The sequence below is a fragment of the Nocardia sp. bgisy134 genome (assembly GCF_057708325.1).
The window spans coordinates 115,344-172,388 of sequence record NZ_JBYIRW010000013.1 but is presented as its reverse complement, the minus strand read 5'-3'; the positions used below and the strand labels follow the sequence as shown (position 1 = coordinate 172,388).

Annotated in this window: 51 protein-coding genes and 2 pseudogenes (1 of these 53 cut by a window edge); 25 read left to right on the top strand and 28 right to left on the bottom strand. The window is 68.1% G+C overall.

Annotated features, from left to right (window positions below; all coding sequences use genetic code 11):
• Positions 1-212: 212 nt before the first annotated feature.
• Complete coding sequence (locus AC3ERS_RS23185) at positions 213-689, bottom strand: MarR family winged helix-turn-helix transcriptional regulator (RefSeq protein ID WP_431970154.1); 477 nt, start codon at positions 687-689, stop codon at positions 213-215.
• Between the two features lie 88 nt (positions 690-777).
• Between AC3ERS_RS23185 and AC3ERS_RS23180 the strand changes: the two genes are divergently transcribed.
• The gene (locus tag AC3ERS_RS23180) at positions 778-1,101 is read left to right on the top strand and encodes a rhodanese-like domain-containing protein (RefSeq protein WP_431970153.1); all 324 of its coding nucleotides are present in this window, start codon (positions 778-780) and stop codon (positions 1,099-1,101) included.
• 190 nt (positions 1,102-1,291) lie between these two features.
• Here AC3ERS_RS23180 and AC3ERS_RS23175 read toward each other — a convergent pair whose 3' ends face one another.
• Positions 1,292-1,687: a hypothetical protein gene (locus AC3ERS_RS23175; protein ID WP_431970152.1), complete on the bottom strand. Its 396-nt coding sequence runs from the start codon at positions 1,685-1,687 to the stop codon at positions 1,292-1,294.
• A gap of 102 nt (positions 1,688-1,789) precedes the next feature.
• Between AC3ERS_RS23175 and AC3ERS_RS23170 the strand changes: the two genes are divergently transcribed.
• From AC3ERS_RS23170 to AC3ERS_RS23160, 3 genes are all read left to right on the top strand, one after another.
• Entirely contained in the window at positions 1,790-2,245 is a 456-nt protein-coding gene (locus AC3ERS_RS23170) for a MarR family winged helix-turn-helix transcriptional regulator (RefSeq protein WP_431970151.1), read from the top strand.
• 167 nt (positions 2,246-2,412) lie between these two features.
• Complete coding sequence (locus AC3ERS_RS23165) at positions 2,413-3,039, top strand: serine hydrolase (protein WP_431970150.1); 627 nt, start codon at positions 2,413-2,415, stop codon at positions 3,037-3,039.
• Positions 3,036-3,488 (top strand): ArsR/SmtB family transcription factor, encoded by a 453-nt coding sequence (locus AC3ERS_RS23160; protein WP_431970149.1) that lies wholly within the window; start codon positions 3,036-3,038, stop codon positions 3,486-3,488. Before AC3ERS_RS23165 ends, AC3ERS_RS23160 begins: the two co-directional genes overlap by 4 nt.
• A 36-nt stretch (positions 3,489-3,524) precedes the next feature.
• Here the strand turns inward: AC3ERS_RS23160 and AC3ERS_RS23155 are convergent, their stop codons facing one another.
• The 4 genes from AC3ERS_RS23155 to AC3ERS_RS23140 all read right to left on the bottom strand — a co-directional run bounded on the left by AC3ERS_RS23155 (position 3,525) and on the right by AC3ERS_RS23140 (position 9,708).
• Positions 3,525-4,331 (bottom strand): hypothetical protein, encoded by an 807-nt coding sequence (locus AC3ERS_RS23155; RefSeq protein ID WP_431970148.1) that lies wholly within the window; start codon positions 4,329-4,331, stop codon positions 3,525-3,527.
• Positions 4,328-4,744 (bottom strand): hypothetical protein, encoded by a 417-nt coding sequence (locus AC3ERS_RS23150; protein ID WP_431970147.1) that lies wholly within the window; start codon positions 4,742-4,744, stop codon positions 4,328-4,330. Before AC3ERS_RS23150 ends, AC3ERS_RS23155 begins: the two co-directional genes overlap by 4 nt.
• 31 nt (positions 4,745-4,775) lie before the next feature.
• Positions 4,776-9,104: a CHAT domain-containing protein gene (locus AC3ERS_RS23145; RefSeq protein ID WP_431970146.1), complete on the bottom strand. Its 4,329-nt coding sequence runs from the start codon at positions 9,102-9,104 to the stop codon at positions 4,776-4,778.
• A 214-nt stretch (positions 9,105-9,318) separates the two neighbouring features.
• On the bottom strand, positions 9,319-9,708 hold the full coding sequence (locus tag AC3ERS_RS23140) for a winged helix-turn-helix transcriptional regulator (RefSeq protein WP_431970145.1): 390 nt from the start codon (positions 9,706-9,708) through the stop codon (positions 9,319-9,321).
• A gap of 88 nt (positions 9,709-9,796) precedes the next feature.
• Between AC3ERS_RS23140 and AC3ERS_RS23135 the strand changes: the two genes are divergently transcribed.
• Together AC3ERS_RS23135 and AC3ERS_RS23130 are read left to right on the top strand one after the other, a co-directional pair.
• The gene (locus AC3ERS_RS23135; RefSeq protein WP_431970144.1) at positions 9,797-10,615 is read left to right on the top strand and encodes an NAD(P)H-binding protein; all 819 of its coding nucleotides are present in this window, start codon (positions 9,797-9,799) and stop codon (positions 10,613-10,615) included.
• Complete coding sequence (locus AC3ERS_RS23130; protein ID WP_431970143.1) at positions 10,582-11,010, top strand: pyridoxamine 5'-phosphate oxidase family protein; 429 nt, start codon at positions 10,582-10,584, stop codon at positions 11,008-11,010. The genes AC3ERS_RS23135 and AC3ERS_RS23130 overlap by 34 nt, the downstream gene beginning before the upstream one ends.
• A 32-nt stretch (positions 11,011-11,042) precedes the next feature.
• Here the strand turns inward: AC3ERS_RS23130 and AC3ERS_RS23125 are convergent, their stop codons facing one another.
• Entirely contained in the window at positions 11,043-12,287 is a 1,245-nt protein-coding gene (locus AC3ERS_RS23125; RefSeq protein ID WP_431970142.1) for a peroxiredoxin, read from the bottom strand.
• 650 nt (positions 12,288-12,937) lie between these two features.
• Here AC3ERS_RS23125 and AC3ERS_RS23120 point away from each other — a divergent pair.
• The 4 genes from AC3ERS_RS23120 to AC3ERS_RS23105 all read left to right on the top strand — a co-directional run bounded on the left by AC3ERS_RS23120 (position 12,938) and on the right by AC3ERS_RS23105 (position 16,720).
• Positions 12,938-13,882 (top strand): coiled-coil domain-containing protein, encoded by a 945-nt coding sequence (locus AC3ERS_RS23120; RefSeq protein ID WP_431970141.1) that lies wholly within the window; start codon positions 12,938-12,940, stop codon positions 13,880-13,882.
• Between the two features lie 50 nt (positions 13,883-13,932).
• Positions 13,933-14,559, top strand: a complete 627-nt coding sequence (locus tag AC3ERS_RS23115; RefSeq protein WP_431970140.1) for a maltokinase N-terminal cap-like domain-containing protein — start codon at positions 13,933-13,935, stop codon at positions 14,557-14,559.
• A 69-nt stretch (positions 14,560-14,628) separates the two neighbouring features.
• A complete protein-coding gene (locus AC3ERS_RS23110) occupies positions 14,629-15,228 on the top strand; it encodes a DUF308 domain-containing protein (protein WP_431970139.1) in 600 nt (199 codons plus the stop codon).
• 91 nt (positions 15,229-15,319) lie between these two features.
• Complete coding sequence (locus AC3ERS_RS23105; protein WP_431970138.1) at positions 15,320-16,720, top strand: S8 family peptidase; 1,401 nt, start codon at positions 15,320-15,322, stop codon at positions 16,718-16,720.
• A gap of 68 nt (positions 16,721-16,788) precedes the next feature.
• Here AC3ERS_RS23105 and helR read toward each other — a convergent pair whose 3' ends face one another.
• Positions 16,789-18,990 carry an RNA polymerase recycling motor ATPase HelR gene (helR, locus tag AC3ERS_RS23100; protein ID WP_431970137.1) on the bottom strand — a complete coding sequence of 734 codons (2,202 nt, stop codon included), beginning with the start codon at positions 18,988-18,990 and terminating at the stop codon, positions 16,789-16,791.
• Between the two features lie 860 nt (positions 18,991-19,850).
• Here helR and AC3ERS_RS23095 point away from each other — a divergent pair.
• From AC3ERS_RS23095 to AC3ERS_RS23080, 4 genes and pseudogenes are all read left to right on the top strand, one after another.
• Entirely contained in the window at positions 19,851-21,236 is a 1,386-nt protein-coding gene (locus tag AC3ERS_RS23095) for a three-helix bundle dimerization domain-containing protein (RefSeq protein WP_431970136.1), read from the top strand.
• Between the two features lie 196 nt (positions 21,237-21,432).
• Positions 21,433-22,188: a hypothetical protein gene (locus tag AC3ERS_RS23090; protein WP_431970135.1), complete on the top strand. Its 756-nt coding sequence runs from the start codon at positions 21,433-21,435 to the stop codon at positions 22,186-22,188.
• A gap of 113 nt (positions 22,189-22,301) precedes the next feature.
• On the top strand, positions 22,302-23,525 hold the full coding sequence (locus tag AC3ERS_RS23085; protein WP_431970134.1) for a DUF418 domain-containing protein: 1,224 nt from the start codon (positions 22,302-22,304) through the stop codon (positions 23,523-23,525).
• 20 nt (positions 23,526-23,545) lie between these two features.
• Positions 23,546-23,719 (top strand): annotated as a pseudogene (locus AC3ERS_RS23080) (tylosin resistance protein TlrC); the annotation flags it as partial.
• Between the two features lie 166 nt (positions 23,720-23,885).
• Here AC3ERS_RS23080 and AC3ERS_RS23075 read toward each other — a convergent pair.
• From AC3ERS_RS23075 to AC3ERS_RS23065, 3 genes are all read right to left on the bottom strand, one after another.
• Complete coding sequence (locus AC3ERS_RS23075; RefSeq protein WP_431970133.1) at positions 23,886-24,575, bottom strand: 2-phosphosulfolactate phosphatase; 690 nt, start codon at positions 24,573-24,575, stop codon at positions 23,886-23,888.
• 43 nt (positions 24,576-24,618) lie between these two features.
• Complete coding sequence (locus AC3ERS_RS23070; RefSeq protein WP_431970132.1) at positions 24,619-25,161, bottom strand: SMI1/KNR4 family protein; 543 nt, start codon at positions 25,159-25,161, stop codon at positions 24,619-24,621.
• Positions 25,162-25,287: 126 nt separating this feature from the next.
• Complete coding sequence (locus AC3ERS_RS23065; protein WP_431970131.1) at positions 25,288-25,722, bottom strand: ester cyclase; 435 nt, start codon at positions 25,720-25,722, stop codon at positions 25,288-25,290.
• 186 nt (positions 25,723-25,908) lie between these two features.
• Between AC3ERS_RS23065 and AC3ERS_RS23060 the strand changes: the two genes are divergently transcribed.
• The 3 genes from AC3ERS_RS23060 (at position 25,909) to AC3ERS_RS23050 (ending at position 29,016) form a co-directional block, all read left to right on the top strand.
• The gene (locus AC3ERS_RS23060; RefSeq protein WP_431970130.1) at positions 25,909-26,736 is read left to right on the top strand and encodes an alpha/beta fold hydrolase; all 828 of its coding nucleotides are present in this window, start codon (positions 25,909-25,911) and stop codon (positions 26,734-26,736) included.
• Positions 26,737-26,819: 83 nt separating this feature from the next.
• On the top strand, positions 26,820-28,181 hold the full coding sequence (locus tag AC3ERS_RS23055; protein ID WP_431970129.1) for a serine hydrolase domain-containing protein: 1,362 nt from the start codon (positions 26,820-26,822) through the stop codon (positions 28,179-28,181).
• A 163-nt stretch (positions 28,182-28,344) separates the two neighbouring features.
• Complete coding sequence (locus AC3ERS_RS23050) at positions 28,345-29,016, top strand: DNA alkylation repair protein (protein ID WP_431970128.1); 672 nt, start codon at positions 28,345-28,347, stop codon at positions 29,014-29,016.
• A 201-nt stretch (positions 29,017-29,217) separates the two neighbouring features.
• Here the strand turns inward: AC3ERS_RS23050 and AC3ERS_RS23045 are convergent, their stop codons facing one another.
• Positions 29,218-30,243 (bottom strand): fused (3R)-hydroxyacyl-ACP dehydratase subunits HadA/HadB, encoded by a 1,026-nt coding sequence (locus AC3ERS_RS23045; RefSeq protein ID WP_431970228.1) that lies wholly within the window; start codon positions 30,241-30,243, stop codon positions 29,218-29,220.
• Positions 30,244-30,736: 493 nt separating this feature from the next.
• Here AC3ERS_RS23045 and AC3ERS_RS23040 point away from each other — a divergent pair, with 493 nt between their 5' ends.
• Complete coding sequence (locus AC3ERS_RS23040) at positions 30,737-32,389, top strand: hypothetical protein (RefSeq protein WP_431970127.1); 1,653 nt, start codon at positions 30,737-30,739, stop codon at positions 32,387-32,389.
• Between the two features lie 55 nt (positions 32,390-32,444).
• Here AC3ERS_RS23040 and nuoN read toward each other — a convergent pair whose 3' ends face one another.
• The 15 genes and pseudogenes from nuoN to AC3ERS_RS22965 form a co-directional block, all read right to left on the bottom strand.
• Positions 32,445-34,064: an NADH-quinone oxidoreductase subunit NuoN gene (gene nuoN, locus AC3ERS_RS23035; RefSeq protein WP_431970126.1), complete on the bottom strand. Its 1,620-nt coding sequence runs from the start codon at positions 34,062-34,064 to the stop codon at positions 32,445-32,447.
• Positions 34,061-35,683, bottom strand: coding sequence for an NADH-quinone oxidoreductase subunit M (locus AC3ERS_RS23030; protein ID WP_431970125.1), 1,623 nt, complete (start codon positions 35,681-35,683; stop codon positions 34,061-34,063). Before AC3ERS_RS23030 ends, nuoN begins: the two co-directional genes overlap by 4 nt.
• Positions 35,680-37,566: an NADH-quinone oxidoreductase subunit L gene (gene nuoL / locus AC3ERS_RS23025; RefSeq protein ID WP_431970124.1), complete on the bottom strand. Its 1,887-nt coding sequence runs from the start codon at positions 37,564-37,566 to the stop codon at positions 35,680-35,682. Before nuoL ends, AC3ERS_RS23030 begins: the two co-directional genes overlap by 4 nt.
• Position 37,567: 1 nt before the next feature.
• The gene (gene nuoK, locus AC3ERS_RS23020; protein ID WP_036536861.1) at positions 37,568-37,867 is read right to left on the bottom strand and encodes an NADH-quinone oxidoreductase subunit NuoK; all 300 of its coding nucleotides are present in this window, start codon (positions 37,865-37,867) and stop codon (positions 37,568-37,570) included.
• Positions 37,864-38,685, bottom strand: a complete 822-nt coding sequence (locus tag AC3ERS_RS23015; RefSeq protein WP_431970227.1) for an NADH-quinone oxidoreductase subunit J — start codon at positions 38,683-38,685, stop codon at positions 37,864-37,866. Before AC3ERS_RS23015 ends, nuoK begins: the two co-directional genes overlap by 4 nt.
• Positions 38,686-38,693: 8 nt before the next feature.
• Positions 38,694-39,248 carry an NADH-quinone oxidoreductase subunit NuoI gene (nuoI, locus tag AC3ERS_RS23010; protein WP_431970226.1) on the bottom strand — a complete coding sequence of 185 codons (555 nt, stop codon included), beginning with the start codon at positions 39,246-39,248 and terminating at the stop codon, positions 38,694-38,696.
• A 39-nt stretch (positions 39,249-39,287) separates the two neighbouring features.
• Positions 39,288-40,583: pseudogene (gene nuoH, locus AC3ERS_RS23005) on the bottom strand (NADH-quinone oxidoreductase subunit NuoH); the annotation flags it as partial.
• On the bottom strand, positions 40,576-43,086 hold the full coding sequence (locus AC3ERS_RS23000; RefSeq protein WP_431970225.1) for an NADH-quinone oxidoreductase subunit G: 2,511 nt from the start codon (positions 43,084-43,086) through the stop codon (positions 40,576-40,578). The pseudogene nuoH and the gene AC3ERS_RS23000, both read right to left, overlap by 8 nt.
• A gap of 23 nt (positions 43,087-43,109) precedes the next feature.
• Positions 43,110-44,435 carry an NADH-quinone oxidoreductase subunit NuoF gene (nuoF, locus tag AC3ERS_RS22995; protein ID WP_431970123.1) on the bottom strand — a complete coding sequence of 442 codons (1,326 nt, stop codon included), beginning with the start codon at positions 44,433-44,435 and terminating at the stop codon, positions 43,110-43,112.
• Positions 44,432-45,142 (bottom strand): NADH-quinone oxidoreductase subunit NuoE, encoded by a 711-nt coding sequence (nuoE, locus tag AC3ERS_RS22990; RefSeq protein WP_431970122.1) that lies wholly within the window; start codon positions 45,140-45,142, stop codon positions 44,432-44,434. Before nuoE ends, nuoF begins: the two co-directional genes overlap by 4 nt.
• A complete protein-coding gene (locus AC3ERS_RS22985) occupies positions 45,139-46,437 on the bottom strand; it encodes an NADH-quinone oxidoreductase subunit D (RefSeq protein ID WP_431970224.1) in 1,299 nt (432 codons plus the stop codon). Before AC3ERS_RS22985 ends, nuoE begins: the two co-directional genes overlap by 4 nt.
• Before the next feature lie 83 nt (positions 46,438-46,520).
• Positions 46,521-47,300, bottom strand: coding sequence for an NADH-quinone oxidoreductase subunit C (locus AC3ERS_RS22980; protein WP_431970121.1), 780 nt, complete (start codon positions 47,298-47,300; stop codon positions 46,521-46,523).
• Positions 47,297-47,851: a NuoB/complex I 20 kDa subunit family protein gene (locus AC3ERS_RS22975; RefSeq protein WP_431970120.1), complete on the bottom strand. Its 555-nt coding sequence runs from the start codon at positions 47,849-47,851 to the stop codon at positions 47,297-47,299. Before AC3ERS_RS22975 ends, AC3ERS_RS22980 begins: the two co-directional genes overlap by 4 nt.
• A 47-nt stretch (positions 47,852-47,898) precedes the next feature.
• Positions 47,899-48,273, bottom strand: coding sequence for an NADH-quinone oxidoreductase subunit A (locus tag AC3ERS_RS22970; protein WP_431970119.1), 375 nt, complete (start codon positions 48,271-48,273; stop codon positions 47,899-47,901).
• Between the two features lie 518 nt (positions 48,274-48,791).
• The gene (locus AC3ERS_RS22965; protein WP_431970223.1) at positions 48,792-49,127 is read right to left on the bottom strand and encodes a hypothetical protein; all 336 of its coding nucleotides are present in this window, start codon (positions 49,125-49,127) and stop codon (positions 48,792-48,794) included.
• A gap of 211 nt (positions 49,128-49,338) precedes the next feature.
• Between AC3ERS_RS22965 and AC3ERS_RS22960 the strand changes: the two genes are divergently transcribed.
• The 3 genes from AC3ERS_RS22960 to AC3ERS_RS22950 are packed head-to-tail and all read left to right on the top strand — an operon-like array spanning position 49,339 to position 52,684.
• Positions 49,339-50,880, top strand: coding sequence for a hypothetical protein (locus AC3ERS_RS22960; RefSeq protein WP_431970118.1), 1,542 nt, complete (start codon positions 49,339-49,341; stop codon positions 50,878-50,880).
• 3 nt (positions 50,881-50,883) lie between these two features.
• Positions 50,884-51,327: a hypothetical protein gene (locus AC3ERS_RS22955; protein ID WP_431970117.1), complete on the top strand. Its 444-nt coding sequence runs from the start codon at positions 50,884-50,886 to the stop codon at positions 51,325-51,327.
• A gap of 52 nt (positions 51,328-51,379) precedes the next feature.
• Positions 51,380-52,684, top strand: a complete 1,305-nt coding sequence (locus AC3ERS_RS22950; RefSeq protein WP_431970116.1) for an FHA domain-containing protein — start codon at positions 51,380-51,382, stop codon at positions 52,682-52,684.
• A 72-nt stretch (positions 52,685-52,756) separates the two neighbouring features.
• Here the strand turns inward: AC3ERS_RS22950 and AC3ERS_RS22945 are convergent, their stop codons facing one another.
• Complete coding sequence (locus tag AC3ERS_RS22945) at positions 52,757-53,632, bottom strand: LysR family transcriptional regulator (protein ID WP_431970115.1); 876 nt, start codon at positions 53,630-53,632, stop codon at positions 52,757-52,759.
• 120 nt (positions 53,633-53,752) lie between these two features.
• On the opposite strand from AC3ERS_RS22945, the gene AC3ERS_RS22940 reads away from it, so the two are divergent.
• The 4 genes in view from AC3ERS_RS22940 to AC3ERS_RS22925 are tightly spaced (at most 14 nt apart) and all read left to right on the top strand, a layout consistent with a single transcriptional unit that may run on beyond the window.
• Positions 53,753-55,195, top strand: a complete 1,443-nt coding sequence (locus AC3ERS_RS22940; protein ID WP_431970114.1) for a form I ribulose bisphosphate carboxylase large subunit — start codon at positions 53,753-53,755, stop codon at positions 55,193-55,195.
• An 11-nt stretch (positions 55,196-55,206) separates the two neighbouring features.
• Positions 55,207-55,629, top strand: a complete 423-nt coding sequence (locus AC3ERS_RS22935; protein WP_431970113.1) for a ribulose bisphosphate carboxylase small subunit — start codon at positions 55,207-55,209, stop codon at positions 55,627-55,629.
• Positions 55,619-56,680: an AAA family ATPase gene (locus tag AC3ERS_RS22930; protein WP_431970112.1), complete on the top strand. Its 1,062-nt coding sequence runs from the start codon at positions 55,619-55,621 to the stop codon at positions 56,678-56,680. The genes AC3ERS_RS22935 and AC3ERS_RS22930 overlap by 11 nt, the downstream gene beginning before the upstream one ends.
• Before the next feature lie 14 nt (positions 56,681-56,694).
• On the top strand, positions 56,695-57,045 hold the beginning of the coding sequence (locus AC3ERS_RS22925) for a class 1 fructose-bisphosphatase (RefSeq protein WP_431970111.1). The gene runs 741 nt beyond the window's last position; 351 of the gene's 1,092 nt are visible here — the first part of the coding sequence; its start codon is at positions 56,695-56,697; its stop codon lies off the right edge, out of view.

The window sequence follows — 57,045 nt, the reverse complement described above, 5'->3', positions numbered from 1 at the left end:
TCCGTTCCAGGACATGTGGGATCCGGGCGCGGCGCGAACTCAGGTCGAGATCGAGATCCAGGCCGAGCAAACAGCGCCGGCTCCCTCTCCAGGTGACCCGCCGGACTCGGGTGATCGATCGGACGACGGTGTTCTCCCATCCGCCTCGCACGACTCCGGCAGTCGTACGGACCTCAGGTCCGATATTCACTCGGGTACTCCATTTTCGGCGACTACGACCGATGACCTCTGATGGTGGGATGGGGAAGGTCGTTCTGGCCCAAGACTTTCCGGAGTGCCGATGAGATGGCGTCGAGTTCTGTGGTGTCGAGGCCGGTGAAGCGGCGTTCGATGGCGGCGAGGTAGTGCGGAGCGGCTGCCCGGAGGCGTTGTCGGCCGGTGTCGGTGATGCTGACGAAGGCGGAGCGGCCGTCGTCCGGATTGGATTCGCGGAGCACCAGGCCGTGTGACTCCAGTTCGGTGACCAGCCTGCTCACCCGGGTTCGGCTGAGCACCACCTGTTCGCCCAGGTCGCTCATGCGCAATGGCTGCGGACCATTTAGCTCCAGCAGCACGTCGTACCAGCTCAGGGGCAGTCCGGTGGTGCGACGTAGTTCCGCGTCCAGCTCGGGGACGAGTTTGGCGTGCACCTGAAGCAACGCGGCCCAGGCGCTGACGGCCGGGTGTGATCGGTTCGCATGGTTCGGCACGGTACGCATCCTAGTCGATTGCGTGCGCGCGCACGCATGTAGTAGCGTGCGCACGCACGCAAATTTGTGCTCGAGAAAGGTCCTCCTGATGACTGCCCTGATCACCCGTGACGAACTCGCAAGAGAGCTCGAGACCGGTTCGCTGACCGTGATCGATGCGCTCCCGGCCGAGTATTACGCCAGGGCGCACCTGCCCGGCGCGCTCAACCTTGTCGAAGCCGATGTGGAAGCGAAAGCGTCGCAACTGCTTCCGAACAAGGATGCGGCGATCGTCACCTACTGCTCGAACCCGGCGTGCCCCAACAGCGGGCAGGTCGCCGCCAAGCTGACGGCCCTCGGCTACACCAATGTGCGCAAATACCCTGAGGGCATTCAGGATTGGACCGAGGCGGGCTTCCCCGTCGAACACTGACGGCCGATCGTGTGGGTGTGGCAAGTGCTCTGTGCAGTTGCCACACCCGGTCCGGCCTCTCCCTCTGTCGGTCGAGGAGTTGCCGCCCGCCGCCAGTCCACGCTCTCGCCTGAGGTTGTCGGGGTTGGGGCGAGCGGGCAGCTCATCTTCGGATCCACGGCACGCCCCGGGGCAAGCGCGTAATCGCGATTCAGACGGATGCGGCTGCTCTGCGGAGGGCGTCGAGACTGGTCTCCGGTGAGGTGTTGAAGCAGAACCGGATTCCCGGCGCCGCGTCGACGATGACATTGACAATGCGCTCGAACAACAGGGTGTGCTCGGGGAAGGCCCGCACCGCCCCGCCCACCATGACGAGGTCGAACTGCTGGTCCGCCAGCAGTGTGCGGATTTCGGTTTCAGCCTCCTCGGGCGACGCGCGGACCATGCACGGCATCACATCGAATTCGGTGTTCTGGAGAGCGGCATTGGCGACGTCGACCCTGGCCGTGAGCTGCGCCTCGTCCAGATCAGGAAAACGACTGTAGTCCATGGCTTGTGGATGCAATCCGATGGTCAGTGCTCGGAGGCGTGCGGTTGCTTCGGTCATCGACTCTCCTCCACGAAGGGGTGCGACCGCCCGTCCGCGTGGGACGATTGGTCTCGTTCACCGTTATTGCTTTGAAAGCAAAGATATTTGGGAGAGAGAGGTATGTCAACGGAGCACGGTCTATCCCTGGACGACAGCGTTCGAGCCATGGTGTTGCTGATGCCGCGGCTGGTCGGCCGCGCGAAACGCCTACCGGTTCCCGAAGCTCTGCAATCGTTCGATTTGGCACCGCGCCATCTGTCGTTGTTGACGTATGTGCTGTTCGACGGGCCGCTCACAGTGAACGAGCTGGCGAGTCGACTGGAGGTGGCGCCCACCACCGTGAGCCTGATGATCAGCGACCTCAGCCGCCAAGGCGTACTGGACCGCCGGACCGACGAGAACGACCGGCGACGCACCCTTGTCACCATCGCCGACTCGCATCGAACGGCGGTAGCGGCCTGGCTCGGTGGCGCGGACCGCGGATGGCGCGCCGCGCTGGGCCCGCTGACGGCCGAGCAGCGCGCCCTGGTCATCACAACACTTCGCGCCTACGAGGAAGCCGTCTCTTCCAGCTGAAGTTCCACAAGTCCACCGATGCATCCGTAGTCAACGCCACCATCAGCAGCACCGAACGGCCGGAAGTCCCCGCCCGGCCTCGGCTGACCGGATGATCCGCGGCCGCACTCGACATCGCCCGGGGCCGGAGTTGAGGTCGTCAGCAACCCCTCGCCTCGGCGGTGAAGGTGGTCCCGCTGGCGGCCTATGCCCGCGCGGTCGCCACGGGAGCCCTCGACCCGCAGGAGCGGATCGCCGTCACCGACTGGGAACGCTGGTACCTGCCGGGCACCGACGGCGGCGCGCACGACACGGCGCGCACCCGGCTCCCGGGCGATACGGTCACCCTGGACCAGATGGTCAGCGCCATGATCCGCGAAAGCGACAACGCCGCACCGGATTACCCGCGCGATCGCCTGGGCGACCAGGCGCTGATCGAGGCCGCGGCGGCCGGCAGTTGGACCGGCTACTCGCCGTCCACGAAGCTCGGCGATGCGATCCGCCTGCTCGATCCGGCCGTCACCGATCCGTGGGCCGCTGCGCGGCGTCATGCCGCCGACCCCGGCTATCGCACCGAGATCCAGTCGAAGACATTGCCAGCCCTTGGATACTCAGCTGGCGTGGGCCGACAGCACGCCGACGGGTTCGGCGCGCCAGCTCACCGCCCTGCACCGCGCGATCGCCACGGGCAGTTTCGGCGCGGGCGCGGATATCGCTCGCGCCCAGCTGGAATGGCAGGCTCCGCCGGAGGGGTTCGAGGCGATGGGGTCTTGACCGAACCGGACACCCTGCACCGGTTGAGGTGCGCGGTATGACCGATGTCGAGGGTAAACTCGCCGAACTCGAGGTGCGGATCGAGGCCCTGGAGGGGCGCCCGGTCATCGAGGACGCCGCCCGCGGCTTCATCGAATACCGCGGGACCGTCGATTTCGGCAGTGAGATCAGCTGGACGATCCGCTACGCCGCGTCCTCGGTCCTGAACCTGCCAGCCGCCGCCCGGGTGGAAGCGCTTGCTGCACTCGGACATCCGGTGCGGCAAGCACTGATCCAGGCGCTGCTGGACGGTCCCCGCACCGGCGCTGAACTGGCCGAGGCCGTCGGCTTGACCTCGACCGGTCAGCTCTACCATCACGTCCGCGCGCTCACCGCCGCGAAGATCATCGAGCAGCATAGCCGCGGCGCCTACCGCATCCCTCCAGCGAAGGTGGTTCCGCTGCTGGTGCTGATGACCGCGGCGGCCGATCTCGCCGAGCAGTTGCACTAGCCGGGCAACGTTTCCAGCCACAAACCAGTTCGGTGATCAGGCCCGCTTGTTCAGTATGTCGTTGATCTGATTGCCGAGATCGACGGTAATGCGGCCGCTGGGCAGTTCGACGCCGAGGGCTTCGGCCAGGTCGGCCTGGTGGATGTCGAGGGTGGACTCCATCAGCGTCGCGAGTACCCGCGAACTGTCGCGGGCCCGCCAAGCCCCGGTGAGTACCGCAGCCGAGGCGAGAAGAGCTGCGGGCCACCACCATACGGCCCACGGCAGCAGGAGAACGCCCCAGGCGACGAGGAGGGCGTCGGTGAAATAGCCGCGCTGCGCCGCGACGACGAGTTCGCGACGCTCAGCGCCGATCAACAGCCACAGACGCGGCCAGGCATGCACCAGGGACAGCCCGTACTCGGCGTCGACGCGTTCACCCAGCAGGCGGAAGTGCTCACCGACCGCGGTCGCCCGGGTCGGCAGGTATCGCGCGGGTGGCGGCTCGTGACGGTCCTGCCACCGCTCTCGCGCCGCAGCCTGACGCCGATCGCGGCGCACGGGCCGCGCCACGCGAATCCACCAGCGGTGCACCAGGTTTTCCGCGACCAGTGCGGCCAGGAACCCCGCCAGGGTCGCGGCGGCCAGCAGCAGGATGGCCCAGACGGTCAGCGCCGCGAGATCGCGACCGCCTCGGGTGAGCGACTGTACCCGGCTGCTGACGAATCCCGGATCGAGCGCGTGCCGGTGGGCGGCCAGTGCCGCCCAGACCGCGAGCGCGGTGTACAGCAATCCCGGCAGGGCGATGGCAGTGAACCAGGTTTCGCTCAATCGTTTACCGAGGCCGATCAGGATGTCGGTCACGAGCGGCCACCACGCAACCCGGGCAGGCGCCGGACCATGTCGGTGTCGCCGATTGCGCAGCGCGGCCGGTGACCGGTGCGGGGATCCGCGGTCGCCCGCCGGTCACAGGCTCTGGTCGGGCACCCGTATCCGCCGCGGACCGGTACGGCGGGCACACCGAACCGGTCCAGATCGCTGGGATCGATCCCGTGCCGATCGCCGGGCGCCGGTCGCGGGGTCACGGCCTCGGCCGGATCGACCGGCAGGCCGCGATCGCGAATCGCCTCGGCCACGGCGGTTCCGGCGGCGATGTCGGCCACGGCGGCGTCGAGTGCACCGCGCCAACCGGCTTGCTCGGCGATCTCGGTGAAGGCCGGGAGGTTCTCACACCACCAAGCGCGTGCGGTGCGGCCCGAGACAGGTGGTGGTGCCAATCCTGTTGTGCTCCCTTCGAATTCGTTGCGGCTAGGGGCCGATGTGCAAGAACGCCGCCCAGTGGCGCATGGCGTGCGGTTCGGCGTCGCGCAACTCCATCGCTGCGCCGTGCAGTGCGGTCGCTGCGGCGTCGGCGCTCGGTCGACCGGAACCGAGCAGTGCGGGGTACACACATTGGGACATGCGGTGCGCCGCGACGTCCCCGATCGCCCACATGGCGCCGATCACGTGCCGCCAGCCCCGGCTCTGCAACGCGGCCGCGAGCGTGATCGACTCGTCCAGATTCCGCGCGTCGCCGACATGGGTTTCGCAGGCGGACAAGAACGCGAACTCCCCACTGCCACGGCTGGTTCCGGTGAGATCGTCGATGCCGACCACGCCCGCCTCCTGCCAGTCGTACGGATACAACCCCGCGTCCGCCGGATCGAACAGGTCCTGCGTCCCGTGACAGGCCACGTGTAACCAGGTGTGGTCCGCGAGCCCGGAGAGCAGGGCCGCCCGGGTGGCCGCTGCGCCGATCAGCGCCGTATGCGGTTGTGCGCCCAATAGTTTCACCAGATCCTCGGCCTCCTCGGCCGCGGCCGGGATCGGATCGAGTCCGGGGGTCTCCGGGACCGCGAATATCAGCATGGCGCCCGGATACTCGGCGCGCCGGGTGCCGGGGTGGGCGTCTGTGGTGGCGCGGCGGCCATCCGAGGTGTCGAGGTGGGCGTCGACGGTGGCGGGCTCGGATTCGGTGTGGGTGCGGCGGGCGTGCGCGAGGTGCGTGAGCGAGGTGGCCCACGACGAGATCGTGCGGTCCAGCACCGTGCGGCCCGCTCCTTCGGCGTGGAATCCGGCGGCGTGCAAGGGCATGACGGTGAGGACACCGGTCGGACACCACCAGATGCGTGGGGGCGGTGCACCCGCGGCCGGGCGATCGGTGAAACCCAGTGCGCACAGCACTGGTTCGGCAATAGCGGTCCACATCCAGGCGGCAGTTCTGGCCAGGCCCGCGTCGAACACCTGAGTGTCGGTGGTGGTGCGCCGACTGGCGGCGTACCGCTTGACTGTGTTCACGTGCAGCTCGGCCTGCCGGACCGCGGTGTCGGCATCGAGTCCCGGCAGCGGGACCGCGACCACGCGATCCCGGCTCACCGCGACCGCGTCGCAGCGCAGTTCACTGCAATTGATCAGCACGATCCATTCGCCGGGGGTCTGCGGGCGCAACGCCGAGAATGGTTGGGGGAGCAGAAATTCCGCCGGACGCGGGAATCCGGCGGTGGCGTCGAGGCCACGGATCCGGTCGAGCAGCCGCTCGAACCGCCGCGCGGAATCAGCCCGCTCGTACCGCGTCGTTTCCTGCTCGCCGGGCTCGCCGGTGCCATCGAGGGCGGCCGCGCAGACCTCGAATTCGTCGGCGAGTTCCGGTGCGGCGCTACGCAATCCCTCGATGTCGGCACGAACCTCCCGTCGCTGGGTCCACAGTATGCCCCGCCCTGCTTCGGTCAGTTCGATCGCGCGCTCGAATCGCCCCGCCGCGATTGCCGCCGCGGTCGCGTTCTGGGTCAACTCGCCCGCCTCGGCTTGCAGCAGCAGCCGTCGGTCCGCGTGGGCCAAGCCGCGCCAGGCCAGCGCGGGCAGCAGCGCCACGCCTCGGCCGAGGATGTCGGCTCCGCGCGCGGGATCACCCGACTGCGTGGTGGCCGTGCCCCATCCGAGCGCGATGCGCAGCAGCGGCACCAGCGGTGCGCCCGGCGTCTCCCAGGCTTGCCGCCAGGTGTCGGCGGCCCGCACCCAGTCGGCGCCGTCCCCGGTATCGGCGAATCTGCGGTGCAGGTAGACGGCGAGGTTGCACAGCATGGGGGCGCGGTTCGGCTCGCCGGGATCCCTTTCGTCGGCCGCCTGTCGCGCGGAGTCGATCGCGGCATCCAGGTCGGTGGTGTCGCGCCGAGCCAGGTATCGCTGATAGAGCGCGCCCGCGTAGTTGTACAGATTCCGCGCGTCCAAGTCGGTGTCATCGAGGCCGGTCTCGAATCGGTCGGCCACGGAATCGGCCAGCAGCGCGACACTTTCGTCCAGATCGGATTCGGTGCCCCGGCCGCTCGCGACTCGGGCCAGCAGGACGGCGGCCAGACTGGGCCCGACGATCTTGCGCCGGTTGAGGTCGTCGAGCTCCCCATCGGCGGCTGCCCGCAGCAGCGTGACGGCCTCGTCGAGCAGTGCGGGATCGCGGGTGAGACTGTGGCGTAATCGCAAGACCGCGCCGAGCTGCCAGTGACTCTCGGCGAGTTCGTCCGGGTCGGGTCCGCTCCGAATGAGATGGCGCAGCGCTGTTTCCGCGGTGTCGAGGTCCGCGGGATCGAGGAACAGGGTGGCGCGTTCCCTGGTGAGACCGGCCAGTTGCAGCAGCCATGCGTGATTGTCATTGGGTTCGGAGACGATGACCTCGACCGCGCGCCGGGTGGCGGCGATCGCCTGGTCGAAATGGCCCGCCAGCCGGGTGGCGAGCGCGATCCGGCTCCAATGCACCGCGAGACCGAGTCGGATGCGGCCGTGATCGGGCGAGCGCCGGGCGAGCGGGGCCAGTGTCGCGTCGAACAGCCCGGCCGAATCGGTGAGGGCGTTGGCCGCCGCGGTGTAGTCGCCCATCTCCACTAGGAGGCCGATCTCGTTGAGCGACACAGTGATCGCCTGCCGGTCGTCGCCGGACGCCGACGCCAGCCGGACACTCTCCGCGAGATAATCGGCGCGGCGCGCGGCATCACCGGGCGCGGAACGCAGCAGCAGGGCCGAGGCGAGATTGGACAGAAATCCCGCCCGCCGACCGCCGGGCTCGGTCGCGTACCGGACGGCTTGCTCGGCGGCGGCCACGGCGGCGTCGGGATCGTTCTCGCCATCGGTGCGCCGGTAGCGGAGCTGATGCAGCAGGCTCAGCAGGTCGAACGCGTCGCCGCGCCGGTCGTCTCCGGCTGGAAGCAGTTCGAGGGCACGCTCGGTGTAGCCGATCGCCCTGGACACGGCAGCCATGTCGTGCAGCGCGTCGGCGCGGATGTACAGGCTGCCCGCTACAGCGCACAGCCGCTCGGGATCGTCGGCGAAGTCGGGCGCGGCGATAGTGCGACCGGCATCGGTGAGCGTCGCCGCCTCCGTGCTCGCCCCCTCGTCGTTCGTGCCTTCCGGTTGGGCGCTGGAGATGAGTGCCCGGTTGGTGGTGAGATGCTCGTATTCGGCATGCGCGGAATCGATCGAATCGATCGCCCGGTTGAGCGCGTCCACGGCGTGATCGAGATCGCCCGGATCACCGTAGGTGCGATAGCGCCGCAGCCGAATGGCAGCGAGGGTGTTGTGCACGATGTGGAAGAACCACACGTCCTCCGGCGTCAGCGCCGCCCCCTCCCTGGCGACGCGCACGGCCTCGTCGAGCAGCTGCGGATACCCGGCGTAGTCGTATGCCTGAATCAGAACATTCGCAAAGTTGGCCAGTCGGCCGCCGTAGTCCGGATCCTCCGGCCGTGCGGTCAGGAATTCGGCGCGCAATTGCGAAATCGAGTCCTCCACATCGAAATTCGCCGCGGCCTCCGCCGCGCGTGCGAACTCCTCGGCGTGTGAATCCCACTCCTCGGTCAATTCGGCGAGGAACTCGCGCGTGGGCGTCGCCTCACCCTCGGAGAGCTGCTCGAGGCTTTCCTGTAGCAGCTCGATCGCCTCGCGCAAGGACTCCGGATCGGCGGTTCGCTGGTAGTCGCGCCAGAGGGCTCGCGTGAGATTACCGATCGCGAGCCAGCGGATCCTGTCGTCGTCGGCGGCGGCGTCTGCGGCTCGCCGCGCGGTGTCGATCGCCTCCGCGAGGATGCCGGCTTCGGGCATCTCCTCGTCCAACAGCCCGAGCAGCCCCGACAGATTCACCAGCCGCGGCGCGTATCGGAAGCTGGTCTCGGGTGTCGCATCGATCGCCGCGCGGAGCAGTTCGATGGCGCGGACCAGCACGCCGGCGTCCTGGTGAGCCTCGTACTCGTCGATCAGTCGCTCCGCGCGGTCGGCATCGGCCCGGGCCTGCGGCGGGTCGTCCTCCTCGATGACCTCGCGCAGCGGGGCCGGGACGGCGTCCGGATCGGCCGCGTACACGGTCTGGAACCAGCTCATCACGGTGATGAGCTCCGCTTCGGTGAAGCTGGTCAGCTGCGCCTCGAACGGCAACCAGCGCAACCACCCGAGCGTGTACGCCACCTCCACGTCGTGGAGCGGATCGCTCTGCGCCACAAGCTCTTCGGCCTGGCGGAGCACTTTCTTGCCGAGCAGTGCGGAAAGATCGTCGGCGGCCAGCGCCTCGTCGAGCCGCTCGGACAGCGTGGCCAGCAATTCGTCCCGGGTCGCCATCCCCGCCCCCTCGCCCTGATTCGCTGTGGCGCTCGCTTCAGGGTACGGCGCTACCGCGGCATCGGCCGGGAAATCGGATCGGTTGAGACGATGCGACAGCCGACGAATCGGCCACGAGCCAGCAGGTCCCGCGCTGCGGTAAATCCTTAGCGCCGGATTCCGCGCGAACGTTCATTCCGGCGCCGAAACATCATGTCACTACCACTGTCTCGGATCAGGTTCGACGGTGAGGGGCCCGGTCGCGGGCGTCGTAGTCCTGTCGGGCCCGATCGACCTTGTCCAGGTTGACCGACCATTCGGCGAGTGTTGCGAAAAGTGGTGCCAGGCTGCGCCCCAGTGCGCTGATCTCGTACTCCACCCGGGGTGGGACCTCGGGGTGATAAGTGCGCACGACAAGCCCGTCACGTTCCAGTTGCCGGAGCCGCTGCGTCAGGACCTTGGGCGTGATCGTTGTGATGCGGCGTTCCAGCTCGCTGAACCGTTGCCGCCCGAACTCGTTGAGTGTCCACAGGATCGGCGTGGTCCAGCGGCTGAAGACTAGATCGACCACCGGAGCGATTGGGCAAGCCAGCTCCGGAGGGACCTGCGATGTGGCCTCGGTCACCTGAAAACCACTTTCCCCTAGGTACCTACTAGCTCTCGGATAGTAGCGTCGCCGAATGCGTTGAACAAACGCGGAACAGGAGACAGAGATGATTGTGGTGACGGGAGCGACCGGAAATGTGGGGCAGCCGCTCGTTCAGGCGCTCGTCCGGGCTGACGAGCCGGTGATCGCCGTGTCCCGGAGGGAGATCGGGGTACCGGCGGGAGTCCGGCATCACCAGGCCGACTTGGCCGAGCCGCAGAGCCTCGCGCCAGCCCTCCAGGGAGCAGCGGTGTTATTTCTGCTGACCTCCCCAGACTTCATGGCGAACGGCAATATCAATGCCGTCCTCGACGTCGTGCGCGCGGCCGATGTCCCGCGCGTGGTTCTGTTGTCGTCCCATGGCGTTGGCACGGGACGTCATCCGTCGGTGCTGGAAGACTCTGTTCAGCAGTCAGGTCTGGAATGGACGATGCTGAGGCCGGGCAACTTCGACTCCAACGCGCTGCAATGGGCCGATATGGTCCGTACACAGCGGGTGGTCGCGGCACCGTTCGGTGATGTCGCAGTCCCGGCCATCGACCCGGCCGACATCGCCGAGGTAGCCGCCATCGCGCTACGCGAGCAAGGACACCAGGGCACCATCTATACGCTGACCGGGCCGGAACCGATCTCACCCCGGCAGCAGGCCGCGGCGATCGGTGCCGCACTGGGCGAGTCGGTGCGGTTCGTCGAGCAGAGCCGTGCGGAAGCGCGGACCCAGATGCTGAGGTACATGCCCGAGCCGATCGTGGAGGCCACCCTCGACGCGCTCGGCACACCCTCCGCCGCCGAGCAGGCCGTCAGCCCCGATATCGAACGACTCCTCGGACGCCCACCCCGCACCTTCGCCGAATGGGTGGCACGCACCATTACAGCGTTCAAGTGACCCGCCACAAGCCGCTGTCGGCCTCGGCCGAGACTTTCCTGGCCGAACCGCTGTCTGCCACCCTGACGACTATTCGGCCGGACGGCTCGCTGCACGCTGCGCCGGTTCGCTTCACCTGGGACGGTGAGGCGGGGCTGGCCCGGGTCATGACGGTCGGCTCCTCACGCAAGGCCCGCAACCTGGCGGCGAACCCGGGCAGCCGCGTCGCCCTGTGCCAGGTGGACGGTTTTCGCTGGATCACGCTCGAAGGCACGGCGACCGTGTCCAACGATTCACGCGAGGTGTCCGACGGCGTGTCCCGGTACACCAGGCGCTATCAGTCGCCGCCACCCAACCCGCCCGAGCGGGTCGTCATCACGATCGCGGTGGACAGCGTCATGACCCTCAACACCTGACCTAGGAACCTGAACGATCGGCCCGGCGGGTGTTATCGCAGGTTCTTTCGCAGCCAGGTCAAAACCTGGCTGGCGTGGTCGTTCGGCGGGTGGATTGGGTAGAAGACATTCTCGATCGCTCCATCGTTGACGATGAGGGTCAGCCGTTTGTAGAGGGTCAGACCGCTGGCCGTGAACGTTGGCAAGGTGAGCGCCTGGCCCAGGCTCCGGGTAGGGTCTGAAAGCATCTTGAAGGGGAGATGGAGTCGCTCAACCACTTCCGCCTGGTAGGCGGTGTCCTGGCTGGAGAACCCGAACACGTTGTCGGCGCCAGCTCCGCGCAGTTCCTGGTAGTGGTCGCGGAAGCTGCATGCTTCGGGTGTGCAACCGCGTGCTCCCGGTATCGAGTCCCAGCCGTCAGGCAGGTCGGTCCCCGGTCGACCGGTCAACGGATAGATGTAGATGACTGTCCTGCCGGAACCGAGATCGTCGAGACGAATGTCGTCGCCGCTGGTTGCCTGGAGCGTGAGGGACGGAATTCTCGTGCCGGGCAGGTGAGCTGCTGCTCCGTCATCGGCGGGGGCTGGCAATTCGGCAGACAGGCTGGTGAATTCGGGCATGGTTACCTCTTTCTCATGGACCTGTGCGGCAGTGCCGGTGCGGTGAGCGGCTTGGTCCAGTTGAGCGATCAGCGTCGTCCGGCGGGTCGTGAGCCCTTCGATTCGTCTGGTGAGATCGTCGATCGCAGACCGGTAGCCGGCTAGCGAGGCCGTGTCTGGGTGCTGGATTCGGTGCTGGTGGACCCAGCGGCGTAGTGGGTCGTTGTCGGTGTGCATGCCCGCAGCCCAGCCGCGGAGCCCGAGACGGTGGGCGAACGGTCGCTGTTCGTGGAGCTGCTCCGCGAGCCCGATCCGGCGACGCCAGGCCGGATCCATCAGGATTTCGGCGAGGATCACCGATTCGGGCAGAACGAGCAGCCAGGTCGGCAGCAGTTGCTGGGCTTGGTTGACGGCCTTGACCGCGGCGTCACGGTCGTTCCATCGTTGGCTGAGCCGCCACTGCATGAGCGGATCGGGGTTGAACCGCCGGGCGGTCATGATGTCTCGGGCTGCGTTGACGTGGCCGGAAGTCCAGTCGCGGTCCTCGTCGCTGCGAAACAGCTTGTCGCGCTGATGAATTGCCTTCGCGATCTCGGGTGCGGAGCTGAGGTCCACCGGCAGCGGTGCGGAGAACTCCCCGAGCCAGAGTTGATGCCGACGACAGGAGCTGTCGGCCGCCGACGAGCAGACCCTGATCACGGGTGGTCTCGCCGCGGACCGGCCGGACCCGGAACGGCAGCAGTGCGGCGGTCTTTCGCCAGAGCGCGAGAATGGCCATGACTACTGCCGGGTGCCCGCCCGGCGCATCACTGCGGCGACCGCGTGCGCGAGGGCTTAGGGGAGTCGTGGCGGCCGACGGGCAGTCCCAGGCACACCGCCATCTCCCCGGCTAGGGCTTTCGGGTCAGCGTCGGGTGGTGTGAGAACCCAGCAGTGGTACGGCTGTCCCAGCAATCCTAGTTTTCAGCGACTTTCGTTGACGTTACGTTTCATTTGGTGTGACCAAACGGAAACGAAACGAATGTGGCCGCATGCGGGGGAGTCTCAGATTCTGACCGCCGATAATGTTCACTTATCGGTGGTCAGAACCTCCTGTCGCGCAAAGCCCTTCCTAAGTGCCGACACGGGTTTCGTTTCGTGTCAATACGTCGAATCCAACGAAATCAACGCTACGATTCCCGGGTGTCGAGCACTTGCAGCTTTCCGGGATGCACCCGGCCCATCACGCGGGGTGGCGGCCCCGGACGTCCGTCCGAATACTGTGAACACCCCGACCACACGCGGTGGCGGGCATGGCGGGAAAGGCAACGGCTGCAACAGGAGTCGGAGACACCCGTCGCTTCTGTCACTGTGACGCCACAGGGTCCGATCACGGCCGCTCGGGCGCGGGCCGACGAACTGCTCACCCAGTTCCGTGGCCTCGCCGAACAACTGAGCAACAACCTGAATGCGGCGGTGGTGGAACTGTCCACGCTGGCCGATCCCTCGATCGCCGAGGCGCAGGTGCAGGCCGTGCAGGCCGATGCCGCCCGCCGCATCGCGGAGGCCGAGGTCGCGACGGTGGCTGCCGAGCAAGCGCGCCGGGAGGCCGAGGACGCCCGCCGGATCGCGGAATCCGCCGCCGACGACGCGGCGACCGCTGCGGAACGCGCGGAAACACTGGTCGCCGAGGCGAACACCGCGCGCGACGATGCGTTGCGCGAGGTGGAGCGGGTGAGCAAGCAGGCCGCCGACGATGTCTTCGCCGCCCGCGCCGACGCCGACGCCGAGATCCGCACGGTGCGACGCGAAGCCGCCGACGACATCGAACGCGCCCGCCAGCAGGCGACAGAGGACGTGGACAAGGCACGGCGTAAGGCTGCCGCCGAGATCGAGCAGGTGCGCAGGGAAGCCGCGCAGCAGGTCACCGCGGCGGGCGCCGAACGCGACCTCGCCGTGCAGCGCGCCGCCGACGCCGACCGCGCCATCGACCGCGCCGAACAGGCCACCGCCGAACGCGCCCAGGCTCTCGCCGAAGCCCGCGAGGAACTCACCCGCCTGCGCGGCGAACTGGACGCCACCCGAATCGAACTCACCGACCTGCGCCGCACCGCCTCCGCCGAAGCGGCCGCTCAGCGCTCGGCAGCGGCCGTATCGCTCGAGCAGGCGCGCGCCGAGGCCGGCGAGCGCATCGCCGCCCTCGATGACGCTCGCACCCAAACACTCGCCCGTGCCGAACGTGCCGAACGCCAACTCGACGAGCTGCTCGCGGCCGCGCGAGTCCCCGTCACGCCGGAACCGGTCGAGAGCTCCTGACCGAAAGCCCGAGCGCGGCCTACGATCCAGCCCGCGCGCTATGGTGCGGTATGGCTGTCATCCACCGCACGACCATGTCCCCGAGCAAGCGGGATCTGCTCACCGTCTGGCTGCCGAGCCGCCCGTGGTATCGCGGTGGGACCCGACCGCGGCCGACGAAAGTGGGCGGGTTCCGGCTCGACGACCCGGCAGGGGAGGTGGGCATCGAGTTCATGGTCGTCACCGACGATTCGGGTGTGCGACCGGTGACCTATCACCTGCCGATGACCTACCGCGGCGCCGAGCTGCCCGGCGGTGCGCACGCGCTGATCGGTACCTCGGAGCACGGTGTGCTCGGACTGCGCTGGATCTACGACGGATCGCACGACCCGGTGGCCGTCGCGCAGATCGCCGCGCTGATGAGCGGGAACGCGCAACCGCAGGCGCAGAGCCAGAGCGACACCCCGGATTCTTCGGTCGTCGTCGCGAACTCGGTATCCGATTCCGCGGTGGCGGAATTCGCGGTGGCGGACGGCGTCGACGACACCGAGATCACCGTGGTCGGCGGACCGCTCCTCCGAGTTCATCGGCGGCTCGATCCGGAAGCGCCGCCGCCGGGCCTCGCCACCGTCACCGCGCCGTGGCGGGGGCCGGGTGGCGAGGTGACGCGGTCGATTCTGCTGTCGGCGCACGGCTGATCTCCGGACCGCCTCCACAAATACGGCAAACATCAGGCTAACCATGTCTTCCGGTCATATCATGGTGCTATGCCCGGAAACGATGGTGAGGGGCGTGTGGAATCGCGGGTCCGTGGGGGACGGGAGGCGATTCTGGTCGTGGGTGTCTGCTCCGTCGCCCTCGGCGTTCTGATCGCGATCTGGCCGGAGAAGACCGTGCCGATCCTGGAGTTGCTGTTCGGCCTGTATCTGCTGGCCAACGGAGTGGCACAGCTGTGGCTCGCGATCGGCGCGCGGTTCGCGCTGCCGCTGCGGGTGCTGGTGCTCGTCAGCGGGCTGCTCTCGCTGGTGTTGGCCGTATTGTGTCTGCGCGGTGGGAATTCGGTGCTGCTGCTCTCGATGTGGATCGGGCTGAGCTGGACCATTCGCGGCATCACCCAGGCGACCGTCGCGGCGTGGGACGACGAGCAGCTCTCCGAAAGCCTGCGGCACGAACTGTTCGGGCTGTTCACGATGATCGTCGGCATCGTCGTGCTCGGTCTTCCGCTGGAGGAACTGAGCTCCCTCGGCGTGGTCGTCGGCAGCTGCCTCGCGATGCTCGGCGGGCTGGAGATCGCGCTGGTCGGCGTCGGTCGCGCCGGTCCGGTCCGGGCGCCCGGCGCAACGCGAGTACCCGTGCCGCGCAGTTGAACTGGCGGGTCGCCCGCGCAACCGGTTCACTGTCTTTATGGCACCAACGGATCAGCGGCGCAGTTCGGCACGGCCATCGGTACCGGGTTCGATGCGGTCTCCGGCGGAACTCATCGTCGTCACCCACGGCGCGGTGCGGCCCATCGGGCCGATCGCGTTGCGCGAGAACGCCGCCGGGCGATCGCATCTGGCGGCGTCGCTGCCCGGCGGCGCGCGGCTGTCCCCGATCTTCGGTCCGGGCGACCGGCTGCCCGGGCGGTTGCGCGGCACCGATCAGGAACCGGTCGCCGCGCACTACCTGAACTACTTCGCCGTGGTCGGCGTCGCCGAAGACCTCGAAGCGGTTGCCGAACAGTTGCGAGAGAACGAAGCGGTGGCCGGCGCGTACGTCAAACCACCGGCGGAACCGCCGATCGCGCCGAGGACCACGATGATGCGATCGACGGCAGCCGCCCCGCCGGAGACGCCGGATTTCCAAGCCAGGCAGGGATATCTGGACGCCGCACCGGCCGGTATCGACGCACGCTGGGCGTGGACCCGGCCCGGCGGACGCGGAACGGGCGTGCGGGTGATCGACATCGAGGGCGCGTGGCGATTCACCCACGAGGACCTCACCCAGAACCAGGGCGGCGTGATCGGCGGCGAACCCTCCGCCGACGAAGGCTGGCGCAACCACGGCACCGCGGTCGCGGGCGAGATCAGCGGCGACGCCAACATGTTCGGCATCACCGGCATCGCACCGGAGGCCACGATCCGCGCCGTCTCGGTATTCGGCCCGGGGTCGGCGACGGCGATCCGCACCGCCGCCGACGCGTTGGGTCCGGGCGACATCATCCTCATCGAACTGCACCGGCCTGGGCCGCGCCGCAACTACCAGAACCGCGCGGACCAATTGGGCTACATCGCGATCGAGTGGTGGCCCGACGACCTCGCCGCGATCCGCTACGCCACCGCGCGTGGCGTCATCGTGGTGGAAGCGGCGGGCAACGGCGGCGAGGACCTCGACGCCGCGCTGTACGACACGCGCCCGAGCGGATTCCCGGAGTCGTGGCGCAACCCCTTCCGCGGCGACGCCGACGATTCCGGCGCGGTGCTGGTGGGCGCGGGGGCTCCGCCGCCGGGCACGCACGGCAGCGATCACGGTCCGGCGCGATCGCGGCTCGCGTTCTCCAACTACGGGTCCCGCATCGACGCGCAAGGCTGGGGCCGGGAGGTGACCACCACCGGCTACGGTGACCTGCAAGGCGGAACCGACGAAGACTACTGGTACACCGACGAATTCAGCGGCACCTCCAGTGCGTCCCCCATCGTCGTGGGTGCGCTGGCGTGCTACCTGGGCATTACCTCCACGAGTTTCGAGATGCACGATCCGGCGCAGGTGCGACGGCTGCTGCGAGCCACCGGGTCCCCGCAGACCGAAGCCGGTGGACGGCCGACCACGCAGCGGATCGGGAATCTGCCCGACATCCGCGCCATGGTGGGGGAGCAGTAGCTCGTCGTCGGAGGCTCGCTCGTGCCCGGCGTGATCGAGCACGCCGGGCGTGAGCGGCCGCACGCGAATCACGCCGACCGTTGATACCCCGTCTCCGCGGGTGTCCCGGTTTCGACGAGTCCACGCAGTGCCTGCGGCAGCGGCCTCCGGTGCAGGACGCCGAGGCGTTGGGTGGCGCGGGTGAGGGCGACGTAGAGTTCGGCCGCGCCGCGCGGACCGTCGGCGAGTATCCGTTCCGGCTCCACCACCAGGACGGCGTCGAACTCCAGGCCCTTGGTCTCCGACGCTGCCACCGTGCCCGGCACACCCGGTGGCCCGATCACGATACTGGTGCCTTCGCGACCCGCTTCGTCACGGACGAATTCCTCGATGGCAGCGCGCAATTCGTCCTCGGTGACGCGCCGGGACCACGGCTGGACGCCGCACGCGCGAACCGACTCCGGCGGCGTGACCTCGGGTGCGAACTCGGCGAGCAGCGCGGCGGCGACGGTCATGATCTCCGCCGGGGTTCGGTAGTTCACCGACAGCGACCGGTAGAGCCAGCGGCCCGGCACGTACGGCTCGAGCATCGTGTCCCACGAGGTCGCCCCGGCGGCCGAGCGGCGTTGGGCGAGATCGCCGACCACCGTGCAGGACCGGCCCGGGCAACGCCGCATCAGCACCCGCCAGTCCATCTCGGACAGCTCCTGGGCCTCGTCGACCACCACATGCCGGTAGGTCCAATCCCGGTCCGCGGCAGCGCGTTCGGCGAGTTCACGGGTGTCGCGCTCGACGAAACGATCCGCGAGATCCTCGGCGTAGAGCATGTCGTGGGCGAACAGATGATCCTCGTCGTCCATCATGTCCTCGCGGCTGACCAGGATGTCCAGCACACCCGCGGCGTATTCGGCCTCGTCCTTCCGCTCCCGCTCGGCCGACCGGTCCACCGACTTGTCGGTGCCGAGCAGATCGACCAGTTCGTCGAGCAGCGGCACGTCCGATACCGTCCAGGCGTCGCCGTCGGCGCGCCACAGCGCCTCGTCGGCGCCCGCCGCTCGCAGCCGCTCGGGGGAGGCGTACAGCGATGCCAGCAGGTCTTCCGGCGTCAGTATCGGCCAGAGCTCGTCGAGCGCGGCGGTGAATTTGTCGTCACCGGCGAGCTCGGTCAGCAAGTCCGCCCGCAGTTGCTCCCACGCTTCCCGATCCTTCCAGGTCAGCCAGCCCCGGCCGATCCGCCCGATCGCCCGTTCGGTGAGCACCCACGTGACGATCTCGGTGAACACCGCGCGAGCCTCGTTGTGCGGCAGCCCGCTCCCGCGCGCCTCCTCCCTCGCCCACTCCGCGGTCTCGGCGTCGATCCGCACCGTGACGTCGGCCAGCGCGATGGGCAGCGGATGCTCGGGCAGCCGCTGCCGATCCGCGACCGCCGCCGCGAGCACGTCCAGGATCTTCAGCGAGCCCTTGAGCCGCGCGGCTTCCGGGGTGTCCTCCGCGGTGACGCGCAGACCGGGAACGAAGTCGCCGGTGGTCATGAACACCACGTTGGACTCGCCCAGCGACGGCAGCACGCGGCCGATGTGGTTCAGGAACGCCGGGTTGGGCCCGATCACGAGCACACCGTTGCGTTCCATCTTTTCCCGCTGGGTGTAGAGCAAGTACGCGACGCGGTGCAGCGCCACCACGGTCTTCCCGGTGCCGGGGCCGCCCTCGATCACCACGACGCCCGGATGATCGAGCCGGATGATCTCGTCCTGTTCGGCCTGGATCGTCGCCACGATGTCGCGCATGCCCTCGCCGCGAGGCGCATCGACCGCCGCGAGCAAGGCCGCATCCCCGCGCTCGCCACCACCGGGGCGGCCGAGCACCTCGTCGGTGAAATCGACCACTCGACGACCGCGAGCGTGGAACTGGCGGCGCCGACGCATGTTCTCCGGGCTCGCGGCGGTGGCGACGTAGAACGCGCGCGACGCGGGCGCCCGCCAATCGAGCAACAACGGTTCGTACTCGTTCGCCTCGTCGAAAATGCCGACCCTGCCGATGTACGTATGCTCGCCCGACACAGCGTCCAACCGGCCGAAACACAGCCCGTTGTCGGCCACGTCCAACCGCTTCGCCTCCTTGGCCAGCGCGCGCACCTCGAAATCCCGTTCCATGGGTGTGCCGCCGGTGCCCCGCAAGGCCGCGCTGTATCGACCCTTCACCCGTGCGCGCTCGGCATCGAGCCGTGCGTAGAGACCGGCCACGTAGCTCCGTTCGGACCGCAGTTCGTCTTCATATCCCTGAGTTGACACACACCCCTCACTTTCCCTGGCACGACGATCCCGCGCGGTCGGCGCGGGCATGGGCGGTTCAGCCGCGGATCGTGCCGCCTCTCGCTGCTCCCATTTCCGCAGGTTTCGATCTCGGCCAGCGATTGTGCGGCACGACCCGGGTCTTGCCGCAAGGCCCCCTGTGCGCTATATGTTGAAAATGGAAAGGAGTTGATGCTCCCTTTCGTTCGTCGTCCCGTTGTTGGACGGACCTCCTTTGTGAGATCGAGATCCCAGAACTGGATCGTCTTCGCGAACCGAAGAAGTCCTGGCGTCGAAGCGCGCGCGACGCTCAGGCGCGGGCCGTCGGGAGGACGCGTCCGCCCTCGAACCTGAGACGAGCTGGAGCTGACGAGTGAACCGCGGCACAAGGCCACCAAACAGGTTGCGCCGCAATCCGAACCAGTGAAGCGCCCGTGCTACGGCGCAGTCCCTCATGCGTCGTAGACCCGTCGATCAGCGAATACCAAACCGCGACAGGCGGTCTGGCTGAATCCGTGTCGATCGGTGAACCGCGGCACAACATTCGATGGCGCGCAGCCGATGTCGGATTGAACTCTGCGCGTTTGCCGAAGCCGCTGTGCGACCGGCTCCACGGCCGCGCAGTACCGAGCGCAGCGACGTCTTTCCCGCAATAGAACCCGCGCTGACCTGCGGCGAAGACGTCCGTCGGCGACCGGTGCCGCCTCACCGAAATGCGTTCACCCGCAGTCGAATCGCCCTCGCGCGGGTTTGCGCGGTGTATCGGCCGGCCGGAAATGCCGGTATGGTTTCGGCGCGCGCGAACAGGTGCTCGAATGCTGTCGCGAGATCCGATCCAGCTGTGACATCGAGGAGAACTGGTGGCTGTCGACACTGTCCGCGAAGAACAGGCGATGCGCCGGTTGACCGACAGTCTGGTCGAGAATTACACCGAGACCCACTCCGCCGAGCAGATCCACTCCGCGATCGGCTCGGCCCGGCAGCGCTTCGACGGCCGTCCGGTGCGGGAATTCGTACCGATCCTCATCGAACGGATCGTGCGCAGGGAACTCGAACCCGAACCCGCCGACACCCCGGCCGAACGCATCGACACCGCGGCGGCGCAGGCCGACGGCCCGCGCCTCGACCTCGTCGCCCGGCTGCGGCAGTCCCCGCTGAACAGCAAGCGGTCGGTCGCGCTGCTCGGCGGCGCGCTGGCCGTGGTGGCGCTGCTGGTCGTCGCGCTGGTGGCGCGACAGCCCGATCCCGCGCCCACGGCGATTCCCGGTTCCGGGCTCACCATCGTGCGCGGCGTCGTCGGATCGGAGAAGATGGCGTTCTTCGAGGACCCGCGCGTCGTGCAGGAGCTCGCCGAGCACGGGCTGAAGGCCGAGGTCGAGCCCGCGGGCTCGCGCCAGATCGCCGCGATCGACCTGACGAATCACAGCTTCGCGTTCCCGTCCAGCGCGCCCGCCGCCGAGCGGATCCAGCGGGCTCGCAATATCGCGACCAAGTACACGCCGTTCGCTTCGCCGATGGCGATCGCCACCTTCCGGCCGATTGCGGACCTGCTCACCGCGGCGGGCGTGGTACGTCCGGGTCCCGTGCCGACCTTCGATGTGGCCCGCTACCTAGACCTGGTGAGCCGCAACACCGAGTGGGCGCACCTGCCGGGCAACACCGCCTACCCGGTGCGCAAGAACATCCTCGTCTCCACCACCGACCCGCGCACCTCCAACTCGGCCGCGATGTACCTGGCCATCGCCGGGTTCGTCGCGAACGACAACGCGGTCGTGCAGGGCGCGGAGGCCGAGCAGCGGGTGCTGCCGATCATCTCGCGGCTGTTCACCGGCCAGGGGTACGCGGAGAACTCGAGCGCGGGCCCGTTCCAGGAGTACCTCACCGCCGGGATGGGGCCGACACCGCTGGTGATGATCTACGAGGCCCAGTTCGTCGAGGCGGCCGTGCAGAGGCAGCTGAAGCCGGACATGGTGCTGACGTACCCGTCGCCGACCGTCCTGTCCACCCACACGCTGGTGCCGCTGGACGCCTCCGGCGACCGGCTGGGCCGGCTGCTGTCCACCGATGCCGAGCTGCAGCGACTAGCCGCAGAGCACGGCTTCCGCACCGGTGACGCGGCACAGTTCGCCCAGGTCAGCGCCCAACACAAGGTGCCGGCGCCCGCCGATCTGATCGACGTCGTCGACCCGCCGACCTTCGAGACCATGGAGCATCTGCTCGACGGGGTCACCCACTCGTATAACTGAGGTGTTGCGTTCGGCGCTGTCGCGACGATGATTCAGTTGTAAACGGAAGTGTGACCGAGGGCCCGAGCGCCCAGCGCGCGACGGATCGGCCCTGGCGAGTAGCCGGAACGTGCGGAATCGAGTAGCCCGGCACTCGTGGCCGTGACCGGGTTTGGTGCCACTCTCCCTGTAGGGACTGGAGAGAGAGGAGCCCCCCATGTTCGGGATCCATCCCCACGCGCTGGAGCGTTCGGGCGCCATGGCGGGCACGACCGATACGCACGCCATGCTGGTGTTCGGCACCGGGGTCGACTGCTACCTGTCGCATATGCCGACGTTCGAGGCGCCGCACAACTACCAGGTGTTGCTCGCCGTCGAGCTGGACGAGCACGGGCGGCGCGCGTTGGGCGCCGACCGCAGGATCGGATACGAGGGGTTTCACACCTTCGAACCCGACTTCTTCCCGCTCACCGAGCTCGATCCGCGCGGTGAACGGCCGCGCACCGAACTGCGCGGCACCCTGTTCCGCGGTCACCTGGAACGCGGTGGTCCGATCATCGCGCGCGACGTCGTCGCCACCGTTCGCAGCGTCGAGTACTTCGCCGAACTTCAGCCGTACCGCGGCGAAGAACTGCTCACGCACCTGTGCTTCGGGCGGCCGGGCCGGTTGTATCTCGCGCATCGCATCGCGCGGCGGCCCAGCTTCGATCAGATCGTGGCCGTGCGCCTGATTCCGGGCACGGTCACCGACATGCTCGGCAGGCGGCTGCCCGACGACGTGCGTGAGGTGGGTTTCGACACCGCGCAGCCGATCATCTTGGGGCAGCGTGAATTCCACGGTCAGCGCCTGCGGACCGGTGAGATCGCGGTGGCGGCGTTCCGCGCGACCGAGTCCGTCGGCGGCGAGCAGGGGTTCCTCGCCGAACTCACCGTCGAACGCCAGATCTACCTGGAGGTAGCGGATCTCGGCTGACGCCGATCCGCGGTCAATACGCCGGAGGTCGTGGCTCGCCCTGACTTCGGCCGGTGCGCGAATCGCTCGAACGGGTGACGCGCCCCGGTCGTCGCGGCGGTTAACGTCGGATCATGTCCGGTGCCACCGAATCCGTGCTGCCCGCCGCGACCACCGGTCGGCGGATCGCGGAGGTCGACATCCTGCGCGGCTTCGCGCTGTTCGGGATTCTGCTCACCAATGTGACCGTGGCGACGGTGCTGTGGTCGTTCGACGGAACCGAGCAGGACATCCGGCAGCACTACCGGGGCACCGTCGACCACATCGTCACCGGCGTGGTGGACGCGCTGTTCTCCGGACGGTTCTACCTGCTGTTCGCATTCCTCTTCGGTTACTCCTTCACCTTGCAGATCGCGGCCGCGCAGCGGGCAGGAGCGTCGGCGAACGCACGGTTGCTGCGGCGTTGCGCGGCGTTGATGGCGATCGGACTCGCGCACGTCGTGCTGCTCTGGATCGGCGACATCCTGACCCTGTACGCGCTGCTGTGCCTGATCCTGATCATGCTGCGGAACCTGCGGCCACGCACGGCGCTGATCACCGGTGTGGTCCTCTACGCTCTGTGGTCTCTGTGGGCGTTCGTACCCGGGCCCGGCGGCGACATGTACCAGGAGTTGTCGAGATTCATCGACCTGCCCGCACTGCGCGCCGGCTACACCGGCAGCTTCGCCGACACGCTCGACATGCAACTGTCCGTAGCGCCCAGCTTCATGCTGCTCACCTGGGTCGCGCAGGGGATGACCAGTCTCGGGCTGTTCCTCATCGGCATGGCGGCGGGCAAACGTGGCCTGTTCGAGGACGCCGAGACACTGGATCGGTGGGCGCCGCGGGTGCTGGCCATCGGGCTGGCGCTCGGACTGCCCATCTCGGCGGTGACGTTCGCGAACTCGGTCGGCCTGCTGCACGCGCCGTGGTGGTGGATGGGCGTGCAGGAACTGGTGAACCCGGTGATGACCTTCGCCTACATCGCGGGCATCCTCCTGCTCGCCCGCGCACCGCGCACCGCGCGAGCCGTCGGCAGACTGGCGCCCGCGGGCAGGATGGCGGCCTCGAACTACATCGGGCAGTCGATCGTTCTCATGGTGCTCTACACCGGCTACGGCTTCGCCCTCGCCGACAAGGTGCCGCCCGCCGGGGTGATCGGGTTCGCCCTGCTCACCTACGCGGCGCAACTCGCGCTGAGCGCGTGGTGGTTGCGCGACCACCGGTACGGGCCGGTGGAGTGGTTGCTGCGGGCAGTCACCTATCTGCGCTTTCCACCGTGGCGCGATCCGGATCACGTTCCCGCGGAACGGGGTTGACGCCAACGCGATTCGGCCGTTTGCTGCTGCTCGACGAGTCGACCAACCACCTCGCCCCCGCTCTGGTGGAGGAGTTGGAGGCCGCACTGGCGGACTATCCGGGCGCGGTCGTGATCGTGACCCACGACCGGGCGATGTGTAGCCGTTTCGGCGGCATGCGAATGGAGATGTCGGGTGGCGGGCTCGCTTCGTGAAACCGGCTGGGGGACAGGGTCGTTCTACTCAGTGCTCATGCGACGTCGGGGGTGATCGGCCCGTGCTGGTCACTTACGACGCGTGAGGGCGGCTTCGGTAGTCGTGGCCATGAGCCTCAGCCAAGTCGACGGTCCGGCCTCGACGAGTGAGGCGCTCGCGCTGGCCTCATCTGCGTGGCCTTCTGGCGCCCAAGGTCATTCCCCACGCTCCGCTGGTTGCGGTCATAGCGAACGCGTGGACGTCGGCTTCCAGACAGAGCGGTACGTCGTCGGGATGCACTCCCCGGTATCCCTGTCGCAGGCCCTCTGCGAGGTCCTCGGCGGCGACCGAGCGACGCGCCCGTTCGATGAACGGCGACGGGTCTACCTCTTCGGCTGTCAGTAACTCGGCGATGTAGTGGGCGCATGCCAGGTCCTCGTCGGCGCGTCCGTTGTCCCCGGTGATCACGAACACCACCTCGCCGGGCGCCAGGCTCCGCAGGAAGCTCGCTGTCGCTTGTGCGACAACGAAACTCGCGCACAAGATCACATCTGCGCCCGCCACGGCCAGTGCGCCCGCCGTGCCCGCGGTTGTTCTCAGCACGAGGGTCCGGCCACGGAGATCCCGTGCCCTGATCTGCCCAGGTGAGTTCGCGAGATCGAAACCCGGCGCGGGCGTCCCGTCGCGCACAGCCAGCCAATCCGGATGGCGTGCCTTCGATTTCAAGGCCGCGTCATCGGTTTCAGCGAAGACGATCTTGCCCGCCCCACCGGCAAAAGCGTATGCCGCGGTGGTGAACGCACGCATGACGTCGACGACGACGGCGACCCGGGGCACAGCGGTCAGCTGCGTGAGGTCGGTGAATACACAACGCATTCAGGCATCGTCCACCAGATCGACACTGGATGCGTTGCGGCCGTTACTGATCCGTCGGGCGTAATCGCCTGTGTGTGTGAACTGGAAGCGGGAAGTAGTGGGCTGATAGCAGGGTCGAGCGGATGTCTCCGGTGAGAGCCGACGCGAGGAATTGCGTGCAGGTGTGTCCGAAGTGTTCCCAGTGGTCGCCGCGCGCCTCGTTCACCATGACGGTCCAGTCATCGGATCGCCGGCCGGGGCGGATCAGCCAGTAGAGGAGTTCACCGTTGTCGGTCGTGGCCCATGGCAGCAGCCTGGCGCCGTCTTCGTTGAGTTCGGCCGGTTTGTCCTCGAACTCCCAGAGGTCTTCCAGGACTTCGGTGTGCCAGCCCTTCCAGTCGAGAAGGTTGTAATCGTCGTTGGCACAGCCAGGTTCGAGGATGTAGAGGTAGTTGTCCCAGTAGCCGCCGCCGTAGATGCCGATCAATTCCTTGTAGTCGGCCGGAAGCTCATCACCTAGGTCCCGTTCGACGCCATCCCAGTCGATATCTCGGCGATTCGGCGGCGGCGAGACCAGTTGCCTGAGCTGCTGGACGGATTCGATCACCGGATCGGCTCCCTTGAACGTCGTCCCTGCATCACGCGCCCGCCCCTGTAGATCCCGTCACTACGCGGGGAGCCTACCAATGACCGAGCGAGCGACCTGACGGTAAACAACTACTACGTCGCGGTGTCACCAAGGAAGCGCGCCGAGCTGACGCATCAGCCCCAAAGTATCGACAACGCCCCAGGTCTCGGCGACTCGGCCGTCGACGAAGCGGAAGATGAAGATCTCGTTGTAGGTGATGGGTTTGCCGGTCGGCGGGAGGCCCATGTACTCGCCTCGGTGGGTGCCGGTGACCGTGTTCCTACTGACGACCTTGTCACCCTCCGCGATCGTGTCTTCGACCCCGACGTGGAGGTCGGGGAAAGCCAGGTGGAGCCTGCGGAACACCTCTTCGAGCGCTCGCGCGCCGGTGACGCCGACCGGCGCCGGGGTGCGGATCAGTGCGTCGGGCGCGACTACCTCGTCGATCGTCGCCGTGATGCGCTCCGTATCGTGGGAGTTGAGGGCGGCATGCAGGCGTTCCAAGGTCGCCTTGTTGCTCGTTTCTTCGTCGGTCGACATGGGGCTGGTCCTTCGGGGCGAATGGTCGGATGGGCGTCGCCGGGCCGGGCTCGACGACACCCACTAGACACCACCGCAGGGCCGGTTGTGACACCCGACGCGCACCCGATTCCGAGGCCGCGATGAATTTCCCACGCCCCGCCCGTCCACACAGTCGAAGGGACGCGTTCACACCTAGGAGACCTTATGACCGTCAGCCCTGCCGCCGTCGCCGCCACCGTCGAATTCTCCGACGTCAGCCTCTACTACGAGGTCCGCGGGAATGGTCCGCTCATCGTCTTGGCGGGCGCGCCCATGGCCGCCGCGGATTTCGCGCCGCTGGCCGACCTGCTCGCCACCGACCACACCGTCCTCACCCTCGACCCGCGCGGCCACGGTGGCAGCGTGCTCACCGATCCGCACCAGGACTCCACGCCTGAACTGCGGGGTGAGGATCTCGCCCGGCTGATCGACCACCTCGGCATCGGCCCGGCCGTGGTCGTCGGGTCCAGCGGTGGCGCGGCGAGCGCGCTGGCCCTGGTCGAGGCCCATCCTGATCTGGTCACCACGGTGGTCGCGCACGAACCGCCGCTGATCGAGCTGCTCGACGACCGCGCCGAGCTGCGGGCGGGCACCGAGGACATGATCGCCACCTACGGCGCAGGCGACGTGCTCGGCGCCTTCCGGAAGTTCCTCGCGCAGGCGAACATTCAGCTGCCGGAACCGGTACTTCAGCAGATGTTCGGCGGCGACCGCGATCCCGCCCGGGCAGCCTCCGAACGCTACTGGTTCGACCACGAGCTGCTCGGCACCGTCGGCTGGCGACCCGATCTCAACACGTTGCGCGCGACCCAGGCTCGGATCGTCATCGGTATCGGCGTCGACTCCGCCGGACAGCTCTGCGACCGCAGCAGTCGTGCGCTGGCCGCGGCGCTCGGCCTGGTACCCACACTGTTCCCCGGCGATCACACCGGATTCATCGGGGATACGTCGGCATTCGCCGCATACCTGCGCGGCGTGCTGCGCGCCGACTGACGGGCTGTCAGCCCGCCGTCGGTGCGCTGTCAGCGCCGACCGGCATCGTCATGGGCGTTCCACGAAGCGAAAGGAAACGCCCGATGTCCGATGTCACGTTGTCCGAGTTCGTCGAAGCGACCGCCACGCAGTTCGGGATTCCCGGAGTCGCGGTCGGGGTGCTGATCGACGGCCAGGACGTCTTCGCCTGCCACGGCGTCACGAGCCTGGACAACCCGCAACCGGTCGACAGCGACACGCTGTTCCAGCTCGGCTCGGTCACCAAGACCTACACCGCGACCGCGCTCATGCGCTTGGCCGCGCAGGGCCGGGTCGAGCTGGACGCCCCGGTGCGGACCTACCTTCCCGAACTCGCGCTCGCCGACGAAGACGCCGCCACCCGGATCACCGTGGCGAACCTGTTGAACCACACCGCCGGACTGGACTGGAACCTCCTCGTCGACACCGGCGACGGCGAAGACGCGCTCGCCGAATTCGTCGCCAGGCTCCCGGAACTCGGCCTGATCGCCGCGTCCGGCGCTCGTGCCTCCTACAGCCAGGCCGGATACAACCTGGCCGGACGGGTCATCGAGAAGGTCACCGGGCAGCCGTTCGAACAGGCCATCGCGGAGCTGATCTTCGCGCCGCTCGGCCTCACGCACAGCTTCTTCGCGTCGCGCGAGATCACCGCCCGCCGGTTCGCGGAGGGCCACAATGCCGAGGCTGACGGTTCGCTGACGGTTGCGCGTCTGTGGCGGCCATGGCGAGCGAACAACCCCGGCGGCGGACTGGCGTCCTCGGCGGCCGACCAATTGCGCTGGGCGCGTTTCCATCTCGGTGACGGCGGCGCGGTGTTGCCCACCGACACGCTGCGCGCGATGCGTCGTCCGACGGTCGCGCTGCGGGCGAGCACGTTCGGCGACGCCATCGGCGTCGGCTGGTTCCTGCGTGACATCGACGGCGTGCGGGCCATCGGTCACGGCGGATCCGGCAACGGGCAGTTCGCCGAACTGCTCATCGTCCCCGAACGCGATTTCGCGATCGTGGTGATGTCGAACGCGGGACCCGAGGGCATCGCCTGCAACCAGGCGATCGTGCGCTGGGCGCTCGAGCGCTACCTGCGCGTCCTCGACCGCGACCCCGAACCGATCTCCTACGACTCGTCCCGCGCCGCGGAACTGGTCGGCACGTACGCCATCGACGCCATGACCCTCACCATTGCCGCCGACGAGACCGGGCTGAACCTCGCGGTCGGGGTCAAACCGGAGATCCGCGCGGCATCGGATCAGGAAGTGCCGCCGGACTACCCGGCGGCCGCCATCGGCCTGCTGCCCGGCGATGGCGACGAATACCTCGTCACCCACGGCGGTCTGCGTGGACAGCTCGGTTTCTTCTCCCGCGACGAGAGCGGCGCGGTCGTCGGCATCGACCTCGCGGGACGGTTGTTCCAGCGCGTCGCCGCGTGAGCCGGTCTCGGCAGGCCGACGAATGTTGGCCTCGGACACCACGCGCCGCCGGTAGGGAATCCGACCCGGTCGGCCGCGCGTGGTTCAGGTCGAGAGCGGCTCCGCGTGATCGACAGCGGGAAGCCATAGGCTGAATCTCCCATGTGACGGACAGGAGGTCGAGGTGGCCGAGACGACGGTGGCCGAGGTCATGGCCGAACTGGTCGCGCTCGAGGACCCGAAGATCCGCGCGGTGAACGAGAAGCACGGTGACGATCACGGTGTGAACCTCAGCAAACTGCGCGCGCTCGCCAAGCGGCTGAAAACGCAACAGGAACTCGCGCGCGGGCTGTGGGAAACGGACGACACCGCGGCGAAACTGCTGGCAACACTCCTCTGCCGCCCGAAGACGTTCGAGCGTGACGAGTTGGACGTCATGGTGCGCCAGGCGCGCACACCCAAGGTGCACGACTGGCTCGTGAACTACGTGGTGAAGAAGAACCCGCACGCCGAAGAACTGCGCCTGGCCTGGTCCGCCGATCCGGATCCGGTGGTCGCGAGCGCCGGATGGGCGCTGACCACCGAACGCGTGGCGAAGCAGCCCGAGGGCCTCGACCTGGCAGGACTGCTCGACGTCATCGAGGCGCAGATGAAAGACGCACCGGATCGCTTGCAGTGGGCGATGAACCACTGCCTCGCTCAGATCGGGATCGAGCACGCCGAGCACCGCGCCCGTGCGATCGACATCGGTGAGCGCCTGGAGGTGCTGAAGGACTACCCGACTCCACCGAACTGCACGTCTCCGTTCGCGCCCACCTGGATCACCGAAATGGTGCGCCGACAGCACGACAAGTAGGCAGGGTGTTCGCCCCTGGCCACCAACGCCGTGATCGTCTGGGCTTGTGGCTTGCCGTGAGGAAGATGCGCCGCATAGATCAGCGCATCGATGACGAGCTACGAGTCCGCGACACCCTGTTCCGATCGCGGAGCCGCCCGGCGCCGGCAGGGCAGGGCGGCCGGTCAGCCGGCGGCGGTGTCGGAGTGCGTGGGCCGAGGACTACGCGAGACGGATATCCGCGGTGGCCAGGCCGAAGATTTTGCGTCCTGCGGACTTGGCGATGATGACGACGACGGCGGTCCTGGCCTCGGGGTCGACCGACTTGATGCGCCCGGTGAACTCGACGCTCCCGACAGTGGCGGCTTCGACGACGGTGTAGTTCGACAACCGGACCCCGTACCTGGTGATCGCGCCTGGATCGCCGAGCCATCCGGTGACGAATCCTGCTCCGAGGCCCATGGTGAGCATGCCGTGCGCGATCACATCGGGAAGACCCACTAGCGCGGCGACCTCGTCGTGCCAGTGGATGGGGTTCGCGTCACCGGAGACCCCCGCGTAATTCACCAGATCACCGCGTGTCAGTCGCACGATCCGAGCAGGAAGCTCGTCGCCGACGGTGATGTCTTCGAATCGGATTGCGGTGCGCGGGACACGCGTGCGCGAGATAGGGGACAGGCGTGGGCCGGTCTCGGAAACCGGGTCCGTCGCAGTCCGCGCCGTCGCGGCCGAGGTCGCGGTTCGAGACGACACGTTGATACCGTGCATGACCACACGTTCGATCGCGTCACTGATGCCGGCGCCGACCTCGTCGCCGGTGATGCCGACGACGGTTGTATGCATGATCTGCACCACCGCACCGGTCTGGTCGAAGAAGGTATTGGTAATCGTCAGCAAATCCTTGCCCGCTATGCGACGAACCGAAGTGATTTCGACATCACTGACCAGCCGGTCACCGGTGAGCACCGGCTTGTACATCTCGAAGACCTGATCGGTCTGCACGAACACGTCATAGCCCGTGATCACCGTTTCGAAGAGCTTACGGTTGGCCAGCATCGCGGCTATCGAGATGAATGTGGTCGGCGCGACCAAACCGGCGTAGCCGAGGTCGCCGGCGGCGCACTCGCTCCAGTGCGCCGGGTGGAAATCCTGGACAGCCCGCGCATACTCGCGGATCTTCTCCCGGCCCACCTCGTAGTAGTCATCCGCACGATAGCGATGTCCCACCAGCCCAGCCACATCGAACATTGCTTCCACCAAGCCGCTCCTCGCTCGAGATTCCATCGGGTACTCGTGATCGGGTATCCACAGAACCGAACTCATTGATGAACCCACCCTTCCACATCCGGCAGCGCCCTTGCTGAGCAGGACAAACGAACGGTCGCGAGACACACTGCGCGGACTCACCTGGGACCGCCTGAATTACTGGCAGCGACTCGACACAGTCGCGTGGGAACGGCACTCCAAGCCCTGAGCTGCGGCTCCTACCAGCTCGCCGATCCGATTGCGGCATCGAGTGCGTAACGGCAGTGGACGCGACCTGCCTGGTTCGAGGTCCCCACGTGCAGTGTGCGGAAGTGATCTTGTTGTGGCGCGCGTCGTGTTAGCGTCGCGGAAGCCCGAAGGCATCTTGTCTCAGTTCGTGTGGTTCCGCTGGTCGCCGTCGGCGGTGTTGCGGTCGACGGTTCGTTCGTCAGCTCGATTCGAACGCAGTACCCGTCGCGAGAACAGGAGCACTGCTGTGAGCAAGCATCGATCTTCCATCGGTATCGCGGTCCTGGCCGTGGCCGTGGCCTGCGCGGTACCCGGGTGTGGCGACGATTCGCCGGAATCGTCGGACCCTAGTCCGGCCGCGAACAGCACGGTACGCGGTCCGGCGAAGAACCCGTACCTGGCCGCGGACAAATACGCGGTCACCCACTTGGATTCCGGCCAGTCCGACAGCTTCGCCGACCCCGTGCCGAGGGGCACGTTCCGGGTCGACCCCCAGCAGATGCCGCGCGTGCCCGCGGGCCCGGTCAACATCATCACCTTGGCCTCGACGTCGGAGAAGTACATGTGGGTCTCGTCGAGCTCCGGCGTGCGGTACGTCGACGTCTCCGACCGTGGATTCCGCGAGGTCGCCGCGATGGACGCGCCCGGGGTGCAACCCATCCCGACGCAGGCACTGGACCAGGTGCTCGATCAGACGTTCACCGATACCGCCCAGATCCAGAACGCCATCCGCGACGACTGGGGCGGCGCGACCTGGCAGCGCATCGCCAACGGCGTCTACGGCTTGGTGGACAAGGACAATCGCATCTACTACACCACCCAGAACTCCGAGCTCCTCGTTTTCGGCCTGAAGAACAACGACAAGCCCGAAGAAGGCATCGAGATCGTCGAGCGCTTCGACTTCAAGCCGCTGCTCGGGACGGGCACCACCACGCTCGGCATCCCTGAGAGCATCGTCGGCGTCAACATGACCTACGACGGCCACCTCGTCGTCGTCTCCTCGCGCGGCCTGCTCGCGATCGACCGCGAGCTGTCGGGGCCACCGCAGCAGATTCGCTTCGGCGACGACGAGACCGTCTCCAATTCCATCGCCGTCGACGAGAAGGGCGGCATCTACGTCGCCTCCGACAAGGTGATGCGCAAGGTCGTGTGGACCGGCGCCAAGCTGTCCACCGACGAGGCCGATGGCGCCTGGTCCGCGCCCTACGACTTCGGCCGCCAGCCGCCCGCGGTGAAGTTCGGCGTCGGCAGCGGCTCCACGCCCACCCTCATGGGATTCGGCGACGACAGCGACGAACTCGTGGTGATCACCGACGGCGCCGACCACATGAAGCTGGTCGCTTTCTGGCGCAATGAGATTCCCGAGGGCTTCCAGCCGAAGGCGAGCGCCGAGTCGAACCGCATCGCCGACCAGATCGAGGTGACGGCGGGCCTGCCGGAACCGAAGCCCGAGTTCATCCAGAGCGAGCAGTCCGTGGTGGTGCACGACTACGGAGCGTTCGTCGTGCAGAACATCGGCTCCGGTGGCGAACCCGACCGGCTCGTCGACGTGATGGCCAACGGCCCGGTCGACGATCCGCCGCACGGCATGCAGCGCTTCGAATGGGACCCGGCCGCGGACAAGTGGACCTCGGCGTGGGAGCGCGGCGACGTGGTGTCCACGTCCATGGTGCCCGCGGTGTCGACCACGGCCGGCGTCGTGTTCGTCAACGGCTACAGCGAGGCCGACGGCTGGGAGGTCACCGGCCTGGACTGGAAGACCGGAGAGACCGTGCACCGCACCATCTTCGGGCCGTCGAACTACGGCAACGGCGCGTACGCGATCATCGAGGCATTCCCGAACGGCGACCTGCTGTTCAACAGCATCGGCGGTCCGTTCCGGGCGAAACTCGACAAGTAGCGCACAAGAAGGGGCCCTGGCCGAACGATCGGCCGGGGCCCCTTCAGGGACGAGATCAGCGCACGAGGGTCGACGCTCGCTCGGCGAGATCGAGCAGCGACTGCGGCAACAGACCGAGCACGATGGTCGCCGCGGCGGTCAGCAGAACGATCGCCCGGGTGAGCGGGGGAGTGATCACCATCGGCGCGTCGGCCGGGGGATCGGTGAAGAACATCAGCACGATCACCCGGATGTAGAAGAACGCCGCGATGGCGCTGGAGATGACGCCGACGATCACCAGCGTGACGGCATCGCCGGACACGGCTGCCTCGAACACCGCGAACTTGCTGACGAACCCGCTGGTGAGCGGCAGACCGGCGAAGGAGAGCAGCAGCAGCGCGAACACCGCTCCCAGCCACGGGGAACGGCGGCCGAGCCCGGACCACTGCGCCAGCGCGGTCGCCTCCGCACCATCGGGCTCGCGGACCAGGCTCACCACCGCGAACGCGCCGAGGGTGCCCAGGCCGTAGGCGACCAGATAGAACAGCACCGCCGCGATGCCCGCGTCGTTGGCGGCGACCAAGCCGACGATGATGAAACCGGCATGCGCCACAGACGAATACGCCAGCATCCGCTTCACGTCGGTCTGCGTCACCGCGAGGACCGCGCCGACGACCATCGTCGCGATCGCGACCGCCGCGAGCACCGGCCGCCAGTCGTCCCGCAGCCCCGGCACCGCGATCTGCAGGATGCGCAGCATGGCGCCGACCGCCGCGATCTTGGTCGCGGCCGCCATGAACGCGGTGATCGGGGTCGGTGCGCCCTGGTAGACGTCGGGCACCCAGGACTGGAACGGGACCGCGCCGATCTTGAACAGCAGCCCGACCGCCAGCATCGCCAGGCCGAGCAGCGCGAGCATCGCCTCGGAGGGGTGCGCGGCGATCGCGTCGGCGATCCCGGCGAGCCGGACCGTCCCCGCTTGGCCGTACAGCAGCGCGACGCCATAGAGGAAGAACGCCGACGAAAACGCCCCGAGCAGGAAGTATTTCAGCGCCGCCTCCTGCGAGAGCAGCCGCTTGCGCCGCGCGAGCCCGCACAGCAGATACAGCGGCAGCGAGAGCACCTCCAGCGCGACGAACATGGTCAGCAGATCGTTCGAGGCGGGGAAGAGCATCAGGCCGCCGACCGCGAGCAGCGTGAGCGGGAAGACCTCGGTGGTGGCGATTCCTGCGCGAATCGCGGCCTGCTCGTCGGCGCTGCCGGGGACCGCGGACGCCTGCGGTGTGAACGCGTCCGCGCCGCGCCCCACGGTCGCCGCGGCCAGGCTCCAGGTGCCCGGCCCTGATCGTGCCTCGACGCGTGGTTGCGCGCTACGTTCCGCGATGAACAGCACCCCGAGGATCGACACCACCAGGATGGTGCCCTGCAGGAACAGCGTCACCCCGTCGATGGCCACGGCGCCCGCGATCGCGGTGGACTCTGTGCCCGCCAAGCGGACGACGGCCGCCAGCGCCGCGGCGAGACCGGCCAGGCTCAGTATCACCTGGGTGCCGTAGCGGTACCGGCGCGCGACGAACGCTTCCACCAGCACCGCGGCGACCGCGACACCGAACACGATGAGCATCGGGGAGAGCAAGCCGTATTCGATGCTCGGCGTGGCCACGGTCGCGGCGAGGGGGATCGGATGCGTGGTCACTTGTGCCCGCCTTCCTGAAGATTCGCCGCGCCTGCCTCGGGCGCCGGAACCGTCGGCGCGGGATCGTGGCGGCCGATGGTGGTCAGGGTCTGGCTCACCGCCGGATCGATGAAGTCCAGCACCGGTTTCGGATAGAGGCCGAGGAACAGCAGGGCCGCGATGAGCGGCACGACGACGGCAAGCTCACGAGGCACCAGATCGTAGAGGTTCTCGTTGCCCTTCCTGACCGGGCCGGTCATCATCCGCTGGTAGAGCCACAGCACGTAGACCGCGGCGAGCACCAATGCACTGGTCGCGATGATCGCGGCCAGCTGGTAGCGGCTGAAAGTGCCGATCAGCACCAGGAATTCGCTGACGAACGGAGCCAAGCCCGGCAGCGACAGCGTCGCGAGACCCGCGATGAGGAACGTTCCGGCCAGCACCGGTGCCACCTTCTGCACCCCGCCGTACTCGGCGATGATCCGGGTGCCACGCCGCGAGACGAGGAACCCGGCGATCAAGAACAGCGCGGCGGTGGAGATGCCGTGGTTGATCATGTAGAGCGCGGCCCCGGACTGGGCCTGGCTGGTCATGGCGAAGATGCCGAGGATGATGAAGCCGAAGTGCGAGATCGAGGTGTAGGCGATCAGCCGCATCAGGTCGGTCTGGCCGATCGCCAGCAGCGCACCGTAGACGATGCCGATCACCGCGAGCGTGATCACCAGCGGCGCATAGGTTCCCGACGCGTCGGGGAACAGCATCAGGCAGTAGCGGAGCATGCCGAAGGTGCCGACTTTGTCGACCACCGCCATCATCAGCACCGCGCTGGACGGTGTGGCGGCGACGGCGGCGTCGGGCAGCCAGGTGTGCAGGGGCCAGAGCGGAGCCTTCACGGCGAAGGCGAACATGAACCCGAGGAACAGCGCGTTCAGCACCGCGGGGCCCGCGCCGAGCTCACCGGAGTTGGCGGCGGCGACCACGGCACGGAAGTCGAAGGTGCCCGCACCGTCCGCGCCGAGGCCGTCGCGCGCTGTCACCACGTACAGGCCGATGACCGCGGCCAGCATGATCAGTCCGCCGAACAGGTTGTACAGCAGGAACTTCACCGCCGCCCGCGAGCGCTGCTGGCGCAGGTGCACATCCGCTGTGCGCGGGCCGAAGCCGCCGATGAGGAAGTACATCGGGATGAGCATGGCCTCGAAGAACACGTAGAACAGCAGGATGTCCAGCGCCAGGAAGGAGACCAGCACCATCGCCTCGACGAGCAAGATCAGCGCCATGTAGGTGTGCGCCACCCGCTTGCCCGAGCCGGCCGCGCGGTCGTCGTGCCAGCCCGCCAGGATCAGCAGCGGCATCAGCGCGGTGGTGAGCAGCACCAGCACCAGCGCGATGCCGTCCAGGCCGAGGGTGTATCCGGCGCCGAAAGCGGGGATCCACTCGTGTGATTCGACGAACTGGTACTGCTCCCCGCCGGGATCGAAACGCGTGGCGAGCACGACGGCGAGCACCAGCACGGCCACCGAAAACGTCAGCGCCACACTGCGTGCCAGCACGCGCCGTGTCGCGGGCAACGCCAGCACGACGACGGCGCCGACGACCGGAAGCAGCCAGAGGGTGGTCAACCAGGGATATGTAGTCACCAGATCCTCACCGCCAGCAGGGCGGCGGCCACCAGGGCCGCGCCGGTGAACATGGACAGGGCGTAGGACCGCACGAATCCGGACTGGACCCGGCGGACGCGGGCCGAGAGCCCGCCGATCAGCGCGGCCGTGCCGTTGACGATGCCGTCGATGCCGCGGTTGTCGACGAACACCAGCGACCGGGTGAGGTGCTGGCCGGGCCGCATGAACACGCCCTCGTTGACCGCGTCGCCGTAGAGATCGTTGCGGGCGGCGACGGTCAGCACGGACACGTCCTCCGGCGCGGTTTCCGGGATGTCACGCTGCGCGTACTGGTTGTAGGCGATGCCGACGCCGACCGCGACGACGGCCAGCGCGAGGGCGGTGACCACGCCCGCGGGCACGACCTCCTCGCCGTGGTGCGCGCCGACCACCGGCTCCAACCAGTTCACCAGCGCGTTGCCGAACACGAACACCAGGCCGGAGGCGAGCGAGCCGATGGCCAGCAGGATCATCGGGCCGGTCATCACGATCGGCGCCTCGTGCGGGTGCGTGTCGGGCTTCCAGCGTCGCTCGCCGAAGAACGTCATCAGCATCACGCGCGTCATGTAGAACGCGGTGAGTCCCGCACCGAGCAGGGTGGCCGTGCCGAGCGCCAGACCGGACACGCCGCCCTCGTTGAAGGCCACCTCGATGATCTTGTCCTTGGAGAAGAAACCCGCGAACGGCGGCACACCGATGATGGCGAGGTAGCCGATCCCGAAGGTGACGTAGGTGATCGGGAGCAGCTTGCGCAGTCCGCCGTAGCGGCGCATGTCGACTTCGTCGTCCATCGCGTGCATCACCGAGCCCGCACCGAGGAAGAGTCCCGCCTTGAAGAAGCCGTGGGTGAGCAGGTGCATGATCGCGAAGGCGTAACCGGCGGGGCCGAGGCCCGCGGCGAGGACCATGTACCCGATCTGGCTCATGGTGGACGCGGCCAGCGCCTTCTTGATGTCGTCCTTGGCGCAGCCGACGATCGCGCCGAAGAGCAGCGTCACCGCGCCGACGAGCACCACCGCCAGTCGAGCATTCGGCGCGAGATCGAAGATCGCGTTGGACCGGGCGATCAGGTAGACGCCTGCGGTGACCATGGTGGCCGCGTGGATGAGCGCCGACACCGGCGTCGGGCCCTCCATCGCGTCACCGAGCCAGGATTGCAGCGGCACCTGCGCGGACTTGCCGCAGGCGGCCAGCAGCAGGAACAGGCCGATCACGGTGAGCGTGCCCTCGCTCGCGCCCGGTGCGGCGGCGAACACCTCACCGAAGCCGATCGAGCCGAACGTGGCGAACATCGTGAACATGGCCAGTGCCAAGCCCATGTCGCCGACCCGGTTGACCACGAAAGCCTTCTTGGCGGCCGTCGCGGCGGACGGCTTTCCGTACCAGAAGCCGATCAGCAGGTAGGAGGCCAGACCGACCCCCTCCCAGCCGAGGTAGAGCACCAGGTAGTTGTTCGCCAGCACCAGCAGCAGCATCGCCGCGAGGAACAGGTTGAGGTAGGCGAAGAACCGCCGCCGATCCGGGTCGTGGCTCATGTACCCGATCGAGTACAGGTGGATCAGCGAGCCGACCCCGGTGATCAACAGCGCGAAACACAGTGACAGCTGGTCGATCTGGAGACCGAAGTCCACCTGGAGACCGGTCACCGGCACCCAGCTGAACAGGTTGGCGTGCACGGCTCGCTCGGCGCCGTCGCGCCCCAGCATGACGACGAACGCCCACACGGCCACGCCGAAGGAGGCCAGCGCGGCAAGGCAGCCGAGCAGATGGCCCCACTTGTCGGCGGCGCGGCCGAGGAGCAGCAGTACGACGGCCCCGGCCAGCGGCAGCGTGGGCAGCAGCGTCAGGATCGTGGTATCCACGTCAGAACTTCAGCAGGTTGGCGTCGTCGACCGAGGTCGAGCGGCGGGCGCGGAAGATGGTCATGATGATGGCTAGGCCGACGACCACCTCGGCCGCGGCGACCACCATTGTGAAGAACGCGAACACCTGGCCGTCCAGGTTCGCGTGCATCCTCGCGAACGTGACGAACGCGAGGTTCACCGCGTTGAGCATCAGCTCGATGCACATGAACACCACGATCGCGTTGCGCCGCAACAGCACTCCGGCCGCACCGATCGTGAACAGCAGGGCGGACAGGAACAGATAGTTCTCGGGGTTCACCGGGTGCCTTCCTCGTCGGCGGTTTCGTGGCCGTTGGTCTTCGCGTCGCCGGAGCCGGAGCCGACCGAGATGACGGCCGCCTCGGTCAGCGCCCTGGTGCGGCGGTGCCGCAGGATGGTGCTGACCGACAGCTCCTCGAACGAGCCGTCCGGCAGCCGGGCGGGAATGTCCACGGCGTTGTGCCTGGCGTAGACGCCGGGCGTCGGCAGCGGGGTGGCGCGGCTCGTGCCGTCACGGAACCGCCTGCGAGACAGTTCGCGCTGATCCATCCGCGGGCCGAAACGTTCCCGGTGCGCGAGCACCATGGCGCCGATGGTGGCGGTGATGAGCAGCGCTCCGGTGAGCTCGAAGGCCCACACGTACCGGACGAAGATCAGTTCGGCGAGTCCGCCGATCACGTCGCGACCGGCGAAACCCGTGGCGGGGAACCGGATTTCGGAATTGCGAATGCCGGTCGCGATGCCGCTGACGAACAGGATGCCGAAGCCGAGCCCGACCGCGGCGGCGGCGAAACGCTGGCCGCGCAGGGTTTCCTTCAGCGATTCCGCGGAGTCGACGCCCACCAGCATGAGCACGAACAGGAACAGCATCATCACCGCGCCGGTGTAGACCACGATCTGCACCACACCGAGGAACAGCGCGTCCTGGGCGATGTAGAACACGGCCAGCGTGATCATGGTGGCGGCCAGGCAGATCGCCGAGTGCACGGCCTTGGCCGCGAACACCATGCCCAGCGCGCCGAGCACGGCGAGCGGGGCCATTATCCAGAACTGCACGGCCTCACCGGTGGATGTGCGGGTCAGTGGCTCGGCGGCCATCAGTATCGTCACCGCGTCCCTCCTTCCGCGCCTGCTGTCGCGGGCTGCTTCTCGTCGGATTCGGTGGCCGTGCCGGGGACGGTGCCGCGGTAGTAGTCGCCCTCGGTCGTCCCGGGGTACATGGCGTGCGGCGGCGGGGTCATGCCCGGTTCCATTGGCGCGAGCAACCGGTCCTTCTCGTAGATGAGGTCGGCCCGGTTGTCGTCGGCGAGCTCGTACTCGTTGGTCATGGTGAGGGCTCGGGTGGGGCAGGCCTCGATGCACAGACCGCAGCCGATGCAGCGCAGATAGTTGATCTGGTAGACGCGGCCGTACCGTTCGCCGGGGGAGAAGCGTTCGGTCTCGGTGTTGTCGGCGCCTTCGACGTAGATCGCGTCGGCGGGGCAGGCCCAGGCGCACAACTCGCAGCCGATGCACTTCTCCAGCCCGTCTGGATGGCGGTTGAGCTGGTGGCGACCGTGATAGCGGGGCGCGGTCGGCACCTTGTGCTCCGGGTAGAACTCGGTGTTCGGCTTCTTGAACATGGTGAGCGCTGTGACCGCGAAACCAGAAAGCGGTTCCAGCGGGTGGCCTTTCGTCGGGTCTATGTGGCGGACGTCGGCGGGCAGCGGCGGTGTCGGGAAGCCGAGGAAGACGCCGGTTCCGCTCGGCGCGTGCTCGTCCACCGCGTGCTCGTCCACCAGGGGCGGGGCTCCGGGGCGGCGCCCGGCCCGCAGGAACATGCCGATCATCATGCCGGTGATCAGCAGGCCCGCGACGATCATGGCGGCGGTCGCCCAGGCGAATCCCTCGGCGTCGAGCACCCGCGCCGCGGCGACGAGCATCACCCACAGCAGCGACACCGGAATGAGCAGCTTCCAGCCCAGATTCATGAACTGGTCGTAGCGCAGGCGGGGCAGCGTGCCGCGCAGCCAGATGAACACGAACAGGAACGTCCACACCTTGGCGGTGAACCAGAGCAGGCCCCACCAGCCCGAGTTCGCGCCCGGCCACATGTTGATCGGCCACGGCGCGTGCCAGCCACCCAGGAACAGCGTGGTGGCCAGTGCCGAAACCGTTGCCATGTTGACGTATTCGGCCAGCATGAACATGGCGAACTTGAGCGAGGAGTACTCGGTGTGGAAGCCGCCGACCAGTTCGCCCTCGGCCTCGGGGAGGTCGAACGGGGCTCGGTTGGTCTCGCCGACCATCGACACGCAGTAGATCAGGAACGAGGGCAGCAGCAGGAAGACGTACCAGGTGCCGTCCTGGGCGGCGACGATGCCGGAGGTGGCCATGGTGCCCGCATGCAGGAACACCGCGGCGAAGCACAGCGCCATCGCGATCTCGTAGGAGATGACCTGCGCCGTCGAACGCAGGCCGCCGAGCAGCGGATAGGTGGAGCCGGACGCCCAGCCCGCCAGCACGATGCCGTACACGCCGATCGAGGTGATGGCGAGGATGTACAGCACGCCGACCGGCATATCGGTCAGCTGCAGCGCGGTGCGTTCGCCGAGGATGGAGACCTCACCGCCGAACGGGATCACCGCGAAGGCCATGAAGGCCGGGATGGCCGCGATGATCGGCGCGAGGATGTAGATCGGCTTGTCCACGATGGCGGGGACGATGTCCTCTTTGAGCGCCATCTTCACGCCGTCGGCGATGCTCTGCAGCGAGCCTTTGGGGCCGACCCGGTTCGGCCCGATGCGCATCTGCATGCGCGCCACGATCTTTCGTTCGGCCAGCACCGCGATCATCGGGGTGAGCAGCAGGAAGACGAAGATCGCCACGGATTTCGCGATGACGAGCCACAGGGGATCGTGGCCGAAGATGGCCAGCGTGTCAGGTCCGGAGGCGGTAACTTGCGTAGCCACGGAGGGCCCCACAGTCGCCGTGACGAACAGAGCGGGATCACTCATGGCGGTGTTCCTTCATCCTCTCGTCGGCGCGGCGTACTTGCACGACGCCGCCCGGCTGGGTGGCCAGTTGTTCGGGCACCGAGCTGCCGGGCGAATTCAGCGGCAGCCACACCACCCGTTCGGGCATCTCGGTAATGAGCAGCGGCAGCGTGAGCGTGCCGCGCTCGGAGCTGACGGTGACCGGATCGTCGTCGGCCGCACCGATTTCGGCGGCGGTCGCGGGCGAGAGCCGGATCACCGGTGGCCGGGCGACACCCGCCAGATTCGGCTCGCCGTCCTGCATCCGGCCGCGGTCGAGCAGCATGCGCCAGCCCGCGAGCACCGCGGTGCCCTGCCTGGGCTGGGTGATCGGATGCGTCCGATGCGCGGGCGGCGCCACCGGCTGGCCGTCCCAGGCGCCGAGCTCCGCGAGTTCGGCGCGGGCCGCCGCGGTGTCGGGCAGGCCGAGGCGCACGCCCATCTCGTCGGCGATGGCTTGCAGCACCCGCTGATCGGAGAGCGGCGCCGCGGTGCGGCGCACGGTGGATTCGCCGAGCGCGGCGTCGAACCGGCGCGGCCTGCCCTCCCAGGTGCGGAAGGTGCCCGACTTCTCCATGGCCGTGGCCACCGGGAAGACCACGTCGGCGCGCTCGGTGACGGCGCTGTGCCGCAACTCGAGACTGACCACGAAGCGGGCCGCGTCGATGGCGGTGAGCGCGGCGTTGGGGTCCGGCAGATCGGCGATGTCGACACCGCCGACGACCAGCGCGCCGAGCGTCGGCGCGGCGTCCAGGATGGCGGCGGTGTCGCGCCCCACGGTCACCGGCAGCTCGTCGACGTTCCAAATCGTGCGAACCTGTTGCCTGGCAGACGGATCCGCCACCGGCCGCCCACCGGGCAGCAGCCCGGGAAGCGCACCCGCTTCGACCGCGCCGCGCTCGCCGGCGCGCCGCGGCACCCAGGCCAGCGCCGCCCCGGTCTCGTCGGCCAGCCGGACGGCGGCCGACAGCGCGCCCGGCACACCCGCCATGCGCTCGCCGACCATGATCACCGCGCCGGGCGTGCGCAGCAGGCGCGCCGCCGCGACCACGGTCTCGAATTCCGGGCCACCGAACGGGATCTCGCCCGTGCGCAGGGCGTCCATGAGGTGCGGCTCGGCCCCCGGCATCGCCGAGATCAGTGTGCCCGACATGCGTTCCAGTCCGCGCGAGGCGTACGGCGCGAGCGAGTAGACGGGCAGGCCGCTCTTGCGGGCGGCCTTGCGCAGCCGCAGGTAGACGATCGGCGACTCTTCCTCGGGCTCGAAGCCGACGAGCAGCACGATCGACGCGCGCTCCAGCCCGTCGTAGTCGACGGTGACGCCCTGGCCCGCGACCCTGGCCGCGAGGAAATCGGCCTCCTCCGCCGAGTGCGGGCGGGTACGGAAGTCGATGTCGTTGGTGTCCAACGCGACTCGCGCGAACTTCGAGTAGGCGTAGGCGTCCTCCTCGGTCACCCGTCCGCCGACGAGCACACCGGCGCTGCCGTGCGCGGCGGCGAGTCCCTCGGCGGCCGCGGCGAGCGCTTCGGACCAGGACGCGGGGTGCAGGTTGCCGTCCCAGCCGCGCACCAGCGGGGTGGTGAGGCGATCGCGCTCGGTGGCGTAGGCGAAGGCCCAGCGTCCCTTGTCGCAGTTCCATTCCTCGTTCACCTGCGGGTCGTCGCCCGCGAGCCTGCGCAGCACCTTGCCGCGGCGGTGATCGGTGCGCTGCGCGCAGCCCGAGGCGCAGTGCTCGCACACGCTGGGGCTGGAGACCAGGTCGAAGGGGCGGGCGCGGAACCGGTAGCTGGTGCCGGTGAGCGCGCCGACCGGGCAGATCTGCACCGTGTTGCCGGAGAAATAGGAGTCGAACGGCTCGGCCTGGGCGGTGCCGACCTGTTCGAGCGCGCCGCGGTCCATCAGCTCGATGAACGGGTCGCCGGCGACCTGCTGGGAGAAGCGGGTGCAGCGGGCACACAGCACGCAGCGTTCCCGGTCGAGCAGGACGGCCGTGGACAGCGGAATCGGTTTGGGGTACGTGCGTTTCACGCCGTCGAACCGGGTCTCCGGCCGGCCGGAGGACATGGCCTGGTTCTGCAGCGGACACTCGCCGCCCTTGTCGCAGACGGGGCAGTCCAGGGGATGGTTGATCAGCAGCAGCTCCATCACCCCCTCCTGCGCGCGTTCGGCGGCGGGCGAGGTGAGCTGGGTGCGCACGATCATGCCATCGGCCACGGTCTGAGTGCAGGACGCGACCGGTTTGCGCTGGCCTTCTACCTCGACCAGGCATTGGCGGCAGGCGCCGACCGGGTCCAGCAGCGGATGGTCGCAGAAGCGCGGAATCTGGATGCCGATCAATTCCGCGGCGCGGATCACCAAGGTCCCGGCGGGCACGCTCACGGCCGTGCCGTCGATGACAACGGTGACGAGATCGGCGGGCGCAAGTCCGCTGGTGTTGCTGCTCACGGTCGCAGGCCCACCCGTCGCCCGGCCGCCACCCCCCATCGAATCGCTACGCGATACTGCGTTCATTGCGCCCCTTCTCCTGCCTCGGCCCAGGCCGTCGAGCGCGCGGGATCGAACGGACAGCCGCCCGAGCGCAGATGATCGATGTACTCGTCGCGGAAGTACTTCAGCGAGGAGAGAATCGGGCTGGCCGCGCCGTCGCCGAGCGCGCAGAACGATTTGCCGTTGATGCTGTCGCTGATGTCGAGCAGCTTGTCCAGATCCGATTCGGTGCCGCGGCCCTCTTCCACCCGCTTCAGCAGCTGGACCAGCCAGTAGGTGCCCTCCCGGCACGGGGTGCACTTGCCGCACGACTCGTGGGCGTAGAACTCGGTCCAGCGCAGCACCGCGCGCACCACGCAGGTGGTGTCGTCGAAGATCTGTAAAGCCTTGGTGCCCAACATGGATCCGGCGCCCATGACGCCCTCGTAGTCGAGCGGCACGTCCAGGTGTTCGTCGGTGAACAGCGGGGTGGACGAGCCGCCCGGCGTCCAGAACTTCACCCGGTGGCCCACGCGCACGCCGCCCGCGTAGTCGAGCAGCTCCCGCAGCGTGATGCCGAGCGGCGCCTCGTACTGGCCGGGCCTGGCCACGTGGCCGGACAGCGAGTACAGGGTGAAGCCGGGCGATTTCTCGCTGCCCATGGAGCGGAACCAGCCGGTGCCGTTGAGGATGATGGGCGGCACGCTGGCGATCGACTCCACGTTGTTGACCACCGTCGGGCAGGCGTACAGGCCGGCGACGGCGGGAAACGGCGGCCGCAGCCTCGGCTGGCCGCGGCGACCCTCCAGTGAGTCCAGTAGGGCGGTCTCCTCGCCGCAGATGTAGGCGCCCGCGCCCGCGTGCACGATCAACTCCAGGTCGTAGCCGGAGCCGAGGATGTCGCGGCCCAGATAGCCCGCGTCGTACGCCTGCGCGACCGCGGCCTGCAACCGGCGCAGCACCGGCACCACTTCGCCGCGTACGTAGATGAAGGCCGTCGCGGCGCGGATGGCGTAGGCGGCGATGATCACGCCCTCGATCAGTACGTGCGGCGTGGCCAGCATGAGCGGAATGTCTTTGCAGGTACCGGGTTCCGACTCGTCGGCGTTGACCACCAGGTAGTGCGGTTTCACCGTGCCGTCGGGGCCGGGACCCTGCGGGATGAAGCTCCATTTCATGCCGGTCGGGAAGCCGGCGCCGCCGCGGCCGCGCAGTCCGGCGTCCTTGACCGTCTGGATGATCTGGTCCGGCTCCATACCCAATGCCTTGCGCAGCGCCTTGTAGCCGTCGTGCCTGCGATAGGTGGCGATGGTCCAGGACTGCGGGTCGTCCCAGTACTTGGAGAGCACCGGTGTCAGGGTGGTCATCGGAGGTCCTCCCCGTTCGGCCGCGGCGCGTGCATCTCGAGGTTCTTGGCCACCCGCAGACCGGCGACCGTCGGCTCGCCCGCCGCGCCGTCGAGCACGCCGGGACGTTCGTCGGGGAAGCCCGCCAGGATTCGCGCGGTCTGCCGGAACGTGCACAGCGGCGCGCCGCGGGTCGGGGTCACCTGCTGCCCGGCGCGCAGCGCGTCGACCAGAGCCTGGGCCGATTCCGGCGTCTGGTTGTCGAAGAACTCCCAGTTCACCATCACGACCGGCGCGAAATCGCAGGCGGCGTTGCATTCGATGTGTTCGAGGGTGATCGACCCGTCGTCGGTGGTCTCGCCGTGACGCAGGCCCAGGTGGGTCTCCAGCGCGGCCAGGATCGCGTCGCCGCCCATGACCGCGCAGAGCGTGTTGGTGCACACGCCGACGTGGTAATCGCCGGTGGGCGTGCGCCGGAACATGGAGTAGAAGGTGGCCACCGCGGTCACCTCCGCGCCGGTGAGACCGAGCTGGTCGGCGCAGAAATCGATGCCGGTGCCCGAGACGTGGCCCTCCTCGGACTGCACCAGATGCAGCAGCGGCAGCAGCGCCGAGCGCGGGTGCGGGTAGCGGGCGATGATCGCCGCCGCGTCGGTCTCCAGTCGCTCGCGCACATAGGGCGGGAAGGGCTCGGGCCGGGTGGAGAGCTTCAACAGGATTTCGGTCATCGGTCGACACCACCCATCACCGGGTCGATGCTGGCGACGGAGGCGATGACGTCGGCGACCATGCCGCCCTCGCACATCGCAGCCACCGCTTGCAGATTCGTGAACGAGGGATCGCGATAGTGCACGCGGTAGGGCCGGGTGCCACCGTCGCTGACCATGTGCACGCCCAGCTCACCGCGCGGCGATTCGACCGCGATGTACACCTGGCCCGCAGGCACGCGAATGCCTTCGGTGACGAGCTTGAAGTGATGGATGAGGCCCTCCATCGACGTGCCCATGATGCGGCCGATGTGCTTGGGGGAGTTGCCGAGTCCGTCGGGCCCGAGCTGCAGATCGGCGGGCCAGGCCAGCTTCTTGTCCTCGATCATCACCGGTCCCGGCCGCAGCCTGTCCAGGCACTGTTCGGCGATCTTGAGCGATTCCTTCATCTCCTCCACCCGGATCAGGTAGCGGCCGTAGGCGTCGCAGCCGGTGGTGGTGGGGACGTCGAATTCGTAGTTCTCGTAACCGCAGTAGGGCTGTGCCTTGCGCAGATCCAGCGGCAGGCCGGTGGCGCGCAGCACCGGGCCGGTGATGCCGAGGGCCATGCATCCGGTCAGATCGAGGTAGCCGATGTCCTGGGTGCGGGCCTTCCAGATGGGGTTCTGGGTGAGCAGATGTTCCATGTCGCGCAGCCGTTTCGGCAGCAGGGCCAGCAGCTCGCGGACCTTGGTGACGCCGTCCTCGGGTAGGTCCTGGACCAGTCCGCCGGGGCGGATGTAGGCGTGGTTCATCCGCAGACCGGTGATGGTCTCGAAAACGTCGAGGATGAGTTCGCGCTCTCGGAACCCGAACAGCATCGGGGTGAGCGCGCCCAGTTCCATGCCGCCGGTGGCCAGCGCGACGAGGTGCGAGGAGATCCGGTTGAGCTCCATCAGCAGCACCCGGATGACGGTGGCGCGCTCGGGAATCTGCTCGGTGACGTCGAGCAGCTTCTCCACTCCGAGGCAGTACGCCGTCTCGTTGAAGAACGGGGACAGGTAGTCCATCCGGGTCACGAAGGTGACGCCCTGCATCCAGTTGCGGAACTCGAGATTCTTCTCGATGCCGGTGTGCAGATAGCCGATGCCGCAGCGGGCCTCGGTGACGGTCTCGCCCTCGATCTCCAGGATGAGGCGCAGTACGCCGTGCGTGGACGGATGCTGCGGACCCATGTTGACGACGATGCGTTCTTCGCCTGCGCCGTCGAGGGTTTCGGTGACGGTGTCCCAGTCCTGACCGGCGACGGTGACGACGGTCGGCTCCGAAGGGTTCACGGCGTGCTCCCGCTGTCGGTCCGCAGCGGGTTCGCGCCCGGAGTCCGTGGTGTCGACGCCGGGCTGAGTATCGATGTCGTTCACTAGCTGTACGCCCTCCGCTCGTCGGGCGGCGGGATGCGCGCGCCCTTGTATTCGACCGGGATCCCGCCGAGCGGGTAGTCCTTGCGCTGGGGGTGGCCACGCCAGTCGTCGGGCATGGCGATGCGGGTCAACGACGGATGACCGTCGAAGAGGATGCCGAAGAAGTCGTAGGTCTCCCGCTCGTGCCAGTCGGTGGTGGGGTACACCGAGTACAGCGAGGGGATGTGCGGATCGGCGTCGGGCGCCGAGGCCTCGACGCGCAGCCTGCGGCTGTGGGTGACCGACATCAGGTGATAGACCGCGTGCAGTTCGCGGCCGGTGTCGTGCGGGTAGTGCACACCGTTGACGCCGAGGCACAGCTCGAAACGCAGTGCGGCGTCGTCGCGCAACGCCTGCGCGACGCGCGGCAGGTGCTCCCTGCGCACGTGCAGGGTGAGCTCGCCGCGGAAGACGACGATCTTCTCGATCGCGCTCTCGAAGGGCGTTCCGGTGGCCGCCATCGCTGTCCGCAGCGCGTCGACGACCTCGTCGAAGTAGCCGCCGTAGGGCGCGGGTGTGCTGCCGGGGAGGGTGACCGGACGGACCAGGCGACCGTAACCGGAGGTGTCGCCGGTGCCGGAGATGCCGAACATGCCGCGGCGCACGCCGATGACCTCCTCGCCCGTCGGCTCGGGTTCGGTCGACGGTGGCAGCGTGCCCTCGGGTCCCGCGGTCGCCGCCGCGTCGATTTCCGACTGGGGCGTGCTGGTGTCGGTGTTCTCGGGGGAGTCGAAGGTCATCGCAGCAGACCCTCCATCCGGATGGTCGGGGTCGACGCGAGCGCCGCCTGCTCGGCGGCGCGGATCGCCTCTTCGCGGTTGACGCCGAGCGGCATCTCCTGAATCTTGGCGTGCAGTGTCAGAATCGCGTTCAGCAGCATCTCCGGGCGCGGCGGGCAGCCGGGCAGATAGATGTCGACCGGCACCACGTGGTCGACGCCCTGCACGATGGCGTAGTTGTTGAACATGCCGCCGGAGGAGGCGCAGACCCCCATGGCGAGCACCCATTTCGGCTCGGTCATCTGGTCGTAGACCTGCCGCAGCACCGGCGCCATCTTCTGGCTGACCCGGCCCGCGACGATCATCAGGTCGGCCTGTCTCGGCGAGGCGCGGAAGGCCTCCATACCGAAGCGGGCGATGTCGAATCGTCCTGCGCCGGTGGCCATCATCTCGATGGCGCAGCAGGCGAGACCGAAGGTGGCAGGCCACAGCGAGCCCTTGCGCAGATATCCGGCGAAATCCTCCACCGTGCTCAGCAGAAAGCCGCTGGGCAGTTTTTCCTCGAGACCCATTTCCGACTAACTCTCACTTCCACTGTGCGGGTGAAACCTTGTGGCGATCAGTCCCAACTGAGTCCGCCCCGGCGCCACTCGTAGGCGTAGGCAACCGAGACGTTGAAGATGAACAGCGCCATCGCGGCGAGACCGAAGAGACCGAGCGCATCGAAGTGGACAGCCCACGGGTAGAGGAACACGATCTCGATGTCGAAGATGATGAACAGCATGGCGGTCAGGTAGTACTTCACCGGAAAACGCTGTCCGGTAATGCTTCCCGGCCCGCCCGCGACGGCGTGCGGAGTGGGCTCGATGCCGCACTCGTAGGCCTCCAGCTTGGCCCGGTTGTAGCGCTTCGGCCCGATGAGGGCCGCCAAGATGATGGAAAAGACCGCGAATGCCGCGGCGACCGCGCCGAGCACCAGGGTCGGCAACTCCATGTTCACGACTGCACTTCCCCTCCTGCGAGCCCGGGGCTCCCTCGACGGCGGCTGGTGGCAGCTTCCGAGGCGGGCTGACGTCGTTGTCCGCCTCGGCCAGACTCGCCCCATGGCCTCGCTCGGCGGGGCGTGCGTCAGGGAGATCGGACACAGCCGGTCTCATACCTGCGCTCTCGCCCATGTGAGCTACGGCACAGCCTACAACTGATACGAGTGGCCGCGACGCCTTTGACCCCGGATCTTTGATCGAATTCGGAACTACGATTTATGACTGATGTGGGGTAATCGGTCGGCGTCGTCACGTGACGAACCGGGACGTCGTCCCAGCTGCGGGACCACGCCAAAGCTACCGGCGAGTATCGCCAGTGCCGATGAGTTGCTCGCGCTGGTGACGGCGCCACACGCGACGATCCCGCACCCGCGGTGATTGCCGGACGCTATTGGTGACGATTGCTAATCGGTCGCCGGGAAGGACGGCCTCGCGGTCCGGCTACCCGATGATGACATTCGCCTCTGAATCACGCGGCGGTGCGGTTGCGCAGCAGAGTGACGACGGCCTCGGTGAGTCGGATCGGATCGATCGGATGCGCGACCGCCGCCTCGGCCCGCGACCAGGTCGCCAGCCATGCGTCGTCCGGACGGCCGGTCAATACGAGCACCGGAGGGCACTGCTCGATCTCGTCCTTGAGCTGCTTGGCGATGCCGAGCCCGCCCGCCGGCGTCGATTCGCCGTCGAGGATGGCGAGGTCGATGCCGCCCTCGTCCATCCGCTCGATGACCACCGGCGCGGTGGCCACCTCGAGGTAGTCCAGCTCGGGTAGTTCGGGGTGCGGGTTCCTGCCCAGCGCCAGCATCACCTGGCGCCGGGTATCGGCGTCGTTGCTGTACACCAGCACCCGCAGCGGGGTGGAACGAGTCGAGTCGGCCACGCAGGGATGGTACGTCCGCCGCGGTCCGCCCCGTGGCAGGTTGGCGCAGATCGATGCGCGCGTCGCCGCGAACGAGGTATGCGAGGACAAGGTGATCGCAAGCGCCCCATAGGAATTTGGCGGTACCATCCGGCGAATGCGGGGAGATCTCACCCCGGTCCTCGTCGACACCGACATCTGGACCGACGACATGCTCAACCAGGCCGGGATACCGGTCATCGACGTACCGTTCGTGACGATCGGCAGTGGAATCGGGTCGTTCGTCGCCTTCGACACTCTCCGGATCTACGGCGTGCCCGCGCGGTCGATCGCGGTGCTCGGTCCGCAGGACGTGCCGTGGTCCGGCTACGAATACCTGACCAGGGTGTCGCAGATTCCGCGCGGCGAGCGATTGCGCAGCGATTCCGGCAGCACCCCCGAGAACATCTGGGGCTTCCCGTCGTACGCGGTGCGCGAGGCGATTGCCGACAAGTCGCTGGCTCCGCTGTGGAACGTGCTCACCGAACCGATCCTCACCAACTACTACACACCGCGCGCCGGGCAGGTGTTCGCCGCGATGGAGCGCGAGTACCACCGCGTCGACTACGCGCGCTCGCTCTACAAGGGGCAGGTCCGGATGGTGCGCAAGCGCCACGGCGGCGGCTATTACACGATCCTGACGCCGCCCGACGGCACGACACCGACCAAGCGGGTGGCCTTCCGCAGCACGTATGTGCATGTGGCCGTGGGCTATCCGGGTCTGCGGTTGCTGCCCGACCTGCAGGCCTATCGCGAGCGCTTCCGCGATCCCACCCGGGTGGTGAACGCGTACGAACCGCATGAGCACGTGTATCAGGCGTTGCAGCGAAGACCGGGGACGGTCATGATCCGCGGCGCCGGGATCGTGGCCAGCCGCGTGTTGCAGCGTTTGATCGACGATCGCGACAGCCACCGGCTCAACACCCAGATCCTGCATCTGTTCCGCAGTTACGTCGCCAGTCCGCACGGGCCGAGCGTGTTCATGCGCCGCAAAGGCGCCGACGGATGGGCCTATCAGGGATTCAACTGGCCGAAGGGCGCCTGGGGCGGGCAGCTGAAAGCGAAGCTGCGCGGACTGGAGGGGGAGGAGCGCGCCGCGCTGTACAAGATGCTCGGCGGCACCAACACTCCGGTGCGCAAGAGCTGGCAGGAGCAACTGAAGCGTGGCCGCGCCCAGGGCTGGTACCAGGTGATGGCGGGCAGCGCTCGCGACCTGCGCCCCGCCGAGGGCAGGCCGGGCGTGGTGACCACCATCGAGCCGGACGCGCAGGCGCCGTTGCCTTTTCGGCCGCCGACACAACCGTTCGACACCCACGCCGACTACATCATCGACTGCACCGGCCTGGAGGCCGACATCCGCGAACACCGGCTGCTCGCCGACCTGCTCGACCACGCGGGGGCCGGGCGCAACCCGGTCGGCAGGCTCGACGTGGACCGCACGTTCGAGCTGGTCGGCACCCGTAGCGGTGCGGGGCGCGTGTACGCCGCGGGCAGCGCGACGCTCGGCGGCTACTACGCGGGCGTCGACTCGTTCCTCGGCCTGCAGTACGCCGCACTGGAAATGGCGGACGACCTCGCCGCGCTCGGTTTCTGCCCGCGCCTCGGCCCGCTGCGCTCGGCTCGGCAGTGGTGGCTGTGGGTCAACGACAAGAAGATCTGACCGATGACTCCCACACTGAACGGGCGAATCCAGACCCGTGTGTTCGTGCTCGGCGCGATCGGGCTGCTGGTGGCGCTGTTCGTCACGCCGCTGCTGCCGACCGGATCGCTCTCCCTCGGCCAGTCCTATCGGGTGACCCTGTCGGTGCTGCTCGCGGTGATCCTGGTCGGCGTGCTCTGGGAGCTGCTGTACCACTTCCTGCAGCAATTCCGATGGGAGAAGGACTGGCCGACGTTGTTCGGGCTGCTGACGATCGTGAACGAGGGGCTGCTGATCTGGCTGCTGCTGCGCACCACCACGATCGTGCTGCCCGAGCACCTGCGGCCTTCGGCGGCGGCGTTCCTGATCCACTTCGTGGTCACCTGGATCGTGTTCTGGCTCTTCGTGAACGGGCCGATCCGGTTGTTCTTCCACCGCTGGCGGTACAACGGAGGCAGGTTCCTGTGAGCGGGGCGGCGCACCGGCCCGACCGGGACGGGCGCCGCGAAGGAGGGTGGCGGTGACGGATCCGCAGGTCGAGGTGCTGCCCGGCACGCATCTCGTGGCGTGCTGCGACGGGGTGGTCGTGGTGGTGGCCCATCGGCACGATGTGACACCGACCGAGGACACGGCGGCGGGCGCGGCGTTGACCGCGCTGTGCGGTCTGGTCGACGAGGCGGCCGCCAAGGAGAGCACGCGCACCGGGCGCATGTTCGCACGCCTTGCCACCACCTGGCTGATGGGTCTCGACGACGAGGACGCCGTCGAGTTCGGCGTGCTCACCCCCTGCGTGACCGGGCTCGCGGTGTTCCTGCACGGCGGGGTCAGCGCGGTGCTGACGGTCGGGGACCGTTCGGAGGTGCTGCGCGGCAGCGACGCCGGTTTCACTGTCGACCGGGTGGTGATTCCCGCGCCCGCGATCGGGGCCGGATTGTTCGTCGACGAGGTGGATTCGGCGATCGAACTGCCGGGGATCCGCGGACTGTGCACGTTGGCATCGGGTGTCGTTCCCGGCGCGGGGGCGGTGCTCTGGTACGGGCAGCCGGTGCGGAAAGTGCCCGTGGTGAAACGAGATCGGGCCTCGGTGTATCCCGGGACCGACCGTGCGCGGTCGGAGCCGCCGCGTTCCGTGCCGCCGAATCGTGCGGCGCCACCGACCACGGACATCGATCTCGAGGAGACGATGGCGCCGAGTGCACCGGTCGAGGACGAGACCGCCGTGCCGCGAGCGTCCACCGCGGCGTCCGGCCGCCGCGGTTCCGGACCGATCGACGGCTCACGCAGGCGGGCGGTCACGGAACCGCGCCGCGAAACCGTACCGCCATCGGGTCGAGGGTCGGCGCACTCGCCCGGGCAGGCGATCGTCAAGGGCTACAAGTGCGCTCGCCAGCACCACAACGATCCCCGGGTCTCGTTCTGCGCGGTCTGCGGTATCCGGATGGATCAGCTCACCTGCGTCCTCACCGACGGCGTGCGCCCGCCGCTCGGCCTGCTGCTGCTCGACGACGGCACCTCCTATATCCTCGACTCCGACTGCGTACTGGGTCGCGAACCCGACCACTCCGAGGCGGTCCGCCGCGGCGCCCGCCCCATCCGCGTGGACGACGCCTCCGGCGGCATGTCCCGCACCCACGCCGAGATCCGTTTGAAGGACTGGGATGTCACCGTGGTGGACAGCGGCTCTGCCAACGGCACCCACATCCGTCAACCGGGCCAGGACTGGACCCGCGCCCTCCCCGGACACCCGGTGATCCTCCACCCCGGCGCGCAAATCCTCCTCGGCGGCCGCACCGCCACCTTCGACTCCCAGCACGGGCAGGTGTGAGTCGGCGGGCGATTCCGCGCGTCCTTCGGCGGCCGGGCCGTCGGGCGCGACAGCCACGGTGACGCCCTGTGGTCAGCCGGGGTGGAAGGCGTCTTCGCCGACCTCGGCGCGGTCCATGATGTGTGCGAGGAACAGGCGCGTGGTGGGGGTGGGGGTTCGGGTGGTGATGGCGTGCCAGGGGCGGTCGAGGGGGGTGCCGTCCACCGGTAGCACGCGCAGTGCGCCGGATTCGACGTGGTGCTCGACGGCGTCGTTGTGGATCAGGGTGACGCCGAGGCCTTCTCGGGCCGCGGCGAGGACCGCGCCGTGCGAGCCGAGGGTGAGGGTGGGCGGGGTGATCTGGAGTTGGTCGAGCAGGGCGAGCGTGGCGTCGCGGGTGCCCGAGCCGCGTCCGCGCAGCAGCCAGGTGGAGCGCAGCGGGTCGCGGCAGCGGTCGGGCGCGCCGACGACGACGAGCTGGCTGGCGCGGCGGGCGCGGGTGACCAGCCCCGCCTCCCTCGGCGGGCGGCCCGCGATGACGAGATCCGTTTCGTGGTGCTGCAATTCGACGAACAGGACGTCGCGCGGATGGATGCTCAGGCTCAGCTCGATGTCGGGATAGCGATTGCGGAACTTGGCCAGCGGCCGCAGCAGCACCGATTCGCCCGCAGTGGCCACCACGCCGATGCGCAGGCGTCCGATCTCGGCCTGCCGCACGGCGGCGTGGGCCTCTTTCATGAGTCCGAGGATGCTGCGGCAGTATTCGGCGTAGACGCGGCCCGCCTCGGTGAGCGCGATGCCCCGGCCCGCCTTCCTGACCAGCTTGGCGCCGAGCTGTTTCTCGATGTGGGCGACCGCCGCCGACACCGCCGCCTCGGTGACGTGCAGCTGGGTCGCCGCGCGCCGGATGCTGCTCTGGCGGGCGACGACCAGGAATGTTTCCATCCGCGCCGCGCTCACCATACCCATCTACCGACGGTAGCAAACTCAATGAAAACGTTGAGGATTACCAGAAACATTCAAATTGTTTGTGGTCGGTCGCCCGGTCATCCTGGAATTCGCAAGGCGCACAACGCTCCAGGAGGAACGATGGCCGAAGAGATCGAACGGGATCGGTGGGATCCGGGCGTCCAGTCGTACGCGTCGATGGGATATTACGCACCGGACTACCAGCCGTCGGACACCGATGTGCTCGCCGTGTTCCGGGTGACGCCGCAGCGCGGCGTGGATCCGATCGAGGCCTCGGCCGCGGTGGCGGGCGAATCGTCAACGGCCACTTGGACGGTGGTGTGGACCGACCGGCTCACGGCACACTCGAAATATCAGGCCAAATGCTACCGGATCGACGAGGTGCCGGGCAGGCCGGGGGAGTACTTCGCCTACATCGCCTACGACATCGATTTGTTCGAGGAGGGCTCGATCACGAATCTGACGTCCTCGGTCATCGGCAATGTCTTCGGCTTCAAACCGCTGCTCGCATTGCGCTTGGAGGACATGCGCATTCCGGTGGCGTATGTCAAGACCTTCCAGGGCCCGCCGCACGGCACGGTGATGGAGCGCGAATATCTCAACAAATACGGCAGGCCGCTGCTCGGCGCCACGGTGAAGCCGAAATTGGGACTCTCCGCACGCAATTACGGCCGGGTGGTCTACGAGGCGTGCAAGGGCGGACTCGATTTCACCAAGGACGACGAGAACATCAACTCGCAGCCGTTCATGCGGTGGCGCGACCGGTACCTGTTCGCCATGGAGGGCGTGAACCGCGCCATGTGCGAGACCGGCGAGATCAAGGGCCACTACCTCAACGTCACCGCGGCCACCATGGAGCAGATGTACGAGCGCGCGGAGTTCGCCAAGGAACTCGGCAGCGTGGTCATCATGATGGACCTGACGGTCGGCTACACCGCAATGCAGTCCATGTCGCATTGGGCGCGACGCAATGGCGTGCTGCTGCACCTGCACCGCGCGGGCCACGCCACCTTCACGCGCCAGAAGACGCACGGCGTGAGCTTCCGCGTTCTAGCCAAGTGGTGCAGGCTGATCGGCGTCGATCACCTGCACGCGGGCACCGTGGTCGGGAAGCTGGAGGGCGATCCTGCGACCACCAAGGGGTTCTACGACACGTTGCGGGAGAACCACATTCGCACCGAACCGCGCAACGGCATCTTCTTCGACCAGGAGTGGGCGAGCCTGCCCGGGGTGATGCCGGTGGCCTCCGGCGGCATTCACGCGGGTCAGATGCACCAGCTGCTCGACCTGTTCGGCAACGACGTGATCTTGCAGTTCGGCGGCGGCACCATCGGCCATCCGCTGGGCATCGCGGCGGGCGCCGAGGCCAACCGGGTGGCGCTGGAAGCGGTGGTCAAGGCGCGCAACGAGGGCCGCGACCTGCTCAAGGAAGGTCCGGACGTGCTGCGCAAGGCGGCCGAGATCTGCCGTCCGCTCGACGTCGCGCTGGCGACGTGGGGCGACGTCACCTTCGACTACACCTCCACCGACGCACCCGACGCGGTGCCGACGTCCAGCCGCTGAAAGGCGTTCGCATGTATCTGCGTCACGGAACCTTCTCGTATCTGCCGGATCTCACCGACGCCGAGATCGCCGCGCAAGTGCGCTACGCGCTGCTCAACGGGTGGCCGGTGTCGATCGAGTACACCGACGACCCGCACCCGCGCAACGCGTACTGGGAGATGTGGGGTCTGCCGCTGTTCGATCTGGACGAGCCCGACGGCGTGCTCGCCGAGATCGATGCGTGCCGGGCGACCTTCCCGCGGCACTACATTCGAGTGCTGGCCTACGACGCGAGCTACACCAGGCAGACCACGGCGCTGAGCTTTCTGGTGCAGCGTCCGCTGGACGAGCCGGGCTTCACCCTGACCCGCACCGAGGGCCCGGACCGCGTGCAGACCTACGGCCTGCATGCCTACGCCACCGATCACCGCCAGGGACAGCGGTATGGCGGCTGATCGGAACGGCTCCGGTTTCCGCCTGCACCGGCCGGGTGTCGACGACTCCCGGCCGGTGCGCGTCGCGTCCGAGGCCGAAGCCGAGGCGCCCGTCCTCGGCCCGGACGCGACGCTCGATCTGTCGACCGATATCGCGGGCAACGATGTCGAGGAGACGCTGGGCCGGCTGGACGCGGAGCTGGTCGGCCTGGCCAATGTGAAGCTGCGGGTGCGCGAGATCGCCGCGCTGCTCTTGATCGACCGGGCCAGGCAGCGGTTCGGGCTCGACGCCTCGCGGCCCACCATGCACATGAGCTTCACGGGCGGTCCCGGGACCGGGAAGACGACGGTGGCGCTGCGCATGGCCGAGATGCTGCACGCGCTGGGCTATATCCGAAAGCCCAAGGTGCACACCGTGACCCGCGACGATCTGGTGGGTCAGTTCATCGGGCACACCGCGCCGAAGACCAAGGAGGCGCTGGCCAAGGCCGCGGGCGGGGTGCTGTTCATCGACGAGGCCTACTACCTGTTCCGGCCGGAGAACGAGCGGGATTACGGGCAGGAGGTCATCGAGATCCTGCTGCAGGAGATGGAGAACGAACGCGGGAGTCTGGTGGTGATCTTCGCGGGCTATCCGGATCGGATGGAGCGGTTCTTCTCGGCCAATCCCGGCTTGTCGTCCCGGGTGGCGCATCACCTCGAGTTCGTCGACTACACCCATGCCGAGCTCATGGCCATCGCGGAGCTGATGGTCGCGCGGGAGAACTTCCGTTTCGATCCGCCCGCGGCCGCGGCGTTCTCGGAGTATCTGGAGCTGCGGATGACCCGCCCGCGCTTCTCGAATGCCCGCAGCGTCCGCAACGCGCTCGACCGGTGCAGGTTGCGCCAGGCCAAACGCCTGGTGGAGCTGCGGCGACCGCTGACGAGGACCGATCTGATCACGCTGACCGACCGGGACGTCTACGGCAGCAGCGTGTTCACCGACAGCGGTGCGCGCGACGGTGCAGCGGAGCACCGCGCGTCGAACACCACCGAGCAGCCGGACGGGCCGACCGCGAGGGCCCCCGCATGACCGAATGAGCCGCCATGCCAGAAGGACTGAAGACCCTCACCCGCTACACGATCGAGGAGGAGCACCGGCATCCCGGTTCGTCCGGTGAGTTCTCCGCCCTGGTGAACGTCGTCGCGACGGCGACGAAGATCATCGCCAATCAGGTCACCCGCGGCGCGATCGTCGGGTCGCTCGGCGCCTCCGAGCCGGACAACCTCCCGCCCACGGTGCATCGCAAGCTCGACGCCATCACCAACGACATCATGGTGGCGGAAACCCAATGGACGGGCCATCTCTCGGCGCTGCTCTCCGAGCAGATGTCCGCGATCCATCCCGTGCCCGACACGCACCGGCGCGGAAAGTATCTGTTGGCGTTCGACCCGCTG

Coding starts and splice junctions, on each gene's coding strand:
- AC3ERS_RS23180 (WP_431970153.1), top strand. CDS start 778: ATGACTGCCCTGATCACCCGTGACGAACTCGCAAGAGAGCTCGAGACC.
- AC3ERS_RS23175 (WP_431970152.1), bottom strand. CDS start 1,687: ATGACCGAAGCAACCGCACGCCTCCGAGCACTGACCATCGGATTGCAT.
- AC3ERS_RS23170 (WP_431970151.1), top strand. CDS start 1,790: ATGTCAACGGAGCACGGTCTATCCCTGGACGACAGCGTTCGAGCCATG.
- AC3ERS_RS23160 (WP_431970149.1), top strand. CDS start 3,036: ATGACCGATGTCGAGGGTAAACTCGCCGAACTCGAGGTGCGGATCGAG.
- AC3ERS_RS23145 (WP_431970146.1), bottom strand. CDS start 9,104: ATGGCGACCCGGGACGAATTGCTGGCCACGCTGTCCGAGCGGCTCGAC.
- AC3ERS_RS23135 (WP_431970144.1), top strand. CDS start 9,797: ATGATTGTGGTGACGGGAGCGACCGGAAATGTGGGGCAGCCGCTCGTT.
- AC3ERS_RS23130 (WP_431970143.1), top strand. CDS start 10,582: ATGGGTGGCACGCACCATTACAGCGTTCAAGTGACCCGCCACAAGCCG.
- AC3ERS_RS23115 (WP_431970140.1), top strand. CDS start 13,933: ATGGCTGTCATCCACCGCACGACCATGTCCCCGAGCAAGCGGGATCTG.
- AC3ERS_RS23110 (WP_431970139.1), top strand. CDS start 14,629: ATGCCCGGAAACGATGGTGAGGGGCGTGTGGAATCGCGGGTCCGTGGG.
- AC3ERS_RS23105 (WP_431970138.1), top strand. CDS start 15,320: ATGCGGTCTCCGGCGGAACTCATCGTCGTCACCCACGGCGCGGTGCGG.
- AC3ERS_RS23090 (WP_431970135.1), top strand. CDS start 21,433: ATGTTCGGGATCCATCCCCACGCGCTGGAGCGTTCGGGCGCCATGGCG.
- AC3ERS_RS23085 (WP_431970134.1), top strand. CDS start 22,302: ATGTCCGGTGCCACCGAATCCGTGCTGCCCGCCGCGACCACCGGTCGG.
- AC3ERS_RS23075 (WP_431970133.1), bottom strand. CDS start 24,575: ATGCGTTGTGTATTCACCGACCTCACGCAGCTGACCGCTGTGCCCCGG.
- AC3ERS_RS23065 (WP_431970131.1), bottom strand. CDS start 25,722: ATGTCGACCGACGAAGAAACGAGCAACAAGGCGACCTTGGAACGCCTG.
- AC3ERS_RS23060 (WP_431970130.1), top strand. CDS start 25,909: ATGACCGTCAGCCCTGCCGCCGTCGCCGCCACCGTCGAATTCTCCGAC.
- AC3ERS_RS23055 (WP_431970129.1), top strand. CDS start 26,820: ATGTCCGATGTCACGTTGTCCGAGTTCGTCGAAGCGACCGCCACGCAG.
- AC3ERS_RS23045 (WP_431970228.1), bottom strand. CDS start 30,243: ATGTTCGATGTGGCTGGGCTGGTGGGACATCGCTATCGTGCGGATGAC.
- AC3ERS_RS23015 (WP_431970227.1), bottom strand. CDS start 38,685: ATGGCCGCCGAGCCACTGACCCGCACATCCACCGGTGAGGCCGTGCAG.
- AC3ERS_RS23000 (WP_431970225.1), bottom strand. CDS start 43,086: ATGGGGGGTGGCGGCCGGGCGACGGGTGGGCCTGCGACCGTGAGCAGC.
- nuoF (WP_431970123.1), bottom strand. CDS start 44,435: ATGACCACCCTGACACCGGTGCTCTCCAAGTACTGGGACGACCCGCAG.
- nuoE (WP_431970122.1), bottom strand. CDS start 45,142: ATGACCGAAATCCTGTTGAAGCTCTCCACCCGGCCCGAGCCCTTCCCG.
- AC3ERS_RS22980 (WP_431970121.1), bottom strand. CDS start 47,300: ATGACCTTCGACTCCCCCGAGAACACCGACACCAGCACGCCCCAGTCG.
- AC3ERS_RS22975 (WP_431970120.1), bottom strand. CDS start 47,851: ATGGGTCTCGAGGAAAAACTGCCCAGCGGCTTTCTGCTGAGCACGGTG.
- AC3ERS_RS22970 (WP_431970119.1), bottom strand. CDS start 48,273: ATGGAGTTGCCGACCCTGGTGCTCGGCGCGGTCGCCGCGGCATTCGCG.
- AC3ERS_RS22965 (WP_431970223.1), bottom strand. CDS start 49,127: ATGCTGGCGCTGGGCAGGAACCCGCACCCCGAACTACCCGAGCTGGAC.
- AC3ERS_RS22960 (WP_431970118.1), top strand. CDS start 49,339: ATGCGGGGAGATCTCACCCCGGTCCTCGTCGACACCGACATCTGGACC.
- AC3ERS_RS22955 (WP_431970117.1), top strand. CDS start 50,884: ATGACTCCCACACTGAACGGGCGAATCCAGACCCGTGTGTTCGTGCTC.
- AC3ERS_RS22945 (WP_431970115.1), bottom strand. CDS start 53,632: ATGGGTATGGTGAGCGCGGCGCGGATGGAAACATTCCTGGTCGTCGCC.
- AC3ERS_RS22940 (WP_431970114.1), top strand. CDS start 53,753: ATGGCCGAAGAGATCGAACGGGATCGGTGGGATCCGGGCGTCCAGTCG.
- AC3ERS_RS22935 (WP_431970113.1), top strand. CDS start 55,207: ATGTATCTGCGTCACGGAACCTTCTCGTATCTGCCGGATCTCACCGAC.
- AC3ERS_RS22930 (WP_431970112.1), top strand. CDS start 55,619: ATGGCGGCTGATCGGAACGGCTCCGGTTTCCGCCTGCACCGGCCGGGT.